Source organism: Bacillus sp. FSL K6-1218, assembly GCF_038006445.1.
Taxonomy (GTDB): domain Bacteria; phylum Bacillota; class Bacilli; order Bacillales; family Bacillaceae_G; genus Bacillus_A; species Bacillus_A thuringiensis_S.
This window is the reverse complement of sequence record NZ_JBBOVE010000004.1, coordinates 1-57,671: the sequence shown is the minus strand read 5'-3', so window position 1 is coordinate 57,671 and position 57,671 is coordinate 1. Positions and strand designations below refer to the sequence as shown.

Genomic DNA, 57,671 nt, shown 5'->3' with positions numbered 1-57,671 from the left:
CAATACCATTAAGAAGGCAATAGATAAATAATGATTTCGAGAACTTATTCTAAAGAATAGGTTCTTTTTTTATTAAAGGAGGTTTATAAAAGTGGCAAAATCAAAAAAGAAAAAAAAGTCTTTGTGGCAAGAAGCAAGATTACTATTTAGTGGATGGGCAATAGTAGGATGGTTAGCATTTTTATTTATGATGCATACAGGATATGTATACATAATTTTAAAGGATGTTCCAATAAGCATAATCGCAGGTGCTTTTGGTTCAGTAATATGGTTCTCTGCCTTTACTGTTGGAAATAAGAAAGTCAAAGTTTATCAATTTCAATTAAATGAGCTATTAAAGTATGCAACGAATATGTCTTTCTTTATGCAGTCGGGGAAAAATCCCTATTATAGCTTAATAGAAACAAAGAAAACATTAGATATTTCTATTCAAAAAGAAATTGATAAAACACTAGCTAAATTGGAAGAAGAGGCAAAATTAGATACAAAACACTTTGAAAAATATAATTTCCCAGCTTTGAATCAATTTCATAAAATTTTAAAGATTAAAGATGAAAAAGGTGGTTCAGCGAGGGAAATGTTTGGCCGAGTTATTAAAAGTATGAACTTTGAAATCTCAAAGCGTGATGATCTGCATCGTAAGAAGAAAGGGAAAGCAAAAACAATTTATATGATTATTGGTATGGTTGGCGCAATGCCAGTTATGCTAGATTTCATGACAGCTAATATATACGAACAGTTTTTATCAGTGAAAGGACCAGCTACTATACTGCTCCTTCTTTTTTATATAGTTATACTTTTCACTTGTAAATTCGCACAAAAGAATAAAAATGATATTTCAATTCGATTATAGAAAGAGGTGAATGCATTGAGTAAGGAAGAAATACTAACTCAATATCAAGATATATTAGATATAAACGGGATTGCGAGTAATATATTTCGTTGGTTAGGTCAGAAACTTCTGTTTATACTTCTTTATATAAATGAGGTTGTAGAAAAGGTAGTAATGCAAGTTATTACAGGTAATGATTTCTTTCAGTATTCGGGAATTAATGATCTAAGGAACGGAATGAGTATGGTAATATGGGCACTTTTGACCGTTACCATAATAGCAGTTGGTTACCAATTGATGTTCAATAAAATAGAAAAAAGAACAAATGTTATATTAAACGGATTACTTTCAATATTGTTTCTTGTAGGTGGACCGATTTTAATGGACAATCTGAATAAAATAGCGAGTGCTGGTGTGAAAGATTTACATGCAGCTCCTGGTTCAATAGGTATGAGCATTGTAAAAAGTAATTTAGCGGACCTTAACTTTTACGCTAAAGCAAAATTTGAATTGCCGAAGCCAAATGAAAAAAGAATTAATGGTGTCTCGGAAGAAAATATTAAATATATTGATTTCAATGAAACTGTAAATATGAAATTAGCCAGCGGTGCTGGAGAAGATGCCTTAAACAGTAGGTTAGTTCTTTCGTATGATAATAAGCTTGAAGCAGATAAGTTAGATAATGGTTGGTTTGATGTGTTTAAAGAAGCTTACTATAGATGGAGCATAAATTGGGGATCGGTATTAATCTCACTCATTGTGACTGCATTTGCTTTATTAATTAGCATAGTAAAAGTAGGTCGAATTATCTATGAATTGGCTTTTCATAATATATTTGGAGCACTAGTAGCCGCAACTGATATAAGCGGTGGTCAGAGATTAAAAAAGATAATAAATGAAATTTTTAGTTGCTATGCAGTTATTTTTTGTATGGCTTTACTTTTAAAAATATATTCCCTTTATATTGGATGGCTAGCTACAAAAGATTTTGGTTTTATGGGTTGGGGGAACGCATTACTTCTTCTCGCTGGCTCTTGGGCTGTAATAGATGGGCCAAATATTGTTGAACGTATACTTGGCATTGATGCAGGCTTACAAAGTGGCTGGAAGACCATGATGGGCGGCATGATGGCTGCAAAGGCTGGATTTGATGTTGCAAAAGCGACAGGGAAAATGGTGAAAAAAGGGGCAACAGGAACAGCAGGTATGATTAATAAGCTTAGAGGGAAAGAAGAGCCAGCAGGTCCACGGATGCCAGGTGTTGGAGATAATGATTTAAACAACTTTGATATGAAAAATGGTAATGATGATACTGGTGAGGATGGAGATGACGGTCCTCCACCTTCTGACGATGGGGGTGCAATTGATAGTCCTGACGATTCAGAAGAGAAAGATAAGAAAGCCCCAAAAGGTCGAGGTGGTGCAGAAGCAATACCAGGCACATCTTCAATCGGCAGTGGAAATAATAGAGATGTAAAAGGGAAGAATGGTTCCAACGTTAATCCTGGTGGATTTTCAACAAATGAGGAATCGTTATTTGATGGAGGGAAGTCTAATATTCCATTACCAATACCGGTTAAATCAAATATAGGTCCAAAATCAGCAGGATCAAAGGCAGGGGTTAAGAAACCTGCAAAGAACGGTGAAAAATCAATTGATAAGATTACACCAATGAAAAACCAATATGACGGACCGATAGGACCACATCCAGCAGGACCAAAAGCAGGAGTAGGCCAGTCCACAATGAACGGAGAAAAAGCAGAAAGTAAGATTACTCCAATGGAAAATCAATATGATGGACCGATAGGACCACATCCAGCAGGACCAAAAGCGGGAGTGGAACAGTCTACAATGAACGGACCAAAAGCAAATGGATCACAACCAACGATTCCAGGAACAGAACAAGGAGTTGCGGACGGACCAAAAGCAAATGGATCACAACCAGCGATTCCAGCAGCAGGACAAGGAGCTGTGGACGGACCAAAAGTAAATGGATCACAACCAGCGATTCCAGCAGCAGGACAAGGAGTTGCGAACGGACCAAAAGCAAATGGATCACAACCAGCGATTCCAGCAGCAGGACAAGGAGTTGCGAACGGACCAAAAGCAAATGGATCACAACCAGCGATTCCAGCAGCAGGACAAGGAGTTGCGAACGGACCAAAAGCAAATGGATCACAACCAGCGATTCCAGGAACAGGGCAAGGAGCTGCCAACGGACCAAAAGCAAATGGATCACAACCAGCGATTCCAGCAGCAGGACAAGGAGTTGCGAACGGACCAAAAGCAAATGGATCACAACCAGCGATTCCAGGAACAGGGCAAGGAGCTGCCAACGGACCAAAAGCAAATGGATCACAACCAGCGATTCCAGCAGCAGGACAAGGAGTTGCGAACGGACCAAAAGCAAATGGATCACAACCAGCGATTCCAGCAGCAGGACAAGGAGTTGCGAACGGACCAAAAGCAAATGGATCACAACCAGCGATTCCAGCAGCAGGACAAGGAGTTGCGAACGAACCAAAAGTAAATGGATCACAACCAGCGATTCCAGCAGCAGGACAAGGAGTTGCGAACGAACCAAAAGCAAATGAACCACAACCAGCGATTCCAGCAACGGGACAAGGGGCTGTGAGTGGACCAAAAGCAAATGGATCACAACCAGCGATTCCAGCAATGGGACAAGGAGCTGTAAACCAACCAAAAATACAGGCAGCGCCTGGTCAATCCGCACCAGCGCTACAGCGCTCAACACCGACAATGAGCCAGCCAGAACCAGCGGTACAAGGTTCAGTGCCAACAATGAGTCAACCAACACCGAAGGTACAAGGCTCAGCACCGACAGTGAGCCAACCAACACCGAAGGTACAAGACTCAGCACCAACAATGAGTCAACCAACACCGAAGGTACAAGGCTCAGCACCGACAGTGAGTCAACCAGCACCAAGTGTACAGGGTTCAGCACCGACAGTGAGCCAACCAGCACCAAGTGTACAAGGTTCAGTGCCAACAATAAGTCAACCAACACCAAAGGTACAGGGTTCAGCACCAACAGTGAGCCAATCCGCACCGAGTGTACAGGGTTCAATACCAACAGTGAGCCAACCAGCACCGAGTGTGCAAGGTTCAGCACCGACAGTGAGCCAATCCGCACCGAGTGTACAGGGTTCAATACCAACAGTGAGTCAACCAGCACCAAGTGTACAGGGTTCAGCACCGACAGTGAGCCAACCAGCACCAAGTATACAGGGTTCAGCACCGACAGTGAGCCAACCAGCACCAGCGGTACAAGGTTCAGCACCGACAGTGAGTCAACCAGCATCAGCGGGGCAAGGTTCAACACCAGCGATGGGTCAATCCGCACCAGCGCTACAGCGCACAACACCAACAGTGAATCAACCAGCACCAACGGTACAAGGTTCAGCACCGACAGTGAGTCAACCAGCATCAGCGGGGCAAGGTTCAACACCGACAGTGAGCCAGCCAGCACCAGCGGTAAAAGGCTCAACACCGACAATGAGTCAACCAGCACCGAGTGTACAAGGCTCAACACCAGCGATGGGTCAATCCGCACCAGCGCTACAGCGCACAACATCAACAGTGAATCAACCAGCACCAACGGTACAAGGTTCAGCACCGACAGTGAGTCAACCAGCATCAGCGGGGCAAGGTTCAACACCGACAGTGAGCCAGCCAGCACCAGCGGTAAAAGGCTCAACACCGACAATGAGTCAACCAGCACCGAGTGTACAAGGCTCAGCGCCAGTGATGGGTCAATCCGCACCAGCGCTACAGCGCACAACACCGACAGTGAGTCAACCAGCACCGAGTGTACAAGGCTCAGCACCAACAGTGAGCCAACCAGCACCGAGTGTACAAGGCTCAGCGCCAGCGATGGGTCAATCCGCACCAGCGCTACAGCGCACAACACCGACAGTGAGTCAACCAGCACCGAGTGTACAAGGCTCAGCACCGACAGTGAGCCAATCCGCACCGAGTGTACAGGGTTCAGCACCGACAGTTAGTCAAAAGAAAGTCGTTCAGCAAGAAAATAAGGTTATTCAAAAGACTGAGATTGTACAAGAGACAGAGGTAATTCAAAGAAATCATGTGAAGCAAGAAACAGGAAGTGTCTCACAAGAAAATAATAAGCAGACTGTATTACAAAGTGAACGTTTGGATGATAATGCTGAACAAAAGTTTAGCGTTCATGAAGATATGTAAGTACTAAATAATAGAAAGGTGAAGATGTAATTGAGTTATGAAATCCCTAAAGAGATAAAATCACCGATTAAATTAATTTTCTCATTGTATGCAAAGGATCTATCCATTATCGGCGTAGGAACATTGTTCCTATTAAATGTTGGAAGTGAATTTGTCCACAATTGGTTTACCATTCCCTACTATATTGTAGGGTTTGGTGCTTTACTTTTTATGGTTATGAGTTCTTCTACGAATCCAGGAAAACGAAATTATGTTGCTTTATATTTTTTAATTAAGCGTAATAAAACTACTTATCATCCTATTGATGCTAATGCGATAGAAAATGAATCTAAATACTCGAATGAAAATAAGGAGGAAAAGAGAAATGAGTACGGAGCCAAAATTAAATGATGCTGCAGGTGTTCCAACAATAGTTGTACCTGTAATAACAGATGAAGAAAAACCAGAGAAATTTGGTTTTTTTTCTAGAAAAAAGAAAGAAAAGAAACCGAAAAAGAATATAAAGAAGGAAAAAAAGAAAAAAACCAAAGGTTAGAGTGCCAAACCAAACGATAAGCATGCTTCCTTTTATACGGTATGAGGGGAATCATATTGTTCTAAAAAATGGAGTCATGGATATTTTACAAATTACAACTACTGATTTAAATACGCTAAATGAATCTGATGAAATGATGATGATTTATCAAAGGGTTAGGTTCATGCGGAGTTATGCGTATGATTATAAAGAAGTATCTTTAAATTTCCCTTCTAATACATCTATCCAACAAGAATATTGGAGGAAAAAAGAGAAGAAACGCAAGATCCTATTAATCACAAATATATTGATCGTAAATTATTTGAATTGAACTTTTTAGAAGAAAAGAGAACGGATAGAGAGTTTTTCCTATTTATCTATGGTAGTAATAAAGAACAATTATCAGAAAGGCGTAGAATGGCAGAGAACCATTTTAAAAATTCCTTTCCATTAGTAAGAATCACAAAAGAAAAGAAAATAGATGTGCTGTGTGTACTAAATAACCAAAATTCTAAATTGTAAGGAGGACTAATCATGGCGTTTGAATTAGCTAATATCATTCCAATGTTAGATAGAAAGAAAAAGAAGGGGGATCAAGATGAAAATAAGCAAAAACAGAAACATGATTTAGAATTTCTTGCAAAGATTCAACCGAAAGGCGGTTTAAGGTTTGGTGATAACTTTGTAAGAAAGGGAGACGGTTATGAAGCTTGTATTCACATTGTTGACTATCCTACTAATGTAGATGCAAAGTGGATGAAGACGATTACTACAATGAAGAACGTTATAGTGGTTACAGATGTTTCTACAATGGAGAGAAGTGAGACCGTAACCAATATTAATAAGTCCATGTTAGAACAAAAAATGCGTTTTAGTAATGAAAAACAAGGGATTGCTCAACTAGATGCTGTTCAAAAACATGATGAGTTAACCAAACTATATCACCAAATATCACAATTAGGAGAAGTCATTAAGTTGGTTCATGTTCGTTTATACGTTCATGGAAAAACGACTTTAGAATTAGAAAAGAGCGTTGGAGACGTTTTAACGGAGCTAGAGGCACAAAGCTTCAAGGGGACTGTACTTTTAAATGAGCAAGAGCATGAGTGGAAAGCTTTGTTTAGCCCGTATGAAGAACAAATTACATACGCAAATAAGAGAGAAGGAAAGGGAATGCCTGGGCTTACATTAGCTGCTGGGCTTCCCTTTCATTATGCGCAATTACGTGATCCGCGAGGATCTTATCTAGGGACTACATTTACGGGTGGTAGCGTGTTATTTGATTTGTTTCATAAAGATAAGCAACGTAGATACTATAACGGTGTACTCATTGGAGAAATGGGTTCAGGAAAAAGTACACTTCTGAAAAAGTTGTTTTTAGATAATAAAATTAGAAATAACTTTATTAGGGGGTTTGATGTAACAGGAGAATTTGAAACATTAATTAAAGAAGTAAACGGACAAATGGTAGCACTTGATGGTACACAAGGTTTAATTAACCCGTTGCAAATTTATCGTTCAAGGATAGACGATGAAGATAAAAAAACAATGGAAGAAATAGAGACACATTCTTTCTTACAACATCTTTCTAAGGCAGCTACTTTTTATTGTCTGTTATCTCCACAAGTTACAGATGCGGATATCCAGGAGTATAAAAAAGTACTTAGAGAGTTCTATGAATCATTAGGATTCTTAGAAAAAATAAAAACTACAGGTGTAACTAACTTGGAAAATGAAGAGTATCCTATCTTTTTAGAATTACTCGAATATGTAAAGAAAGAGCTGTACTCGAATGTGGAAGAGAGAATTATTAATCCTGGACTATCCCTTTCTAGGTCAGCTAGGCTAGAGAAAATTGAATTAGCTCTTGATGATATTGTAAATGGATACGGTCATCTATTTAATGGACATACAACATTAGAAGACCTAACAAATGAACAAGTTGTATTCTTCTCTGTAAAATCATTACGTAGTCTGGAGAAAAAAGTTTTTAATGCCCAAATGTATAATGCATTTAGTTTGATTTGGGATCACCTCATTCAAATTGGTGAACCACAACGTAAAGGAATTTATAAAGATGGTTTTGACTTTGATCTTATAAGACGTTTGTTAGTTATTTTGGATGAATCACATTTAACGATTAATACGAGTAACCCAATTGCGGTAGACTTTATACTGGAATTCGCGCGTGAAGCCCGTAAGTATTTTGGTGGGCTTCTTTTTGCTTCACAATCAGTTCGAGATTTTGTGTCAGATGCAAAAGATAATGAGGTAGCCATTAAAATTAAAACACTATTTGAACTAACCCAGTATAAGTTTGTCTTACAGCAAGATGCGAACTCATTAGATACATTAAGGTATATTTTCCAAGGACAGTTATCTGAAAGTGAGCTAAGACAAATTCCATTATTACAGCAAGGAGAATGTGTTTTAGCCATTAAAGGTGTGCAGAACTTAACAATGACAGTAGAAGCCTCTGAAGATGAAATAAACCTCTTTGAAGGTGGTTTATAATGCATGGATATTAAAAAAATAATAATTAAAAAGATTCTTTTATGGCTTGGGATTCCTGGTGTTTTAATACTAGGAGTCCTTTTTATTGGGGCCATATCAGCAATATCCATATCTGGTTCTCATAAGTCCTCCGGTGGAAGTGGAGGGGGGCTGGATTAATTATAGGTGCTGGTTGTAAATTAACAGGACAGGTTGATCGTACGAAGTTTGATGCAAAAATAAATCAATCTGGAGCGTTTGCGAATCATGCAGATGGATTTATGAAAGCAGCTGAATCAGCAAAGATTGATCCAGTACTATTAGCAGCTATTGCACTTCATGAAACAGGATACGGGAAGTCAAATGCAGTCGTTAATAAAAATAATCCTGGCGGATTAATGGATCCAAAAACGAACTGGCAAACCTTACAGATCTTCTCAAGTTTGGAGGAAGGGCTTGTATATATGGCAGGGAACTTAAATAGACTTTATATCTCACAAGGACTAACAACAATTGATCAAATCGGTGGGAAGTATGCACCAATAGGAGCAGACAATGATCCTGGTGGGCTTAATAAATATTGGGTTCCAACTGTTACAAAAATTGCTCAAGAATTAGGGGGAGCAATGCAATGTGAGGTTGTAGAAGGTGGAGGAACAGGAACAGGAGACATTAAAGTTGATGAAAATATGAAAGGAGACTTTCAATTTCCCTTCGTGGGAATCAATTATGTTGTTACAAGTGATTATGGTGGTCGCTGGGGAACACTTCATGCAGGAATAGATTTAGTGGCGTATCGTGGAGCACCTGTTAGCGCTGTAGGGGATGGAAAAGTTGTGGATGCTCGTTTATCTAGTTCGTATGGAAACATGGTTACAATTCAACATCCTAACGGAGTGTTTACACGTTATGCACACATGGATGGATTAAATGTATCAACCGGACAAGATGTAAAAAAAGGACAACAGATTGGGATACAAGGAAATACAGGCGACTCAACTGGAACACATCTTCATTTTGAAGCTAGAAGAGGAAATGATTATAAACAAGGAACCTCTTTTGATCCAAGACAGCTATTACCATTTCCACCAAGTCAATCTGCCAATCACTAAATAAAAGGAGGTTTTCGTTTGTCTGCATTTAAAGTTGGAAGTAATAAAAATAAAATTTACTATGCCATTATGATAGGAATTGTTGTCATTTTAACCATTTGTTTAACATCAAAAGAGTTTATGTTTAATGATGATCCCATTGTTCAAACTGAATTTAATCGCCCGTTACCTGGATTAAACTATAATACTATTTATCTAAAAAAGTGGGAGTACAATCCAGATAAAGATATAATGCAAGTTCATCTTAAAACAGGGGAAAAAAGTGGAACGTATGTAAGTTCGAAATTATCTTTTACAGCTAAACAAAAAGGAAATGCTAAAGAACTACCAACGAAAGTTGTATTTAATCAAGGGGATATGTATGTTATCCAAATCAGTGAAGTGCCAAAAGAATATAATGTCATAGGTTTATTTGTAAATGAAAAAGCAGAGATTGATTCATTTGAAACTAGTACAACTACCGAAGGTGGAACCATTCAAAAAGCAGAAAATAATAATCTAAAGGAAAAGAAAATTGTTTTAACAGGGGATTATCGAAAAATAAAAACAAACAAAGATTTATTAAGAAAAAATGAAAATGAGTACGCACAAGATGAAACGGAAGAAGAATTACAATCTGTAAAGATAGAAATAAATAATGTAAAGAAAACAATCCCATTACAAGATGAACTAACAGATAAAATTGTAAATGAAATTGAAAGAATTGAAGCAAATAAAGTATATCAAACAGATGATGAAAAAGAAAAAAGTGAATCGGAAATTCAAAAAAGAAAGCTACAAATAGAACAGTATAAAAAGAGAAAATTAGAGCTAGAAAATAAAACTAAAGAGTTAGAAGCAAAAGAGAAAAATCTTCAAAAGAAATTAGAAGATCAGCGTAAAAAGTTTAATGTAGCAGAATGAAATTAAGCTATTTTAAAAGATAAAAAGAAATATAAACATTACGAATATAATTATCAGATAATTTTTTGGTTGTATAAAAAAAGTTATCTGATAATTTTTTTGCCATTATATAAGGAGTTGTGGTTCAGAATAAAGATTGGAAGAAGTACATTGAAACTACATTGGAAATACATTGAAACCACATTGGATTTACATTGAAATTCCATTGGATTTACATTGGAAATACATTGGATTTTCATTGAAACTACATTGAAACCACGCTGAAACTACATTGAATTTCTCTTTCTCATGATATCACGTTTTTGTTAGGCTCTGCCTAACCTGTCACCTTCGGTGATAGCAAAAAACCCTTATGCTCTTGCAATTAAAATCACTAATTTGGAGGTTTTCCCCTATGAATGTGTTAATCCGTGATCTTGATGCTAGTTTAGTGAAACGAATTGACGAACTAGCAAAGGCAAAAAAAATTTCTAGACAAGAATTTTTGCATAGATACATTAGTAATCTTGCTGTACTTCAAGATATGAAAGACTTACAAGATAAACATATAGAATTACAAAAACAAAGCATGATCCTCATAAAACAAAACACACAAACTATGAATCGTGTGTTGCAAGTTATTGAAGATGTTGAATTGGATAATGATTAAATAAAAATATGCAAAGGAGCTTAAATATGTCTAAGAAAAAAGTGGATAAGACTTATTATTTAAATGAAAATACAATCGCTTATATAAAGGAATATGCAGAAGAAAAAGGAATCAAACCTAGCCATGCATTAGAAAGAATTGTTGCTGAACATCAAAACCAAAATCATGATCTATTAGAACAGATTAAAGGAGCAGTTAAAGAAGTTGTTCATGAAGATTTAGGAAGAATTAGAGCTGGTACAAATCTAGCTGATAAACATACAAGGATGTTATTACAATTTGCAAACCATTATTTTGCAGTGAATAAATTTGAAAACCTAGCTACAACAGGTCAGTATATGTCCAAAGGAATGGTACAAGCAGAAGGATTTGTTAAAGACCAAATTTCAAATGCTCGAATGAAAAAGATAGAAAGACAACAAGGTACAAATAATTGAAATTAGGGAGGTTATAAATGAATACACCTGGTGTAGTAATTAAAAGTCAATTCGTATATTCAAGAAATGATTTTAGTAAAAATCAAGATAAAGAATTTGGAGATTATATAGATTATATTGGAAGAAAAGACGCTGTAGAGAAAGATAGAAATGAATTTAGTTCTTATCAAGATTATATGGGGAACGAGGAAAAAACGTCTTCACTTTTTACAAAAGAGGAAGACGTAGTTTCACTAGATGGTAAGAATAGATTGAAAGAGGCTTTTAAAAAGGCACAAAAAAATAAAAGTGTTTTGTGGCAGGATGTAATTAGTTTTGACAATGAATGGTTAGAGAAACACGGTATTTATGACAAGGAAAGAAAAATGCTAGATGAAGAAAAATTAAAAGATGTAACAAGAAAAGCAATGGATGTCATGATGACGAAAGAACGATTACGTGATACAGCAATTTGGTCAGCAGCCATTCATTATAATACGGAAAATATCCATGTTCATGTCGCAATGGTTGAACCTGTACCAAGTGCCGGAAGGATAATTTCCAAAGGCAGATTTAAAGGAATGCATCGAGGAAAAAGAAAACAAAAATCAATTGATGCAATGAAATCAAAAGTAGTAAATAGCATTATGGATCGCAGCGAAGAGTACAAAAAAATTAATGATCTAATACGAAATAAAATTGTTAAAAGTAAAAAAGATGTAAACCTTTCTGAGAAAAGAAAAATGAAAAAGTTGTTTGACGAAATTATGAAAGAGCTACCCGAAGATAAAAAACAGTGGCAGTATAACTATAATTCTATTAGTCATGTAAGAGATAAAATAGATCAATTAAGCGGTATGTACATAGAAAAATATCATAAAAAAGATTTTGAAGAATTAAAAGAGAAATTAGAAGAAGAAATGAAAATAATGAAAGAAGCTTATGGGGGAAGTGAAGAAGATAAACAACGTTACAACCAATTTGGTGATACAAAGATTAATGATCTATATACTAGATTGGGTAATGCAGTTTTAAAAGAAATGAAGCAGGTAGCAAAAGAGCAACAGCAAGTTGAATTTCATAAAGGGAAAAATATTTTTTCTCGTGGTAAACGTATACGTTCTGTTATTAAAGAACGAACTAATATTATGAGAAGCTTAAAAAATATGAACCATCATATGAATAATGAATATGAACAATGGAAGAACCAACGACAATATGAACAATTACAAGAGCAAATTGAAAATGGATATGGAAGATAAAAATGAGAGTTTATTGGGAGTATTATGAGAGGGAAGTACCTGTTTTTAAAGATATAATTGTATTATGAGGTTTAAACTAATAACGACAAATATGGATTTGTTTTTTAGTAAATATAGTTAAGTAGGAGGCTTTTAATGTAAAAGTCTCCTTTTTATATGGGGAATTAGGAGGGGTTAAAATGCAAAAAGTAATAAAAAATAACACATTAGGATATTTACTAAATCAAATTATGGAACGCGGTATAAATACAGAAGAGGTTGTTATGGAAAGGGTATTAGGTTGTTTTCGTAAACTAAGAAAAGGTTTAACTAATATTGAAATTAAGGAAAAAGGGTTGAATGTATATTCTAAAAGAGGAATATCTTTTGTGGAGCTTGTACAAGAAGGTATTAATCAGAATTTAATATCTTGTATAGTGGCCTGGGAAGATGGAAAAGAAATAAAAGAATTGAAGCGTACTAAGGAAGGGACAGATTTCCTTAGAAAATTTTACACTAATAATTATTCGGTCGGCTTTATAGAATTCAATAAACAAGTGAACGCACTGTTTAAAGAATATGGGGAGTTAGAACTCGATCCAATACAAATAGAATATTTGTATTGGAGGGGGGATCATCCTATTTCAGAGATAGAAAAAACATATATAAACAATCCTTATAACAGTGAATATGAAAATAAAATAGTGGAGTTTCATGAGTATTTATCAGAAATTAAGAGTGAAAATTTAAAGGATGATGAATTTATATTTCATTTTTCTCCTAAATTATTTTTACCGGAGACATGGTTTCATGCACCTGTCAGATTGGAAATAAAGGGTCTTGAAATTCAAAATACGATAGTTCTTAATAGGCCATATCCTAATAAACGTTATGTTGTTGCAGGGGTTGAAAAGGATAATGGAATTATTTCGCATGGATTCTATTGGGTTAAAAATAAAAAAGAATTAATTAATAACCATATAGAGGTTAAGTTAAATTGGTTTGTTGGAAAGCGTAAAAAGATTACCCATAAAATTGATCTGAGTTTCCAATTTGGAGAACATAAAGGGAAACTTTTCTCTAATGATCAATGCTTAAGCAGAAATACAAAGTTAAAACAGTTTGAAATAAAAACAGACTTATCAAAAGTAGATGTTTATGAAGATGAGTTCTTACTTTATGATAAAGCAGATTTAACACATTTCCCTATGGAAAAACACTCTTATTTTGCTGCGGATTATAATATGGATCGTTGGGAGTCAAGAAAGAGAAGAGAAGCGATTAAACAAAATAACGTAACTGAGGTTTACTATACTATTCTTTCAAGTGCAGGATTGAATTGGGAAGATGAAAATATAGCAATTATAGAAGAGTTTATGAAAAAAAAGGATGCTAACTTTAAGGATCATGGAGGTGATTATGGAGCCTGTTTTGATGTCACATATAAACATCATATTAGTAAAGAAATTGATGAAGAATGGTTATTTGAAAAGGTAATAGAGTTTGCAAAAAAATATAAAATTACAGAATTTGAAATGTGGAAGAAGTATGGTGAAGATGCTCTTTATGAAATTGGTTTCGGGGTTTATTTAGAGGGTTCATTAGTTAATCCTACTATAAAATTAAGAGAAGTTTATTTAGGTTCATTAGAAGACTGGAATTTATCCTGGGATGAATAATTTTATAAGGAATTAAGTTAAAAATGTAGTCTAGCTTTTTTCTAAAAAAATTAAGGAGTGATTAGTTATGAAATTTATAGATTGGCTAGAGTTCGTTGAGAATGAGTGGTTTGAATTTAAAGAGGTAATTCCAGCTTGCCATGATTTATGTAAAGTACTAGACCCTGAATTGAAAGCAGAGTTTGTACAAAAAATTTCAGAGTTATATATAAATTTTCATTATTTATTTAACAATCATGGAATTGAAGCGCCAGGTAGGCATGATAAAAAACTATTCAAAAAAGATTGGAATAGATGTATTAATTCCTACTCTAAACTATTGGTATTTGAAGAGCTAGTTCACACTTTAAAAAATAAAGAATTTAAAATTCCTGAAAAAATGTGGATACAATTTCGTAAGTTCAAAGAACTACATTTAAATAAAGAAAAAGGTGATTCGAATGTAATGCCTCACTCAAACGAATTCAATAAGGAGGGGTGAATTTGAGGATCTTCATGAAAAATGGTGATATTACAAGATATGATAGTAAAGTTGATGTAATAGTTAATGCATGGAATAGAAACTTTTTACCACATTATTTGTTAAATGAAGCTGGTTTCTCAAAGGCAATTAGGAAAAAGGCAGGTCATGAACCATTTAAACAATTGAAAAAAGAAGGGATATTAAAGCTAGGTGAGGCGGTTATAACTTCATCTGGCTTTTTAAATTGCAAAGCATTAATTCATGTAGCTGGTATTAATGCTTTGTGGAAAGCAACAGAGTATTCCATTAGGTGGTCAACTTATAACGCATTGCAATTAGTAATAAAGAAAAAATATAGTTCGGTTGCAATGCCGATCATAGGAAGCGGTACAGGAGGATTAAAAAAAGAAAAATGTTTAGCGATTATCAAAGAAGAATGTAAGAAGTTTATTCATCATGAAGTAGATGTATATATTATAGATGTTTGTGCTTCCTAGTCGATTTAATAATTTGGTATGTTAGACTTGAAAGGAGGTGAATTGGTGAATAATTGGCTATTTGCATTATGCATGATAGTAGTTGCAATTATTTTAAATGTAGTAGTTACCTCATTTATTAAAGGAGGTAAGTTGCTGAGAAAAAAGTGTAAGAAGTGAATACATTATAATAACTTTCTTTAATAATGCTGTATGTATAGTTCAGTTACAATATTCACTAAGTAGTTGATTTGAAGCAGGAGACGAAAGATTGGATTTTGATATAATAATCTTATTAATAAAATGGGGGTTTTAGTGTGGAAAATAATAAATCGATTGACTTTTTATTAAATTATTCATGGAAAGGAAAGGATAGGGAGCAAATTATTGAGGAAATGGAACTTGAAGATTACGAACAAAAATATCTAGATCAAGCAATCAAAGAGTTAGCAATAGAAGGAGAATATAGTGGCTATCACCTAGATAGAAGAATTCTTTTGTTAATTGATATTCATGAAGATGAAGATGATTTTGATGAAGATGATGTTGTTTATATTAAAAGATAAAAGGATAGGTGAATCAAGTGGAAACATATAATTCGGGTGATATTGTAAGGGTTTTTTATCCTTTTAAACCGAAAGCATTAAGTAATGATACGGAAGAACAAGAAGGGAAAAAAAGATTCGGTCTTGTTATAAATGCTGGCAATAACAGAATGATAGCTTTACCAATTCTTCAAATAACTTCACATGGAGGCAGAACTGAGCAAACTAATCATAAGTTGAGGGCAGATGAAATTAAAGTTCCAGAAAGTGTTACATATTACAAACGTTCAGCTCAAGGAAATGTTCCTGTATATGGGGTTATTAAGACTGAAAGAATTGAGTTTTTTGATGATGATGAAATATCAATGCCATTAACAAGTGTAGGTTTAGATACAAAGATTGCCGTACTAAAAAATTACAAAGAGCTTTTGAAAAAGAGAGATTTTGTGAAAAAGAGGGATTTTGTAGAAATACTAAATGAAGAATCGCCAGGTCATAAAGAGGCAATGGAATGTTTTGAACGTGCGATTATCGCTGAAAAATTAAATTTCTTAACTACAGATCAAGGGGAATGTAAATATGAGCATATGGAAGATAAAATGCTTGAAGTAAATAAAATACAACCCTTAGGAAAATCAGATACGAATAAAAGAATCCATTTCTATGCTGTTGAATTAACAGATAAAGAAAATATGGATTCTTTTTTTTATACTTTCGCTTCAATGAAGCAGCCTAATCAAGTTGTCAGAGAATGGGGAAAACCAAAAGCAGCAGTTGATTGGTTAAAAGAGGATGAAAGATTTTATAATTTACAAAAAGACATTGGTAAGATGTTTAAAGAGCCACCAAATCCACATCCTAATAAGTACAAAGCTTTTTCTTTATTCCGCAAAAATACGCTAGAAAATGCCATGGAAAGATAAAGGAATTCTAAATTCAATACTTGATGAAGTTTAGAGCAACTGATAAAGTTGGTCTTTTTTTATTATTTCTTTTTAAAAAGGAGGTGTAGGGTTGCTTCTCATAGATATTTCACCGTATATGTTTTTTTGCAGCATCATATTATTTGTGCTGTTGATGCTTTATAAGGTAATGCAAAAGCGTAAAGTAAAAAATATATTCTTAAAGTCAGGAATTAGAGATATTGATCAAATGGATGGAAGACAATTTGAATTTTTTCTTGAGGCTCTATTTATAAAGCTGGGATATAGGGCAGCTGTCACAAATGGTAGTCATGATTTTGGAGCAGATCTAATATTTGAAGGGAAAAATAAAATTGTTATTCAGGCGAAACGATATGGTTTTAAAAACAAAGTAGGGATTAAAGCTATACAAGAAATATATGCAGCAAAAGCCATTTATAAAGCTAATGAAGCATGGGTAATTACAAATAGTACATATACATCGTCAGCAAAACAGTTAGCAAGAGCATGTAATGTGAAATTACTAGATAGATCATCTTTACAAGAATTTGTTGTGCAAGTAAATCCAGAACAGAAACCAGCCGATATAAGAAAATCAGTAGAACCTGCTACAAGGAAGTGTCCGAAATGTGGAGAGATATTGGTATCTAGGACTCATGATGGACGAGTGTTTTTAGGTTGTTCATCTTTTCCACAATGCAGACACACTGAAAAAGTAGCAAATTAATATTCGGAGGTATTAGAATGAGCCGACTTTGTTTGTTGAAGAAATATAGTAAGGGGGATTAACATGAGCCTAATTACTAAATTAGTACATGAAAAAGCCGTAGTTAAATTATTGGAAGAGACAAACCAGCTTAATGAACTTATGAGAAACTATCTCCAGGTTGCAATGGACAAGGAAACTGTTAATCACTTTGAGAGAAAAACAGAGATTAGTACAATTTTTGAAGAACTTGAGTCTATAAAAAAACAAATAGTAGAAATAGCTATTCATACACCCTCAACGAAAAATAGATTGCTTGCAAAAGCCTATAAAAATAAGGGTATTTCACTTGATAGTTTAGAGCGGTACGAGAAGGCAATCGAATGCTATGATAAAGCGTTAAAACTTAATCCAGATGATAATGGAATTTTGTTAAATAAAGGTATTGCCCTCGACCAAATGGGAAATCACGAAGAAGCTATTGAGTATTATGACCAAATAATTTTAGACTATGAAATTATAGATTCATTGATTGTAAAAAAGGAAGTGGAAGAACTTGAAGAGGTATAAATAAATTTAATGATTCAGAAGCTTGGAAGGATATGCAAGAAGTAGTTAAAGCTCTATATGATAAAGGATATGTCGTTCAGCCTTACGAGGATATTGGAACAGTTAAATTAACTAAGGAAATTAAAGAAGAAAACTAAATAAAATTCTTATTTTAAAACGAAAGGGAGAATGAAAAATGAATACAGTAACTATTAAATTTGGTCAAGGTACAGAAACTTGGAAGGATATGCAAGAAGTCGTTAGAGTTCTAAATGATAAAGGATATATCGCTCAGCCTTATGAGGATATTGGAACGGTTAAATTAACTAAGGAAATTAAAGAAGAAAACTAAATAAAATTGTTATTTTAATTAGTTCAGCCCCTTGAAGGGCGCTCCAAGGGGCTGAGATTCGAGAACTTGTAAACTCTTGTTTAATTACATGAAAACTCCCTAAGGAGAATTTATGATATTTTAACACTCAACCAATTATTTTGACAACTATATATTGATAAAAGAAGCCCCGATTATATACGGGGCTTCTAAGGGTAAGTGTCAAGTAATGACGTACTCGACAAATTAACCATATCATGAATTTTTTGGTAAAAATACTGGTAAATGTGTCCAAATAGCAGGAAAACACTCTTTGATCATGACTCATATCGAAAAGTGAGAAGTGAATGCAATAATATCCTGCATATGCTTCTTGTATATGTGCAACTCTTGGTTAAATAAAGAGCGCACATATAAGCATGTTCTTAGTTAAAAGTAGTAAAACAGAAAATTAGATCCTGGAAGGGAGAACATTATATGGAAAACATAGTGCAAATTGAAGAAAAACCATTTGCTTTTATAGAAGGATGCATTAATGCTCTTTTCTTAGTCGTACCCTTTTGGCTAGTAGTATTTTTAATCGTTTATTGGAATTTGTTTTAAATCTCTAATTGAAAATAAATAAATTTAAATATAATTAGGAGTGAATTATGATGAAAGAATTATTTGTCTGTGAAAAACCGTCGCAAGCGGAGGATTATGCAAAAGCCTTAAGTGGTGGTTCTACAAGAAAGAATGGTTATTATGAAGGTAATGATGGACGGATATATACATATGCATTTGGACATTTAGTTGAATGTGTAAACCCAGATCAGATTAATCCTGATTTTGGTTGGAAGGGTGATCCATCAAATTTACCATTCTTATTAAGAGATATTCCTTTACAAGTAAAGGATGATGCAGGAGTTAGAAAGCAGTATAAGATTGTTGTAGATTTGATGAAGCAAGCAGAATTAATTTATTGCTCAACAGATGCTGGAAGAGAGGGACAGCATATATTCTCTAAAATTTTTAAGAAAGGAAACATCGGTAATAAAAAAGTAATGCGACTTTGGGTCCGTGATCAAACGGAGAGTGGTATTAAAAAAGCTTTTCAAGAAGCAAAAGATAATAGTGAATATGCTGGGCTAGTTCTTGCTGGTAAGCTTCGTGAAGAGAGTGACATGTTAATTGGTTTAAATGCAACGCAATTGCTTACGAAATTAAGTAAAAGCCCTTCTGTCTTATCTCTTGGACGAGTACAAACACCTACATTGGCTATGATTGTAAAAAGGGACTATATAATTGAAAACTTTAAAAAGGTAAAACACTTTACCATTGTTGCTCCAGTAATGAATTCAGAAAAGGATGCAACAAAATTATTTGAAATGGTATTAGAAAAGGACGAGCAGCTGACACAAGAGGATGCACAAGCGAGATTAGATGTGCTGGGGAATCGTACAGGCTACACGGTTAAATCGGAACGAGTAAAGGAAAAACCTCGTAAGCTCTTTAGTTTAACGTCCCTACAGGTATATATGAACAAAAAAGTAGGATGGAGTGCATCAAAAACATTAGAAGTATTACAAAAACTATATGATAAAAAATTTGTATCGTATCCACGTACTAGCAGCGAATATCTGGCAAATGACGAAGAGTTACCAGGACTATTAGCGTGTCATTCATCAAATGAATGGGTTAAATCTATTATCGACAATGGATGGGAAATTGAACAAACTTTTGTAGATCCAAGCAAAGTATCGGACCATGAAGCGGTTATTATTACCACTGAAAAACCTAGTAGTCTAGTTTCAGATGAAAGAAAGCTATATGATGAAATTTTCTTACGTTTTGTAAGTGCATTTTATCCGCCAGCAGTTTTTGAGAAAGTAACAGCATCTTTTCAAGATGGCCCAGAAACATTTAAATCAACCGAGAAAGTGTTGAGAGAACAAGGTTGGTTAGTTTTAGAAAATAAAGAAGTTCAAGAAAGTGTATTACAAAAAACTACATTAAATATTATTGGAGATTACTCTTTAAAAGAGAAAGAAACTAAGCCACCAGCTAGGTATAGTGAGGGTACAATACTTGAAGACATGGAGAAGGCTGGGAAGTATGTTGAAAGTAAAGAAAGTAAAGCGATATTAAAAGCAGCAGAAGGTGTAGGTACTCCAGCAACAAGGGCACAAATTCTTGAGACATTAAAAAAACGGAATTTTATTGAGGAAAAAGGAAAGCACTTGATCTCAACAAAATTAGGTAGAACAATTATTATGATGATGCCACCGTCATTCTGCTTATATAGTGCGGAATTAACAGCAGAATTTGAAACTTCTTTAGCTCAAATAGAACGAAATGAGAAAACAGAGCAAGAGTTTTATGATGATTTAGAGAGCTTAATTGGTCGTATAGCCGCTGAAATTAGGGCAAATATAAAGAATGTACAAGGTGCAGTAAAAGCAGCGACAGCTAGAGAGGTTATTGCAAAATGTCCGAAATGTGGAAAGCCAATCTATGAAAATACTAAGTCATTCTCATGTAGTGGATATAAAGATGGATGCAAAGTAGCTTTATGGAAAAATGGACTAGAGAAATTGGGTAAAAAAAATATAACAAAAAATGAAGCGGCAAAGCTCTTATCTGGCCAGGTAATTAAAGTTAAATTGAAAAGTGCTAATTCTGGAAATCCATATAGTAAAGAAGTGCGCTTTAATAAAGAAAAATGTTGGGTTGAATTTGCCGATTAAGGGAAAAGGAAATGAACTAACATGAAATATATAGTAGAAAAAGTTGAGTCCTTTTTAGGAAAATGTAGGACTGTATGTCTAATGATAGTGTGTTTTTGGGTGATTATGTTTTTAGTGGCTGGAGAACACTTTTTATAAAGTCTTATAGGAAGTATTGGGAAATGTATACAAAAAGATCACTTGTCTTGGAAACAGGTGATCTTTTTATTAGATAAATTGCTACTTGCCAAAAGCAGGTAGTTGTTATCCTATTCATATGTTCAGTAGATATTATAACATAATTCTTTTGTGTATAGGCGAAGGGATTATTTATGTAAATCTATTAATAAAACTTACTGATTTTAAAGTAAGAGTAAGTGTACAATTTCCTTGCTGGAGGCTATTTGATAAGTAAATTTATAAGTTATATTTAGTCTTTTAGGTTTGGGATATATATTTTTGTTAAAAATATATATAAGGCATTGTAATATATAATATTAATATAAAATGATAGAAAAATAAGCTTGTTTATGGGCGGCGAGCTGTAGTTCCATAAGAAGCATCGCTATGCTATGGTGAATTATAAGGATTAAGAGTATGTATTAACGCTATAGTTCCATAAGAAATATCGCTATGCTATGGTCAACATGAAACTACATTTAAATATGTTAGGGCTATAGTTCCATAAGAAACATCGCTATGATATGGTCTGACCCCTAGTTAGAAAACCGAGTCTCTTGCTATAGTTCCATAAGAAACATCGCTATGCTATGGTTCAACTACCACCCATGCATGATGGATTGGGCTATAGTTCCATAAGAAATATCGCTATGCTATGTTTTCTACGATCTGTCTAATACGACTATCAACGCTATAGTTCCATAAAAAATATCGCTATGCTATGGTATGTTCTGCTGCTACTGGATTCGTTAAGAGGCTATAGTTCCATAAGAAACATCGCTATGCTATAGTTGAGAAATGCCTTAAAAGGAGTTGAAACCGGCTATAGTTCCATAAGAAATATCGCTATGCTATGGTAGAATGTGCAATGACTATCGTTCCGCCGTCGCTATAGTTCCATAAAAAATATCGCTATACTATGGTAGGTGTCAAAAAACCTTGTCACTATAGGGTTAGACAAGGTTTTTTAATTTGAAAAAGGAGGGATTTCCTTTTTTTAGAATGTGATTTTTTTCTTTTTAAAATAAAGTAAGTTGAGCAGAGATAGCATCTTCTTTGTTTGCATATGTTTCTCTATTGAAAATTCCATATTAGCAAGCTGCGTTTTTTGTTACCATTCTATATTGCCATTCCAATACGTTTTTCCTTCTTTATTTTTGTGTAATGTCCAAGTACATCTACTTGGTATTTCTCAAATGACAGTAACTGCTTGGAACCTACATTTGCTATAATACTGCCATCGTGTGTTTCAACAGTAATCCCAGCAGTTCCACTATGAACACCTTTAAAATATCCTGTGAGTGAGGGTAGTAATACCTCTTTTTTCGATACAGTTGTTCTAGCTTTAATTGTTTTGTTTTTTGAGGGGACAATTTGGATTAGATCATTGGGAAAAAGACTAAACAAAAAAGTAAAGCTAGGATCAATAGTTGTCCAATCCTCATATCCTTTTCCTGCTGTAATTGCTTTTTGAGGTAAGGTATTTTTCATAAGATCAATTGTGTAAATGGGAATTAAATAGTACTTCTCACCCTTTTTGAATACATCAGTACGAGCAATTTTACTATTATACACGACACCTTTACCTTGATTAACAGGATTAACAATGGTTCTTGTATCCATTATTTTAATAGATTTTATAAGTGGTCCAATTCCTCCTGATTTTGTGGGTTTGTATAAAGGCTCTTGGAATGATTTGCTTTTATCTTTTTTATGACTTAAATAACGTTCTTTTATGGCATTATACGTATATAAATCAGTTTCTTTTCCAAACATGGGAAAATCACCATTAGCATCAAAAGGAATATCTTCTAATTTTGTTTTTGTCGCGGTTAGCACTTTCCCCTTTTCGTTATAACCAAGGAATTTCCGAATCGTTTCTTGATGTAATTCACCAGTAATAGAGCGCTTAGGCATTCTTGAAACAAAGATAGGTTTGATTTCGGATAGATTGACATCGGCGTAATTTTTAAAACGAATACCCTTTAAATATTGCTGGGTATTTGGAGAAATCCTTGCTTCTAACTCTAAACGAAATCCTTCCCAAGGTTCAGGAAACTGCATCCGTTTGGCTTGACGGTTTCTATTTAACTCCTTTAACTTATAATATTTTGTTACTCTTTGAATCATGTGATCGGATGTGACAGCAACGATTACCGCATCTAAAGCATGATGGATATGCCCCTCTTTCCGATCTTTGTTAAATCCCCATCTACTACGCAAATGAGATGTTATAATTCCACTAACTGTATGAACTTTTTTCTCACGAGAGCTTTCAGAGAATATGAGGTGTTGTTGAATAAGGGATGATAGATATATTGTGGCATAACGGGTATCATTGAGATTGCGTTCAATAAATTCTTGTTCTCTCGCATGTGAAAAGTTTTGTAAAAGTAATTTTTGTTGTTTCTTTTTGTTGATTTTTTTATTTGACTGTACTCTTGTTTCAAATTCATCCCAAATTGAATTATTCCTCATGTATTCATAAGGAGTTTTGTTTCCTTTACGCTGATTTTCTGTTCCTAGCGTTAATACTTTATTGTTATAGCTGTCATCTAAGCTACGGCTGTAAGGGAGTATATGATCTACTTCCGTATAACCTTCTTCAAATAAGCGATGTGGTTCAATATATTTTCCAGTATACATACATCTACCATCTTGCTCGTTCCAAAGCTTAAATTTCACAATATTTATTCCTGAGGGGTTAATATTCCCCAATTCTTTTAACTTACAAATGGCGTGTTCATTCTTTTTAGAGTTATCCTGGTACATACTATCTATTTCTTTTCTTTCTTGGAATGTTTTCGATAATTCTCTTGCAGTTTCAATATGGATTGCGTTTGGAGAACCATATTTTTTTATAATGGCATTTATAACTTTTCTTGTTTGTGAAAGAGCACGATGTACAACAGGATTTGTATTCTGAGGGATAACAGGTAGGTACTTTGTTTTTTTTGTGTAGGATGTTCCCTTAAAGTTGTATCCTGCCTTCTCACATGCTTTATCGTAGGATAGACCTTCTTCTAAAAAAGGAATAATATTTTTTAAAGCTTTAAATGATAAATGTCCCATTTTTGAGAAATTCAGAGTCAATAATACCTGAATAAATGTATCATCGTAGGTCTTGTTAGCTAAATTACTTATAGGTTTTCCTTTTGCATTTACGTATTTATTTTGTAAATATTCTTGGATATCTTTATCATCTTTAAAGATAGTAAGTCCGTATGCAATTGTATCGTAATCTTTAGGTAATAAATTTAGAGCGTTCTGTCCGTAAATTTGTTTATATACCTTGTTAATAGAGTGATATTCTTTGAGTTCTATACATTTTTTATTTTCCACCGTTGTATCTACTATATCAGCTGAATATGAAAGGCTATTAAATTGAAATTCCTTAGGAACAGATAGTAATTTTCGGATATCAATGTATTTAACAATTGATTTTTCGAGTGCTAGATTCATAATTCGTTTCTTTTCTTCAAAAGAGAGTTCTTCTATCCTGTCTTTACTGATCAGTCGGAGGTTGTTTATGGTTTGTAGCGCTACAAAATATTGAAATGACCAAGAAGCTTTAGGCACTCTTTTTTCTTTTGGCTCTAAGGTACAGTAACCAATCATTTTTTCAATTTGATCTTTAGAAGCATAGGGACGTTGAGATGCCCAGATTTCTAAGTAGCTACTTTCAAATTTCTCTGTTGCATGATTGTTTTTGTACAAACGTTGTGCATTGAATATCATTTGTATTTCTTCTTGAAGTTGTTGCCGAGTAACAGTCCCGATATAAGTACCATCTTTGTTTCTTTTATGATTTTCAAATTTTTTATCTTTTAGAATCATTTCTCCAACAGTTCTATAATTTTTTTGCTCCATAATCTGCAGGTTCTCTGAAATATTTTCTAAGATTTGTCCGTTTTCCGAGAGAGTTGTTTCTTTTCTATTAGATTTAAATCCTCTTCTTTTAGAAAGGTGAATAAGAACTCTAGCAAACTCTTTTGGATTTAATCTGCGCTCTAGAGCATTTAAACGTAAGTACCAAACATCGATCTCAGTAGCACTTTCATATAGGTGGTCGATTTCGGTCTTGGATAGTAAGCCGTGCTTTACTAAAAGTATCTTTATCCGTTGCATTCTATGTTTTTTACGGCGTAGGGTTCTCCTAGTAGAGCGTGCGTCACGTCTAGGTGTAGCTAAAGATTTTCCATCTTTAGGATTTTCAGCTTTATCAAAAATACGAACCCCTAAATCTTCAATTCTATGTTTTTCTTGATTTATTACTGCCCAACCACATGATGCGATTCCAATATCCAACCCTAATACATATTTCAATTTCATAACCTCCTTCATGTTTTACAAAATAAAGGCACCATAGCGCTATGCTTAGGTGCTTTTAACATGGGGAGAATATCCATATCAGGATAAGGCGATCCCCAAACGCCACGGGTCATTGCCCTTACTATAGTAACGTAAGAAACATCGCTATGATATGATCCTTATGATTTCATTATTGACTCGAAAAATAAACTTTATACCTAGATAAACGTATAATTATAAAAATAATGAGATTGGGAATAATAGTGATATGTATTTATTGTGTAAAATTTTACCTCTGTTCTCTATAATTCCTAAGAATATCTTTATGCTATGATCCCTTTAAACTTTGGTGTATCTGGATTGTCACTATAGTTCCATAAGAAGCATCACTATGATATGGTTCTGTTTGTAATGCCACCCCTTGATTCATGCTATAGTCCCAAAAGAAACATCGCTATGCTATGATTTAAAGAGTCGCAAGTAAAATGGCTAACTAAGCTATAGTTCCAAAAGAAATATCCCAATGATATGGTGATAACTACACAGAGTACGCTATCGCTACTGCCATAGTTCCAAAAGAAACATCGCTATGCTATGATCTAATAACTGGTGTGAACGAACTAAGATTGGCTATAGTTCCATAAGGAATATTGCTATGCTTTGATTATTGTAATTTAGGAGAGAATACATATCTTACTATAGTTCCATAGGAGCAATTGCTATGCTAAAGCGCCTTCTGTTGTTTCTACAACATAGGCTATAGTTCCAAAAGAAAAATCGCTATGATATGATCTATGATGGAATAGGGTTTGTGTTTAGTAGGCTATAGTTCCATAGGAGCATTCGCTATGCTAGGATGGACTCCTTAGATACGGATTTCCCTTATAAAAAAAGAGTAGCATGGCATAGCGCTATGTTACTCTTTTTTTGAATCTACTTTTAGCCTTTTCGATTTAAACATTCCTTTTATTTTTTATTGTCCTTCGTATTCCTTAACAAGTTTCTGAAAATGAGTTTTTTCATATTACTCATCATCATAGCTTGTGCCGCTGTAATATTAAAAGCTTTTCATAAAAGCTACATAAAATTCTTCTAAAATCTCCTTTGGCTTTCACCCTAAAGGTCTACCTTTTTTTGTACTAGTTCAATCCCTTGCCTTTATCTTACTCTGTTGTTTATTCGTTCTTCTTTTGCAAGCCAGGACAATATTTTTAGTACTAAATCAATAATTGAATTACCGAAACTATCTCTATATCTCGTTGTATGTAACAACGGCATATCCAACATGACAATTAATAGAACGGTTTAGGAATAATCCTCTTATATTGTGATATGATGAAAGGAAAATATAAGTAAGGATAGAGGGGACGATATGACAGAAGAGCAATTACTAGAGCTTGCAGAGGAAATTTACCAACAGTCATTCGAGGCAAATAACTTTTATGAAATAATGATGCAAATAGAAAGAGAGAAAGTGGAATATATCGATGAAATGAGAGCTTCTTCCGCTTTTTATCATTACATTTATAATTCATTGGTAGTTTCAACGTTTACAATTGTTTCTAAATTGTATGAAAAGACTAAACACAGAGATGCGATTAGCGTTAAAAAGCTTCTTGATCGATGTATGGAGTATAAAAATTTTTCAACTGAATTGACGGTAGATGGACCAATACCAGAAACTTTTTTCAAATCAAGAAAAGAGGAATATGAAAAATTTGAAAAAGATAACAGCTTAGACTGGTTGTATGCTCAAAGAGATAAAATATATAGTCATAATACTAGGCAGGCTATGAGAAACATGGACAAGTTGATTGAAGAAAATCCGTTAAGAAGAGAGCAGATAAAACAATTTATTATTTTCTCACTTCAACTAAGTCAGGGTGTCATTGCTTATTTGACAGGCACATTAAAAGCTTCATCCCCATCCAATATTTCTGATTTGAAAAATACATTGATGTTAGTTCGTATAGGGAATGAATATAAAGAGATTTATAATAGTGAAAAGTTAAGTGAATAAATTGATGAAAAAGAAAATAAACGAAAAGAAGCATATAAAAAATAGTCCTCTTTTTTAAAATGCCTAATTCTAATCTTTGGAGAAATATTTTAATTTATTTTTATATTACCTTCTGTTTAGTGAAAATAAATTTGTCTAAAAAGATGTTATGGAATTTAGATTTTCATACCATCATTTGCTCCTCCTTTGTATAATAAAAAAAGAATATTACGAGTTAAATAATAAGCAGTTTGCTATTTAATTTATATTAGAGTTATTTTATTGAAAGTAAATATAAGTCTAATCAGAATAAGGTATCTATTGAAGGAGCTGTATAAATGAATCAACGTGAATCAGAACTCTACGCAACGATGATTGAGACATTGAGATACGATTCAGAAAACTACAAAGATGTAGATGAATTATTAAGTATTTTAAGTTATTCGGAGATAGAATTATTAAACTCAGGAGTTTTTGCTAATAAAACTGGATATGTTAGGGAAGATGTAAATATTCGTGTAAAGATTCCATTACTACCAAAGGCACGTAAACTACAGCAAAGTTTTGGATCTTTGATTGTTGACTGTTATTCAGAAGGTAATAAATATGAGTTAGATGATATAAATATTAAACCTAAACAAATATCAAGTCTAGATGACTTAGAAATTCAATCTAACCAGGCAACTTTCTCAAAAATTCGTGAGGAAATTATTCAAAGTATACGAATGGCTAAACATTCAATTTGGATAAGTATTGCATGGTTTACAGATAATGAATTGTACCAAGAGTTGTATAAACAACAAACTAAAGGAGTTCATATCCGTATTCTTATTTCCAATGAAGAATCAAACAAGAGTATGATTCCTAAATTAAAGGAAAAATTTGAAACAATTGTTGTAAATAAGTTTGGACCTAAAGGTTATAATCGATTACATTCTAAGTACTGTATTATTGATAATTCTATTGTTTTACACGGTTCATTTAATTGGACACCTACAGCTAGTCAGAATGAAGAACATTTGACCGTTTCAGTAGATAGACAGTTGGCTGAACAGTATACGGAAAATTTCAAAGATATATTTTGTGATAATATGTGATAATTTTAAAGGCTTAACGGGTGCGATTATTCATAATTAGTTCTCCAAAGATTAAACAACTTTATTATCTTAGCACACTAGTTAATTAACATTAAACGCAAATAATTAATAGATAAAAAGGCTTCATAATGATGTGGAGTCTTTTTTGTATAATTAGTACATTTACACATAACGAAGGAGAAAGTAAAATGGGAGATTTCGAGTTTTTAGTATAGGTCTATGCTAACGGAGCTGCAATTTCACTTGCAGTAGAAAAAAACAGTTTATCTTATTTTATCATCAAGGTACCTTAAAGGTACTTAAATATAATTTTAGAGATTTAGGATAGTATTATGTCTGGTCTCTTTTACATCTTACTATGAAAAAAAATAAGATGTAAAAGAGCCTCGTGAATTAATGGCGAGTTTTATATATGGATATTTCTAAATGTTACAAATAATGGAGGGGAAAACTTGAATATATATATTCATTGCGAGCAGTGTATTAAAATTAATCATCTGAATCCAAGTAACGATCAAGATTTTCAGTTTTATAAAGTTCCTGTAAACGAAGAAGGAGTTTATAATTTCATTTGTTATAGGGGACATGAGACAACAGCAATAAGTCCTTATGAGAAGTATCAAATATTATTTCAAATGGGGGCGAATGCTCTTTTGGAAGGATATTATTTCGAGTCGGTGGGATGTTTTATAGCATCAGTGGAGAGATTTAGAGAATGGACAATTAAATTTATTTGGTACTTAAATGGAATAAATGAAAAGAAATCTGACGACCTATGGAAAAAACATTTTAAAAATTCTTCAGAACGACAGTTAGGAGCTTTTTCTGCAATGTTTATTGATCATTTCAAGGAGCCTCCACAAATTTTTGATGATAAACAAAACAAATTTAGAAACAATGTTTTACACAAGGGAATAATTCCTACTAAAGATGAAACGTATAAATTTGGGGAATATGTTTTTGGATATCTACGCTCAATTCAAAAGACTATATATTTAAAATATAAAGAGGAATCATTTGAATTTAGTTCTAAATTTATGAAGAGATTTAATGATTTTGAAATGCCACAAATAATGAGTGGAGAAGCAATGATACAAAATGCAAGTGAGATGATATTAGTAATCGATTATTCAGTATGTAGAGACACGTGTTTTGAAGATGAACTTGAACTTCTTAATAAATATAGAAATATGTACAAGTTTCGAGAAATGGAATTATTTTAAACCGTAGTAAATGTGAATTATATAAGTAGAACAAAAGCAACATAGCGCTATGTTGCGTCCCTTTGTTTAACAACAAGCTTGTTATAGCGCTATGTTAATTTTGATTAGGCTTAATTTCTATCATTTGGATTTGAAAAATGTCACTATCTGTTATGCCTAATACTTGCATTTCTTCCTTTAATGAACGCCACGATTCAATTTTTATTGATTTAGTAGTCTTGTCTCGCAAGGTATATTCGTGTATAAAATATGACTCCTTGTTTTTCTTCATCTTAACAACTCCAACTTACCTCAAAAACCTGTAGGTATATAAAATTTATATATCAAGTGTAGTTTTTTAACCCTTGTTCTGGTTAGTGTCTGCGTAGTACGTATCGTATCTTTTTAAGGATACGTGAGTTTTAAATCCTACTTGCTTTACAATATGTTCAGCTGTGCATCGCTGCTGGATCATCTTTAAAATAAAGGTATTTCGAAAATGTTGTGCAGAAATCCCTTTCCTCAAATTTGCCCGCCTTACTTCTAAACGAATCATTTTTTGAACGGAGATTTCCGTTAGAAATTTTGGTGCATCATTGTCATAACTCCAAAGGTAAGTACCGAGCCTAAAATGAAAAGCGACAAAGAGTGGATCATCGCTGTGATATCTAGGGCGTACTGGTTCGGGAATAGTTTTATAGTAATGATATAAGTGTAATTTATCCTCTTCTTTCAACTTGATTGTACGATTGATTTTTGTATCTTCAGGGATAGATAATGTATTGTTCTCAAAATGCACATGTTTCATTCGTAAAGCGACAAGCTCATGTAGAGATAATCCGTAGTCTAGAAGCAAGATTATAATAGAAAGATTTCGCTCTAAAATCATAGGACGGGTAGTTCTTTGTTTTTCTGTCAGTCCTTCTAATGATGCAGATACTTGCTTTAGACGTTCCTCTTCCTGTAGAGAAATAAAATCTTCAGTACGCAATGCTCGATTAGGTGGAGATATGTGAATGACACTTTCGATGGGGCTAGGTAAATCTAAATATTCGTACAGCCTATTAAGAACGATATAAATACGATGGACCGTCTTGTCAGAGTATTGACGTTCTTCTATTAAGTAAGTAAAGAATGCTTCGAAATCCTTTTTACATAGAGATTCCCAACTAATGTCTTCAGAGAGTCGTTCAGATTGATGCAGCCATTGAATGCAGCTCTCGATATCGTAAATATATCGCTTAATCGTAGAGGGTTTTCGTCCTTTATTTAATAAATAGGAAGAAAATCCTTGTAGTGTATCTTCTTTTTTTCCTGTAATGTTATTGATTTTTATTTCCCCTCTCTTTATATCTTTTGACCACTCTATAAAATGTAGGGCTTGTCATATTGCACTTTTTCATAGCGTATAGCGCTGTGATCTTCCCATGTTTCCAGTCGTTATATGCATCGATAAATTCTTGAGTTATTTCAGTTTTGGGCCTTCCTAAATGTTTTCCTTTTTTCTTTGCAGCGTCAATGCCTTCACGTTGGCGAGTTTTTATTTTTGTCCGTTCCTCTTCAGCAAGCCACGATAAAATTTGAAGTACCAGATCAGTAATAAGAGTTCCTAAACTATCTTTATATTGAGTTGTATCTAAAAGTGGCATATCTAATACGACAATATGAGCTTGTATGTTTTGGGTAATATCTTTCCACTCCTGAAGGATAGCTTCTTTATTTCTCCCGAAGCGATCCAGGGAATGAATATATAAAATATCATCTTTTCTTAACATGCGTTTTAGAAGTTGGTATTGTTCTCGGTTAAAATCTCTTCCGCTCTGTTTATCGACAAAAATATCTCGTTCGTCAGTGATGAGTTTTTTCATTGCTTCAATCTGACGATCCTCATTTTGATCTTTGCTGCTCACTCTTATATATCCAAATTTTCTTGTATTCAAAATAAATAGACATCCCTTCCAAATTGTTTCTACTAAAATTATAACAAAAACACTTCAAAAGGTGTTATTAATTATTTAGTGCTTCAAAAGTTGTGTTTGAAACCTTTTGAAGCGTTAAATTTAATAGAGTTCACACTGCTAAAAAAGGTTTACCTTTCTTAGCAGTATGAAATGACTTTGTATCAGATAATCCAAATACACATTGAATGCTATTTGCTGTGAAATTTTTCTGGAATTTATTTCTTTCATTTTAACCTACTTTTCTACAGCACAAATAGAGGGGGTTCTAGCACAGGGTAAACATGATAGGTGTGAATTTTATAGATATGAACTGCTTATCATATTTTGACATTCAAATAATGTTCAAAAAATATGTGGGGTGATTACAATGAGAAAGAAAAAAACTAGCAAACCAAGTAAAAATTTTAGCAGAATGAGAGAAAGGAAGGTAAGGAACAAGAGGGTTGATGTAAATAAATCTAGGGTTTCAATCAAGCTTGGAAGCAATACCTCACTTGAATGGGAAAAATGCACAAGATTTAGTCTGAAGAGTTGCTTATTTAATGCTTCATTACATATTGTCATGCAAGTAATACTTACGTTAATGAATTGCTTTCTTTTTTAGGCTCTATTATTGTTGATTACTTATAAGTAATATATAATTTTCACATGTGTTACTTGTAAGTAACGGAAGGGTGTGTGATTTGAACCATAAGTTTGCCGTTTTGGCAAGTTTATGGTTCTTTTTGTTTGCGGCAAACTTATGCTTCCAGGATTTGAAGAATATTTTTAATGTCGTTTTTAAATAAATTCAAGATGTTTATAAAAAGACTAAATGTTTTGTCCACTTTGATCTGTCTATCTAGAGAGATGTTTTTATAGCTAAAAGAAAATCTGAACTGAAAGGTGAATAAAGAAACTGGTGAGCAACAATAAAGTTACTCCACTAAAAGTGGCAGATTCTTGAATAAGCAGGAAAATTTAAGGGCATATATCTTCAAGAAAGAGAAATTCACTTTTTATTGAAATAAAGGATTAATAACAAGAGAAATAATACATTTCAATACAACTATTTTTTAGTTCATCTCATTAAAGGATAAATTCGATTTTTAAAACAGTATAGCTACCATATTATTCAATCCTAAATATGTAATTTGTATATCTTAACTTATACTTAATGATTCTAAATTAAAAACGTTGACATAGTCCACTAAATATTTTATTATTGGTTGACATAGTCCACGAAATGGAGAGGGATATTATGAACCATAATGAAAATATTGTTAGTGATATAAGGCGATTTAATCGATTTTATACAAATATACTGGGTTTGTTAGATAAGCATGTATTTAATGGTGAATATTCTTTGACGGAGTCTCGGGTAATTTTAGAGATTGGTTTCATGGAAGAATGTATCGCAAACGATTTAGTCGAAAAACTAGATATTGATCGCAGCTATATGAGTAGAATAATTGCAAAGCTTATTAAAGATGGTCTACTAATTAAGGAAAGTTCGACGGTTGATAATAGAGCAAGTCTGATTCGATTGACACCAAAAGGGACTGCTTTTTTTAATCATTTAAATGAAAAATCTAATGAACAAATAATGAAATTACTACAGGGGCTGTCACAAAAAGAAATAGAAGAAATACATGTTTCTATGTTGTTGATTGAAAAGAAATTAAATAGAACTGAGGAGGATATGAATGATACGATTTGATAATGATTATGCAGAAGGTGCCCATGGGCGAATTTTGAAACAATTAGTTGAATCTAATGAAGAGCAAACACCTGGATATGGTATGGATGAACATTGTGCAAAAGCGAGAGTATATATTAAAGAAGCATGTGATACAAAGAATGCAGATGTACATTTCCTAGTTGGAGGAACACAAACAAATACAACAATTATTGCTTCTATACTACGTCCGCATCAAGGGGTAATTTCTGCAATTACCGGTCATATTGCAGTACATGAAACCGGAGCAATTGAAGCAACTGGTCATAAAGTGCTTACTTTGCCGAGTGATGACGGGAAAATTCGTGCAGAACAGGTAAAAGAATTATATGATGCTCATTGGAATGATGCGACTCATGAGCATATGGTACAGCCGGGCTTAGTATATATTTCTAACCCAACAGAGAATGGAACAACTTACAGTAGATCCGAATTAGAAGAATTAAGCAAGGCTTGTCGGGAATGTGGTTTGCCATTATTTATGGATGGAGCTAGATTAGGATATGGTCTGGTTTCCAAAGGCAATGATTTATCCTTAGCAGATATCGCATCACTTTGTGATGTTTTCTATATTGGAGGAACGAAAATAGGAGCATTGTTTGGTGAAGCAGTAGTCATCATAAATGATGCTATAAAAAATGATTTTCGATATATAATCAAGCAAAAGGGAGGACTATTGGCCAAAGGGAGATTATTGGGAATACAGTTTGAAACTTTGTTTGAAGACGGTTTATACTATGATATTTCCAGACATGCTGTGGTAATGGCGATGATGATCCGAGAGGCATTTGTTGAAAAAGGATTTTCATTAAGGTACGATTCCAAAACAAATCAACAGTTTCCTATTTTGCATAAAGATGTAATAACGAAATTGAGCCAAAAATATTCCTTTGCCATTTGGGAGAAAGTCGATGAAACGCACAGTGTTGTCAGATTTTGTACCAGTTGGGCTACAAAAAAGGAAAATGTAGAAATGTTGATAGAAGATATTAAAAAATTAGAATCGCGATTTGCGAATGAGTGTATTGATTTGAATCAATAGTTTATCAGTTAAAGGAAGATGCAAAGTGTCAACAAAGGAATTATATGCTGAGAATAGTTATATTAAAGAATGTAAAGCGCAGATTGTTTCAGTAAATGGCAATTTAATTATATTTGACCAAACGATTTTTTATCCAGGTGGTGGTGGACAACCTTGCGATCAAGGGACTATTAAACAGGGAGATGAAATCTACGAAGTAGTAAATGTTAAAAAAATAGATGGTGAAATCGTTCATGAATTAGATCGTCCATTGCAGCACTTAGAACAAGCAGTCATCATGCATATCAACTGGTCTTGGCGTTTTCAAAACATGCGTTATCATACGTTATTACATGTTATTTCTGGTTATTTATTTCAACATTACGGTGCTTTAGCTACAAGCAGTCAGATTGAAAAGGATTATGCCAGATTAGAGCTAGCGTTTTCTCCTGAAGTTATAGAAGAAATACAGTTTGAGGAATTAGAACAATCAATATGTAGGATAACTTCTGAACATCATGATGTTCAGATAAAAACGATAAGTAGAAAAGAAGCTGAGCAGAAAGTAGGGAGTATTAAGACAATTATTAACTTACTTCCAGCTTCTCTTAACGAAGTGCGATTAGTTCAAATTGATGATATTGATGAGCAAGCATGTGGTGGAACCCATGTTAGCAAAACAACTGAAATTGGCGACTTTTCCATTATTAAAATTCAAAACAAGGGCGCCACAAAAAGAAGGTTGAAAATTCAGCTTAACTAACAGCTTCTTTTTTTACTGATTGCATCATTTATTGTTTAAATGTCATCAGTGTTTATAAAAAGATTGTTCGGTGTTTTATTTGTTAAAACTTAATTATAAACCCTTATTACACAAAAGAGTGCGATTGTTGAGCAAACACAGGTAGAAAAACGATTAAACTTTCTTATATAAATTATTTACTAGCAACAAATAACCCAAGCATTTTTGATCAATTTTTTTCAAAATGTTCGGGTTTCTTCTGTTGAATGGTCTTTTTTGTAGCATATTTTTGATTAAAATCTATTACAAAGTACCAGGATTCACGGCAAGTTTATGGGTTAATAATTAATCCATGGCAAAGTTATGATTCCATTTTCTTTGAACAATTAGATAAATATCTTCTAAAACAAGTGAATTTCGGCAAGTTTATGCTTCCAATTGCGGCAAACTTATAGGTAAAGTGACAGGGTGATTTTGATGATGTTTTTGTTAGATGAGATTATGACACCTAGAGAAGCGTGTGATCGTTGGGGAATTACACAGGAAGCATTGAGAATGAAATTGAAGAGAATTAAAGATAGTGAATTAGTTGGTGAATTAATTAAAGAAGGGAAATTGAAATACTATAAACCTGAAGGGAAACAGCGGGGAGAGTGGATTTTAACAGTAGAAGCAATGAATGTATTGTTCCCTCAGAAAATAAATCCATCATTTGATAGGGGAATGTAGAATAGTTACATAACAAATAATCACGAATTGGGGAAAAGAAAATGGAGATAAATGGTTCGCAGAATCATAAGTTAATTAGTAATATAGCGATTGATCTTCTTGGGAATAAAGTTTCATTATTTGTTGGAGCAGGTTTTTCAGCCGACTTAGGATATCCTACTTGGGGAAGATTATTAAAGGGAATTATTGAAAGAAATAATTTTATGGAAAAACTAGTAGAGTCTAATCTTTTTCCTTTACTACGAGAAGGTGGAGAGAATTACGATAAAATAAATGAGTTAATTATTGATAAGTTAATTGGTGTTGATTTTTTAAGACTTGCAGGATACGTAGATACATTGTTACAAAATTTAAAGGGTGATGAAAAGAAAGATATAAGAGTTGAAATAAAAAATGAAATTCAAAAGTATGAAGATAAGCGTATGTTTAATAAAACTAGATATGAAAAATACTTTCAATATTTCGATTTATTATCTTCACATGTAAGTGAAATAATTACAACAAATTATGACACTAATTTAGAATATTGTATTAGTAGTTATTCTGTTATTCACAGAGATTTATCGAGTATCAATAGGAATCGATCAGAAGTTACGCACAACAGAATTAAGATATATAAAATTCACGGCTGTATAACGGATGAGAATAACGGTATCATAATTACTGAAAAAGACTATCAAGATTTTTCTAGTACTAATAAATATATTTCTCATAAACTATATTCAACTTTTATGGAAAATAATATAGTTTTTATCGGTTATAGTTTACAAGATCCCAATATCAGGGGGATATTAAATGAAGTAATTGAAGAAGCCAAACGAAGTACAGATACTAATAAAAAGATTTATTGGGTCAATAGAGACGAAGTTAACAAAATTGATAAAGAGTTCTATAAGAATATGTACTCTATCGAAATTATAGATGAAATAGAAATTTTAGAATTCCTTGAATCTCTTATTTTACTGACACAAGATAAATGGAACAATAACAAATTAATAGAAGAAAAGTGGAAAGATGCTGCTGAAGAACTTTTATCTATAAATAATTTTAAACATATAAAATATAAAAATCTGATTTCTAAAATTGTAGATGCCGATAAACATATTAATGTTTTAAACTATATCTATAAAATATTTGTAGAAAATAGCTCTTTAAGAAGTGAAGCTGCAGGTGCTTATTTCTCAATTTTATTAGAAATTAAGGGAAATGAATTACCAGAATTAGAGCGACAAGCAACTGACATTTTAGCAACAGAGGATAGTTATCTCTTATCACTGATAAAACTACTCTTAGATGCAGAAGACATGAACGAATTTTTTAGAGGGAAAAGGTATGATGAAAAACTCCTTGAAAGTTTCATTTCAAGAGCGAGCGCTACAATATATTTTCACCAATATGAACTTTATTCTAGAGGTTTATTAGAATGTTATAAAGCCTTTAACGGGGAGTTAGAGGGATATAGGGAAGCTTTTGTAAATGCCTTTTATTCTAATTATCGTTATTTGACTGATACTAAAACAAAGGGGTATTCTTATCTGAGCTTAAGAACAGTGAGGGACCTACTTAAATGTTTAGATGAAGATATTATTAGTAGTATATTGGATTGTTATCCGACTAGCACCAAAAATCCGATTCAAAAAGAGCAAATTGAAGCACTTATCAGTGCAGTTGCAGTGGAGTCAAAACAGAGTCAATTGAGATATGACTATATCTATAAAATTGAGATATATGAGATGTTGCAAAGGGTGATAGGACATAAAGTGACTAAAGTGCTAATTAGAGAAAATAAATTTGAATGGGAATTTGATGAATTAAGTGATCCATTTTCTCTGGGGGGAACTTTAAAAAATCCAGCGAATGATAAGAAAATTAGTATTGTTGAGGATAATCAAATAATTAGTTTATTAATGGATAAAAGAGAAATTACATTTAAAATTTCAATGAATCATGAAAATGGAACTGGAATAATAGAAGCGAATGAAAAACATAAAGTAATTAATGATGTATCTGAGGTTGGGGATTTTGTGATTCCTATTTTGGAACAATACTTCAGAGAATGTGGGTTTATTATAATTGAAACATCCTAAAAAGAAGAGGGAGGTTTACCTCTTCTTTTATGTATATCTAATTTCACTTCACATCTATTATATTAGAAAATTGCAGTTTCATCTTGTTATAAAAAGCATCTGTACATACAACAGCGCTAGTTGACGGGTCAATATCTACAACGGTCATATAACTAGAAAGCAAATAACCGTCCTCATAATATGTAATCATTATTTCTTCTTCTGATACTAAGGAACATAGTAGCATGTTTTCAATTCGTTCTTTTTCTTCAGTTGTTAAGATAGGACGGGTTACTTTGTTTTGTTCCTTAATCATTTCACGTATTCCGTCAAATTGAGATGTTAATGCGGCGAATGGAGTCCATTTGACCATTTTTCTTCCTTTTGGCATATTAGCATTATTCACGATTTGTGGCCCCCTATTAGTGTGTTTCTGTATCTAGCTGTAGCGCTATGCGTGTAGGAAATCCCCCGCAAAATACTGTTCTTCCCAAACCTTGTGCGTATTTCATCCATTACTTTTGTTAACTTCACTTCTTGTTCTCGTTGCGTGACATTATCGAAAAGAGAAATTTGTTCCTCCCCCTCTCGAATTAGATTCGTTAGAGAAATGTTTATGCTGCGGATTGGTTCGCCAGTGTATTGTTGATGTAAAAAGTATGTACAAATCTTATAAATATCCATTGTTAAGTTAGTTGGACGACTTAAAGTATGTGTTTTTCTAATACCACCGTTATAACTCTTGCTATAACCAACAGAAAATTGAACGGTTTGAGCAAGTTTGTTTTGTCTTCTAAGGCGATAACAAACTTCTTCAATATGTTCCAGTAGAACAATCGGGAATTCTTCTATTGTATAGTCACGCATTAGAATTTGGCTTTTTCCAATAGAAGTTGTAGCAGGAACGTATTTCTCCGAAATACGGCTGAAGTCAATGCCGTTACTATGTAAGTGCAATTCCTCTCCGATTTTGCCGAAGCTCTGTTTTAAGTATTTAAGAGGGTAATTGGCTAAATCTTCGATAGAATGAATTCCCTTTCGATTTAACTTTTCTTCTGTTTTGTACGAAATACCCCAAAACTTATTAAGCGGTCGTATGCTCCAAAGTTTTGTAGGTACATCCTCGTACTTCCAAAAAGCAATTCCGTCCTTATTCTTCTTAGCTTCAATGTCTAAAGCAACCTTACTCATGAGTGGGTTAGGAGCAATTCCAATTGTACATTCAACTCGTGTATGATCATATATTTCACGCTTGAACTTCATAGCGAATTCGTATGGATTGTTGGCAAATAAATGAATGCTATCGGTAATATCCATAAAAAATTCATCGATGCTGTATTGGTGAAAATCCTCAATAGGAACGTATTGTAAAGCTAATTTTGTTATGTAGTTGGAGCATTTTATATATGTTCCCATAATCGGATTCACAACAAGAATGTCTTTTCTTCGAGGGATCTCGTATAGCCTTGCCATCTTTTTTACACCCAGGGCTTTTAAGGGGGGAGTTGCAGCAAGAACGATTGAACCATTTCTATTTACATCACCGACTACAGCCAATTTTGTATGCATAGGATCAAGTCCCATTTTGATGCAGCTCACTGAAGCGTAAAAGCTGCGTAAATCAACACATAAGATGATTCTATTCGGTAGGATTGAATAGTCATACATCGTGATTCCTCCTAAAGTAAAAGAACGTTTGTTCTTATTATACACGAACTCACGTTCTTTTATGAAGGGGTTTTAAAAATATAATTTGAATATAAATATGTTGTTAAGCAGAGTATTTAACAAAAAGCTTGAATCCCCAAAAACAAATTTTTACATTTAATTTTTTCTTTCTAACCTTTGTCGTTTTCATAATTTAAATATCCTCCTTTTTGATAGCTGCATAGCGCCATAAAAGCCTACTTTGCGTATTATAAGAATTTTTTCCTCAGATTCTAAGAGTAATTTTTCAAAAAGATATATTTTTTTTGAAATAAATAATTTATACGAATGATTTCGTGTGATTTCCAATCTACCTATTCCGACAAAACCTAGCAAAGACTGTGCGAGCTTCGTCGATGGATTTTAAGAGGTATTAAACCTTGGGTATGGAATTTTGCTTATAGGAGGTGGTGTAGCGCTATGTCAGAAGCAGAAGTAGTATATACCAGCAGTGAGGTCTATAGTCGTTTAGGGGTAAGTGGTAGCACACTTAGAAAGTATTCGGATGTCCTTGAACGTGAAGGGTATGATGTAAGAAAAAATAGTCGAGGGCGAAGGGAATATACAGAATTTGATATTGTACTTATTGAACAGTTAGTAGAGTTGAGTAAGCAAGATGGTATGACTTTAGAAAAAGCCTCGAAAATGATTGCAAAGCAGTTTGGAATCGCTAATAAGAGAGAGGAATCCCAGGGTACTGATTCAGTTCCTTATCAAATGCAATATCAATTCCAACAACAATATAGCGCTATGGTAGAAGAAATTAATAAGGTACAGCAAGCAAATCTAATAGAAATGGAAAAGAGATTAATTGATCGCATAGATCAACGGAATACATTAATTGAGGAAGATATGAAAGATCGGAAGGAACGTGAAGAAAGGATAGAAAAGAGGTTAGAGCTAAGGGATGATAATCTTATGAAGATGGTCCGAGAGATTCAAGAAGCAAAACGTACTATTGTATCAGCCCAGGAAGAAATAGCAGCAGCAAAAAGAAAATCATGGTGGAAGTTTTGGAAATGAGTACATTCATTAATGGGTGTACTCATTTTTTGCTGAATAGATAAGGTTTAATCAATTCAAAGTAGACATACAAGGGGTATTAATATAGTTATTTCTTTTTATAATCCTTGTTAAATAATAAAAGGAATCTTATTTTCAAAACAGAATAGTTATATGTTAATACCACTTTTGTATTTATTTGTAAAGAGGGGGTGAATTTATGCTGAAATTTATTTGGGCAATTGTGTTTGCTTTAATTATATTTTTTGTGGTGAGAAGTACATTTATACCATACATAGCTTCTAATGAAAATATTGTAGCTTTGTTTGTAATTTTTACTATAGTTATTATCAATTCGTGGATCATTGGTTTAATAAATCGTTTATATAAAAAGAAAACCGAACTAGATAATTAGTCTAGTTCGGTTTTCTTTTTTATTTTGTATATCGCATAACTTTTGTATCTGTGTATACTTTTTTACCGTTTTTAATTGTATCTGTTACTGTTTTTACATAATGGTTAACTGCATCGATATCTCTATATGCTTCAGTATGGTAATACGTTATAGAAGGTTGATTAAAATACATTAATCCGCTTGCAACTACTTGTGCTGTCGCCTGTACTGGTTTCCAAGGAATATAAACAGATAATCCATTTACTAGCATAAGTCCTACATTATAACTATCTTTATTAATTCTATTACTTGAATCTTTACTACTCGCATGTTTCCAGTTGAAACTGCCATCAGCAATAATTACTCCCTGTGCATTACTTGTACGAGTTTCAGTACCTGAAATCTCTCTATTAATAACTTTTTCATTTTCATCAAATTTCACTGTTTCACTGTATAACACTTCAAAGTCTGCATTAGAAGTATCCAAAGGTGATGTTACACCTGCAAAATTTGCAGATGAATTAGTAGTTTCAGGCGCTTTAGGTGAGTCTGCATATACATTACCTACACCCCATCCAGTACTAGCTAACATGCCGCCAACTAGTAACATAGGAATTGTTTTTTTCTTTAATAATTTTATATACCCCATAACAACATCTCCATTCTTTTCAATAATTATGCTAATTTACCGGTATTTTCTAGCACAATTCATATACTAACCTATAATATTCTGAAAATAAATAATATTGAGATATAAATATTTTATAAACAATTCGACAAAGTGCTTTATGCCATGTCCTTACTGGGATGACGTTAAGTTTTATTTGTTTAATTTCAACTTCACAATATAGCGATTTGCACGGATTTTCTTGTCAATTGATAAAAAAATAACTGAATATTTAGAAAATACTGTATAAAGTTGTTATTTACAACTTATTACATTTCACTTCTGATATGATTGATTATAAACGTAAAATAGATAAAGGGGGATGTATCGTGATTGTTCTGAATAATGAAAAATCTACAAGGTTATTAAATGAATGGTATAAAAGTATTCTATCTAAGCAAATTACAAAAGCGACTAAATTGAAGAATGAAGTAGATGAAGAAATTAGTATTTTAATGGTGGAACAAAATCGTGATTTACAAGATCAAAATCTATTATTGTACTATTCTTTATTGGATTATAGTTATAAAGTGTTAATAAATAAATCCTATGTATCCCATAGTGATTTTGATGCTGTTGAAAAACTTACAACAAAGGCTATAGATGATTATTTAAAATACTACTATCATTTTTATAAAGCTGTACATAATACTATGATTGCTAATTATGTGGAAGCAATGGAACAATTCGAAAAGGCTGAACGTCTTTTAGAGTATATTCCTAATGAAATTGAAAAAGCAGAATTTAATTACAAACTTGGTGAACTATATTATCATCTTCAACAGCCTTTATTAACAATCAAACATGTAATGAATGCAAGAGATATATACAAAAAGCATGATGATTATGTAATACATCAAATTGAATGCGACACAATTCTAGGATTGGCAAGTGTTACTTTAAGCCAGTTTGAACAAGGGGAAGAACTATTTATTAAATGTTTAGATATGGCGAAAAAATATGATTGTACTCGATTGATTACCTTAATTCAATATAACTTAGGGTTTCTTTACGCAAAACAAGGTATATCCACAACTGCGATCCGACATTTGATGGATGTTTATCAATCCGAGAAACCTTATCATAAAACGGTATTCTTGTTAGCTCGAGAATATTTCAAAGTAAATGAAATTGAGAAAGCACATGAGTTTCTGCTACAAGGTTTTGAATTAGCAGATGTCGAATATACACATCACTTACGAATACTTCAAGCGCAGTACGATGAAAATTGTACGCAAAGTTTGGAAGCAGCTGTTACGGATGGGCTTAATTATTTTGAATCTCAAAAATTATATGGATTTATTGAAGAATATTCTGGAGTTTTAGCTAAAAAACTTTATCAAGAAGGTAATCATGAGAAAGCTAGCAAATACTTTAATATATCTCATGATGCTAAGCAATTACTTCAGAAAGGAAGTGCATTAAAATGAAAAAAATAGTTATGGGATTTATTAGCTTTGCAGCTGTTTTGACTATTGGAAGTTTTACGGAATCTTATACATCGCAAGCAGATCATGGTAGACCACCTGCCCCTCAGAGACCTGATTATATTTCTGCCGATGGAAACACTGGATTGGTTACTCTTGATCACGGACGACCACCTGCACCAGCTTATGAATACAGCTATATTGATAATGGTGAGCAAATATAAAATAAAAGGAGGACGTATTATATACGTCCTCCTTTTATTAATGGGGTAATGCTTGGGTTTTACCCTATTATAACAATATATGTAAAAAAGTGTAAAGGAGTTCTAAATTTGTGAATTTAATAATTTCACGTACCATAATGATAAATTTAAATAATTTTAGACCTAAAAATATACGGTGTTTTTGTTTAACGGTCCTATTAATTCGTATTTGGTATTTTGGGTCTTTTTAGTGTAATTATATTAATCGTATCCGTATTTGCTGTTAAAAACGAAAATAAAGAGTCATTTTTCAGATGATAATATAAAAATTTCACTTTAAACCAATTCAATTAAAATATCTTTATAAATTTAGTTCTATATATTAAAATTTACAATTTGTACGATTGACATGTAAAACATTGGGTGCTACGTTTTAACTGGAAAGATATTCGAAGGGTTTATTATTTAGGAATAAGGTTTTCCTCTTCTTCTAGACGATGAAATTCTACAACTAGATAATGATATGAACCGTACGTAGAGAGGGAGAAAAGAAACATGTTAAAAAAAGTAACGCCTATTATGGCTGCTGTTTTAGGAGCTAGCTTTTTACTAACAGCGTGTAGTAGTGAAAAGAAAGAAAATACAGCAAAGGCCACTGACAAGAATAAAACAAAGCAATCTATTCATTTACCGTATATAGCGGAAATCCCAACAATGGATGTTACAAAGGCAACTGACGGTGAATCTATGAACGTAATGAAAAACGTGTTTGAGGGTTTGTATACGTTGGGGGAAGGGAATAAGCTAATTCCAGCAGTAGCAGAATCTTATGATGTGAGTGAAGATAAAAAAACATACACATTCCATCTGAGGGATTCAAAATGGTCAAACGGAACACCTGTAACAGCTGAAGACTTCGTATTTTCTTGGAAAAGAGCTGTGAACCCTAATACAGCGGCAGAATATGCGTTTTTATTCTTTGATATAAAGAATGCAAAGAAAATTAATAGTAAAGAGTTATCTGTAGATCACCTAGGAGTAAAAGCAGTAGATGATAAAACATTAGAAATACAATTAGAGCAGCCCGTCCCTTACTTTATAGATTTGACAACGTTTGCAACGTTTCTACCGATTAACGAGAAGTATTTTGAATCAAAAGGGAAGCAGTATGGTTTAGAAGCAGATCAATTAGTTTATAACGGAGCATTTACGTTAGAGAATTGGAAGCATGAGCAAGGTTTTCAGCTAAAAAAGAATCCAGACTATTGGGATGCTAAAACAGTGAAATTAGACGAAATCAACTTTGATATCGTGAAAGATAAATCAACAGAAATAAATCTATATGAATCAGGTCAAATTGACCGTGTAGGACTAACAGGTGAGTTTGTAGATAAATATAGAAAGAATCCTGACTTCAAGGAACGTTCTGAAGTTACAGTGCAGTTTTTACGTATGAATCAAAAAAATGAAGTGTTAAAAAATAAAAATGCTCGTTTGGCAATCAGTCAGGCAATGAATAAGAAAGCCTTTGTAGATACAGTTTTAAACAATGGTTCTCTTCCTGCGAATGGTTTTATACCAGCTGATTTTGCTAAAGAATCGGACGGAAAAGACTTCAGAAAAGAAAATGGAACATTAGTAAAAGATGATGTAGTAGCAGCGAAGGAAAACTGGAAGAAAGCAAAGCAAGAACTTGGGAAAGAGCAGATAACACTAGAATTACTTACAAGTGATAATGTGTTTGCCAAGAAAAATGCAGAGTATTTAAAAGGTGAGTTAGAAAAGAATTTAGAGGGGTTAACGGTCAATGTTAAGCCGCAGCCACGCAAACAACAAATTCAATTACTTCTAAACAGTGATTATGATTTAGGTGTTGATGTATGGGGTCCCGATATTCCTGATCCAATTACATTTTTAGATTTATTCACAACAGATAGTACCTATAACTTTGATAAGTATTCAAATAAACAATATGACGAATTAATTCATCAAGTGAAAACGAATTTAGCTGGTGATGAAAAAGCTCGTTGGGAAGCAATGAAAGAGGCTGAAAAAATCTTATTAGAAGATGGAGCGGTTGCACCGTTCTATCAGCAGGGAAGATCATATTTACAGCGTTCTTCAGTCAAAGGCATAGTAACAAATGATTTTGGTGGAGAATTCAATTATAAGTGGGCTGAATTAAAGAAATAACAAAAAGGATACAAAGATACATGTATCTTTGTATCCTAAAAATTGAAAGTGTAATAAATACAAAATGGATTCCAATAAGTCTTTTAACATAATCAACTGCAATATGTACTAAACAAATAGTCAAATTATGCACCCATTTAGATTAAATTAGCTGTAGTGTATGTAATTTAACAAATCACTATTGTAACAAAAAAAGAGTCTATCTTTACCCCTCTAAGAGCTTCGTCTCTATTTTTTATGAGTAAAAGGTGTACTTAAATTATGAAGCATGTATGTCTTCATTTATTGTGCAAAGAACATGGTCAATTCTCGTGACAAGAGTTTGTTCAGATTTGAGAGAAGCAGTTCATAAAGCTTTATTTGTTTTTTTTTATGATTTTGTTATACTTACAGTAGTCACATTGACGTATTAATGTATGACTGGAGTAATATTGAAGAAAAAGTTTGTTCATAATAAAAAAGAAGAGATGTCCCAACACCTCTTCTGGTAACTGATATCGTAAATCGATCGGTTGCTAATATTATTTTTTTCGTTTTGAACCGCTCTTACGCTTGCCGGCCTTAGGAGTGGTTCTTTTATTTGATTTACTTTTGATTTTATCCGCTAGTTTATCTGCGTATGCTGTTAGGACTATTGTTAAAGCGCCCTTAATAGGATCTTGAAGTAAATCGGTTAAGTAATTATATATTTCCGTTATGTCCATCTTTACACCCCCTCCCTCTTTAAATAGTAGAGAAAGGATAGCAGTCCGACCGGACTAACGATATCCGCTGATTTCAGCATAACATAAAAAAGAGTAAATTTAATGATCCTTATTAACAAAAAACATTTCTATATTAACAGAATTATACTTCATTATATTTTTACAAAATGTAAATTTATAATAAACCCTTGTTATTCCAGTCTTAGTTATATTTTTTGCATTATACTAGATATCGTTTTCCCTAGGCATGGTTCATTTTCAAAAACATTTCTAAATTATTATTTTTTATTAACTTAAAATTTCACATAGCTAAGTGAGGAGTTTTATTTAAATATGTATACAGGGGAATTATACGGTTCTAAAAGGGATAAGGTTATTATAACATTCTTTGGTACACTTCTAATAAAGATACAAAGATACATGTATCTTTGTATCCTAAAATGATAAAATGCAAGTTTATCGCACATTTTTAATTAAATATTATTTCAAACCAATACTAATATTTCTCTTTTTTAATGATTGCAGTGTTTTTAGGATACATATAACATATAGATATATTGAAAATAAAGAGATATAGGCAGGGTGAAAAGATGGGAAATAACGGTAGAGATGCACGGTATTCATTAGTAGAATGGACAGGTGGTCAAGAAGGCGCTGAAAGGCTTGCAGCACAGATATTAATGTCTGAGCAATTTAATGATGTAGATCCAATGCATCCTTTAGGAGGGCCGGATGGAAAAAAGGATTTAAAATGTAGCAAAGATGGAACGGTTTATGTTGTCGGTTGTTATTTTCCTAGAGGACAGCAAAAATTCCCTGCAATTAAGAGTAAGTTTATAGGTGATTTGGAAGGAGTAAAATCTAATAATGCTAATGGTTTTATCTTTGTTACAAACCAGGAAATAACTGTTTCAGAAAGAAAGGAATTAGAGAAAGTAGCTGAACATCCTATTAAATTATTTCATTTAGAGAGAGTTATTAATATACTCATGAGACCAGAGCATATAGGAACTAGACATAAATATCTTGGTCTTGATATATCAACAGAAGAAATTTTTTCATTTCTTGGTAGATACGAGAATACCATGGCAGATATGAGTAAATTTTTAGAGCGTATGTCTACAGCGTATAAACAAGGGGAACAGCAAGTACAAACGGAACAACAAGTAAAAGGGGAACAGCAAGTACAAACGGAACAACAAGTACAAGAGGAGCAGCAAGTACAAGAGGAACAGCAAGTACAAGAGGAACAGCAAGTACAAACGGAGCAGCAAGTACAAACGATACAAAGGCTAGTTCCATTACTAAATGTGAGTGGTAATAAAATTAAACCAAGAACGTATAAGGTTCCTACTATTATAAGGCGTGGTGAAGTATACTTTGCAGATTTAGGAAGCCCTGTGGACTCTGAAATAGGTGGTATTAGACCAGTAGTAATTGTATCAAATTATATTAACAATAAGCATGCTCCATTTGTTACAATTGTACCTATTATAGTTAATTTCGATCTTGTTAGACTCCCAACTCAGGTTAACTTAGGAACAAGTATACACCCTCGCCGACGTAGTATTGCAATGGCAGAACAAATTCGGACGATAGGGAAACAAAGGATTTTTAAGAAGATTACAACCTTAGACGAAGAAGTGATGAGGAAATTAAATGATGCCATCAGCATTCAAATGGAGCTAACGACTTTTTAATTAGAAAAAGTGCGTTTTAATCAAACTTTATTCCAAACCAACAAAAAGATACAAAGATACATGTATCTTTGTATCCTAAAATAAAAAGGTTTAATAGGTAAAAAATGGAGTACGTTTGGACTCCATTTTAGTTACAAGTACTGTAGAAATATAGTATAATTTTAGTTGGGTATATTGCGTTGAAGAATCTACGTATTCTTTAATTGTGATTATAAATGGAGTGTAGAGGTAGGATTCTGCACTCTATTTTTTTATGTTCTCCTATAAGTCTTCTAACATAATCAGATGCAATTTGTATTAAGCAAACGGTTAAATCCTGATTTAAGGAATTGTAAAGTCGCAGTTGCCTTCTTATATTTTCTTGTTGTTTTGGAGAGAAATCTTCAATCATACTTATGACAGTCTCATATTCAAAAATGAAGTATTTATCACTTACTTCAATAACAAATACATCATTGTTTATGGGATGATTTTTGAAAAATAATTTAAAGAAAGAAATTTGTTTTTTATTCTCCTTTAGAGCATTCATAATTCAATTCTCCTTTTAAATTAAATTGGTTGCAGCGTATGTAATTAAGCAGATCACTGAAACAATGCCAATGAAAGCTATAAATAGTGCAAGAAGTCCAAGAACAAACCGATATAAGAGATAAATACCAAGTGCAATTCCTATTATGAATCCGATTATGAAGGCTAATGTTCCAATTGTATGTAAGGATATTACGTTAAAAAACACTAAACCTATGACAACTAAGGCAATAATAAGGGTTCTCATGGTACATCTCCTTTAGTAAATTGATTTTTAGGATACAAAGATACATGTATCTTTGTATCCTAAAATAAAAAGATACGGCATAATGCGTATCTCTATATATCCTCTTTAGAACTAAGAGTTTGAAGTAGCTTCTGTTCTCTTTCAGTCAATTCGTTTTTTATAAAATTCTCAAGTAGTTCATCTATTACTTCATATTTTTTTAAGCTTCTTAAAGTACAGATTTTTTGAATCAGACTAAATGTATCAGGAGAAACTTTTATATTTTTACGATTATGAGAACCAACTTGTTTTTTTTGTTGAATTGTTGCATCCGCTATTGTCTGAGAAGCGGGTGAATTATCTTCTACTTTTTTTCTTGTGACATCAGCATTTTCATTAATCTTAGGAGTTTTGGGTTGCTCTCTCTTTAGTAATTTCACCTATATCAATTCCTTTCCCTAATTTAGTAAGTTTGTTATCTACAAAATATTTAGGGGTATATTTATAGTCTGCAATATCTTCTGTAGTTTCAAATAGATGGATTCTTTCTTCAAGCTCGCAGAAAACGTCACAGAAAAGAGCTAGCATTCTCTTATCATGATGATCCTCAAATTGGAACCCAATACGTGGATACCATTCTAGGCGAGCATGATTATTTATTATTGTACTGAAGACATTTTCCTCACCAAAAGTTTCAATAGTATTTTTAACAATCTCGTTATGTAAAGAACGTTTCTTCTGCAATAATACAGGCAAAATTCCAACTACGTTCATTTTAACAAGATCTCCAAAGTCATCAACTAAAGTTTGGAGATAATCAAAGATCAATCTTTGACTTCCCTCATAGGAAAATTGTTGAGTTTCTTGTACAACTATAACAAAGTCACATGCTACCATAGCATTATCCACTTTAAGATCCGTTGAAGGTGGAATATCAATAAATATGTAGTCATAGTCGTATTTAATTTTATCTAGTAACTTTGCAAAATAAAAAGTTCGATCTTCAGTAGTTTTAAAATTTTCAATTAAAAAATCTGTGTATTTTCTCATATCGTAACCGCATGGGATCATATCAAGGTTTTCATGAAGTTTTATAATGCCATCTGATAGATTACCATCTTCTAAACATTTCATTAATGTTTTTTGCATTTCTTCTATTTTGAAAGATTTTGCTAAGAATGTAGTTCCATTCCCTTGAAGGTCTGTATCAATAAATAAAACTTTCTTATTAAATACTAGAGAAGCTACAATAGATTCCATACAAGAATCAGTTGTCTTTCCTACGCCCCCTTTTTGTTGGGCGTTGATTATTACGTGTCCTTTTTTCATAGAGATTCACTCCTTTTTAAATGTAACACAATTGTAATAAAAGATACATGTATCTTTGTATCCTGAAACAATCATAACATAGAAGCGGAAGTATGAAAAGGATAAATGTATCCTTTTTTATCTTTTACTTATTTATTATTAAAAACTAACCTGTATTTATTTAATAAATGTTGTTAAATCAACGTTTTGTAGGTTATTCAAGAATACAAGATTATAAGATTACAAGGATACAAAGATACAAGGATACAAAGATACAAGGATAAAAGGATACAAAGATACAAAGATACATGTATCTTTTCTCCTTTTAGGGGTATATGCTTAATATGTATCTTTTTTTGATATTTACAAATAAAAAAACTTGTTGTAACGTTATAGACAACAAGTTTCTCAACACAATACGATTTAGTTTGATATTATACATAAGAAATTCGTAAGAATTTGTAGAATAAATAAGACACATAAAACATAAAAACAAATAAAAAAAGAACGGCTGTCTAATTGAGATTTGGAAGATCCCAAACAGACAGAGGAAGTAGATTTGCTGGACACACTTCTACTTCTTGGTGAATACAATTTGCTGGACACATCTTGTATTCCATTTACGTCACTGCTACATCAGTGAGTAAACTTCCCAAACCGTTCTAGTTAACTATGCTATTGAGATATGAAATATCTCCTATTAGTATAGTTAATTAGTGTAGATTTGTAAAGATAGAAACCCTTATTTAAGTGCATTTATAAGCGTATTTAATTATGGTTTTTTCTACCTTTTTATACAATTCGGGAAGTCTATTTATTTAGGTGAGCAGTGATACAACTGCTCACCTTTTTTTGTTGTCTTAAATCTAGTAGAAAGGAGGTCCAACATGAATACAGTACAGAAAGCTATTAATCTTATACTTCATAAAGGTTTACGAAAATACAAATCTAAAAACTCAAAGGCTGCTTTGGTATCTATTACAAAACAAGAGAAATTTGAAGACAAAATGCTGAATGGCAAGAAGAATAAAAAAGGATCTATTTTTATTACTCGTAAGAAGGAAGATTTAAGCGCACCTTTTGGTACAAGAGGGGTAGTGTTAACATCTGAGGAAGCTACACTGGATCATGTTGGACAAGCTTCTCACTGGACTCCTAATGTATATAATTTTGGTACATATGGCGAGAATGGTCTTCGCACTATCGTTGGACATACAGAAGAGAACTTACAACAAATTAATTGCTTTGTAATCGACATTGATTCAAAGACATTCTCAATGACAGCGATTAACGATGTTGCGTTAAATGCTGGTTTTGGTGTGCCGACTATGATTCTTCAAACTACAAAGGGTTACCAAGTATATTATGTGTTAGATAAAGCTGTATATGTAACAAATAAAAAGAACTATATCGCTATTAAATCGGCAAAAAGAATTTCTCAAAACTTGAGAGAAATGTTTGCTGAGAGTTTGCCAAACGTGGATTTATCATGTAATCACTTTGGCTTCTTCAGAATGCCTTCGGAAGAGAATATCATTATGTTTTTCGAGGAAAATGTATATTCTTTCAAGGAACTGCAAGAGTGGAGTAAGAGACAAGATGATAACAAAGGCAAAGAATTTTTTGTAATACCAGGTGAAAATAACGTAATTGAAACTCCATTCTCTAAAAACAAACCAGTAGAGCAACCAAAACAGGTTGAAGAAGCGTGGTTTAAACAAATTATTAATTGTACGAATATAGCGCCACAACAGACAAAAGCAGGGCGAAACAATGCAATTTTCACTTTGTCATTAGCTTGTTTTCAAAGTGAAGTGTCAATTAAAGAGACATTAGACATGATGGATCAGTTTAATAGTAACCTGGATCAACCTTTAGATCATGCTGAGGTTAGAGGGATTGTCATGTCTGCATATTCAGGAAAGTACCAGGCTGCACATAAAGATTACATTGATCGTCTACTTCAAACCTATGCGACACCTGGACAAGTTAATTCGTTTAGGTCACCAGCTGCATTCTGGAGAAAACACAAAAAACAACGTGAGGATAGAGTACGTTCTCATTGGCATGAGTGGGAAGCAGATATTATCGCTTTCCTGTCAATGAATTCTAAAAACAAACCTGTGCTATACTTTACACAAAAAGAACTATGTGAAGCGATTAATATTCCTAGAAGTACCCTAAACACTGTCCTAAAAAAGAGTAATAAAATATATAAGACGGTTGAAGGGAAAGGAAAAACAGCGAAAACAGGTTTTTCAACGATTGGAATGTTAATTTCATTTGCCTTACGTGAAAAAGGGCAAAAAAGAGAGAGTTATTTAAGCTATTTAAACGAACTGTTTCCCCAAATGGGTAATATCTTACTACAAGCAAAGAGCGATAGCGCTATGGCAGAAGAAACGGTGTCATACAGCCTAATCGAAGGGCTACCAGCTGGTTAATTTTTAATTGTCCACTCTGCCAATACATAATTATATCTACGATACATGGTTTGGTTTGATAGCTATAGCGTTACAGCATTACCTAGTTTTTTGTTTCTCTTATTCTTGGAGTTTTAGTCTTACAGTACTAGGGTTATATACTCAATATGGTATGTGAAATTTTAGGTGGTTATTAGAAAATTAGAATATTGGTGGTGTTTCATTTGGGTAAAAATTATCCTATTGATCGTGATAGTAGGGGGCGTTACAGACACTCTTATGTATTTATGAGGGGGGCTACTGTAGATATAAAGCTACTTAATTATGATGAATTGTTAAAAGGGAAAATTTCAACAATAGAAGAGTATTATTGTGTTCTTGATGTGGAGGGTAACGGTGATCCGTATCAAGTAACAGTTAATTTTTCTGAAGTTAAATATATAAGGCATGAAGAGTTTCTAACTGTTGAAGAAAGATCTCCTAAGTTTAGTGAGGGCAATAAGAAAACGTCATTTGTATTTGATATCGGTGAAAAGATAGGTTGTGTATTTAAAGATGGTAAGGGGATAAAAGGAACTATATTGTCTGAGGATGCTTATTATCTTTATGTTAAAAGTGAGAAAGATAATTATTATACAATCATGAAGGGTGCTTTATCTTATATTACACATGTGAAGCATGAGCCACTACTTATGACAAATGATTTTTACACGGAGGAAATGAAACTAGCTGATTATAAAAAGCCTACGGAGTATGTATTTTCTGTGGGGGATACAATTACGGTTTATTTTCCTAGTGGTAAGAATGTATCAGGTGTTGTGTTGGATGAAAGTAAGTATTGGGTGCTGTTGCAGACTGAGAAGCGCCAAATAACGATTTTCAAGGGTAGTTATACATATTTTAAACATGGGCCTTATGAGACAAAAGCCTATTTGTATGTGGGGAATAGGAAGTTAAGAAAGCAGTTAAGAAACGAAGGATAACTAAAAATTACAGTGCAAAAGAGGGCTTTGGTTTTATTACTGAAGTTCTCTATTTTTAAATATGCATTATTTCATATTTGCTTAGTTCGGTTTACCGACAAATTTCGACAAGTCTTCTAGTACTATTATGCTAAGATACCATATGCTAACATTCAGTTTAAAAGATGTTGGTGGGGGAATCCTTACATTAAGGGGCAATTAGTATGAATTTAAAGCAGAGTCAGAATGTAGAATCTGAAAAAACAATAGATAGATTTTTAAGTAGCCTTATAGATACAATTGATTTCCAAAGAAGGAATCAGAGAGATCTTGCGAAAGAAATGGGAGTTGCTGGTGGTACACTTTCAAAGAACCTAGCAGGTAAAACACAATTTGGTTTTTGGAGTTTACTTAAGTTACTCAACATTTTATATGACGATATAAATAAAAGGCAGGAAATGCTATATAAATTTTGTTCTGTTACCACAAGTAAGATAAATTTACGAATTGCTATGGAATACGCAAATGCTAAAGGTGATCTTGGGCTATTAAAATTAGTCGTTGATAGTGAGAAAGAGTCATCGTTAGCAATGAATAGAGAATGGGCTTATGCATATGAGCTAGTTTGGATGCGTAGTAGTGGTATTCTTCAAGGAAAAGCATTATTGGACGAACTTGAAGAACGAAAAAAGCGTAAAATTATTAAGACGGAAGAAATTAAGGTCTTATATGGGATATTAACTTTCTACACGATGTACGATTTAGAGAAATTCAATTCCCTTTTTGATTATGCGGAAGTAATGCAACCTAATATCGAATTGATTACGGATGATTTTATTCGAGCAGCTTATAGCGGAAGAATTAAAGAGGGATTATCCTATGCTTATTTAATGCAAGATAAAGTTGATAAGGCCAGGGAATTATGTCACGAAATATTGCATTTAAAAGATGATAAAGATTGTTTCTCACTTTTAAGAGCTTCAGCATTAGTATACCTTGCTGAATCATATACATTTGAAAGTTATGAAAGAGCAACTTGGTATATAAATAAGTCATTAGAAATGCTTGATTTATGTCAATCAGAGAGAGCAAACAAAAGAAAAGAATCAATTTTCACTACCCATGCATTTATTAAGTTAGTCAATCAACAGGAGCTAGACAATATTAAAATTTATCATCCTGCTGAGGAAGCTTTTCTTGAGATTGTTAAGGGTAATAGTCAAAAAGCAGTTGAAATTCTTGTTGAACTAGAAAGAAATAAAGGATTTTTAACTCCAATGCAATACTGTTATTTAGGAATAGCAAAGAATGATATTACTTTAATTGAAAACTCAATTATGCAATTCGAGTGCGAAGGTAATAGATTTTATAGCAAGTTACCGAAAAAGATGTTGGTTAAATTCTCTAGAAATGGTACAATGTGTGAGGGTGGTGTAATATGAAGAAAATTCTATTTGCAATAACAACTATTGCTTTAGTAGCAGGAATTGTTTTTACGGCTACTGGTAGTAAAGAACAATCAAAAGATATAGTCAAAAAAGATTCTGAACAATTATATGCTAGAATGGGAGATCCCGGTGGCGGAATGGGTTAACCCTTAAATATTACGAATGCGATTGTCTCAATAGAGGCAATCGCATTCGCTGTTTTACGGGAGATTTCCCAAATATCAAATTTGATATAAGAGAAACGTATGTGAAAAATTCACAAACTAGCATTCTGAATGAAAAACTATATTTTTATTGTTATTTATTACGATTTATGTTTACAAAACTAAAAATAAGTACTAAAATTAGAACAAACGTTCTACGTATTTCCACAATTTGTAATTGTAAAAAGTCCAAAAAAAAAATCCCAGTCATCTAATTCGTTGATAACACTGGGTTTTCCAAAGACTTTTGATATGTAGTTTGGTTAGATATAGCAGTTTTTGAGAAATTATGGATTGACGATACTAAACAATCGTTGTAATCTTAATTTTGACAGATGTTTATTAGCATCTAAATTGTGAACTACTAACAATTACATAGTTACACGGGCTGAAAATATAAAGAGTTGGAGCTCTTTATATTTTCGACCTTCTTAAAACACTCGAACTGTTTTAGAAAGGCTGCCCACTTGATGAAGCATAACCAGATGCGACATCAATAATATTATACTGTTTCGTGTATTTATACAAGGTATGCAAGGGTATACTTACATGGGATTTTTAACAATATTATTGGTTTTTTTGAGGTTATTCTTCTTAAAAGTGGTTCTTCGGATTGAAGAAAAAGGCGTAGACTAAAACATTAGTTTACGCCTTTTTTGTATTCTGTAAGAAACACATTGGCTATATGAAAATTTTATAATGCTCACCTTGATTTGTATTTAAGTTTTATGTGACTTGGTTGAGTTGAAAAACTTGTTGTTAGATCAGACGGCTGATCCTGAGAAAATTGGCTGTTAAAAGTAAAAATTAAAGATTGGAGAGATGCTCCACCCTTTTATTTTTTATTAGTAGTCTTTTAATTATGTCCTAGCTTTTCCAATTCTTCATGTTCAGCTTGAGCTTTGAAATGTAAATAATCAACATAATTCAATATTTCTTGTTCAACCATTGTTTTTTTACTATCAGGAACATCACGATACTTTTCATAAATTTTTGTGGCAAGCTTAGAAACGACTTCTTTCTTTTGGGATTCACTGTTAGAGACTTGATGACTAAGCAAATAGTCGATGCTTACCGTAAAGTAGTTTCCTATTTTTTTTAACATATCTAAATTAGGTTCTTTTTTTCCTAATTCCCAGGAAGAAATAGCACTTCCTGTTACATTCAATTCTTCTCCTAAAGCATTTAGACTTATTCCTTTTAAATTTCTTAAGTTTCTAAGGTTTGTACCAAAAATATTTCCTTCCAATCCGATCAACCTTTCGAATTTTTTTAGATTAGATAAAATCAATTCTCTTCGCTTGAACAAAACGACGAATTGATTTAAACTAAACGTTGACATTGGATTATTAATCCAATAGAATATAGGTAGGAGGTGAGCATTTGACTACAGAAAATCAAAGTAATTTAACATTGATACGACAAATTAGAGAATCAAGAGGTCTAACTATTGCTGAATTATCTAGAATAACAAAGGTTCCTGAAAATACTCTATATAGCATTGAGCAAGGAAGATGTGGTGTAAGTGCAGATAGAGCAAAAGCAATAAGCATTTGCCTAAAAGTACCTCTTGAACAACTCTTTGAATCAAGTTCGTTCCATGCTAAAAAAAATTGAAAATCGTAAAATGCTGTTCATACTTAAAATATATACTTTTTTATTGTAAAGCATAAGTGATATGAAAACGAAACTAAATCATATTTTTACCCTAGAAAGATAAAAAGTAACCTTTATTAAAAACAATCACAAAAGCATATTATCTTTATATAAAGTTCAAAGAATATATAGTTTTTATTTATTAAGCTAATCGAAATGAAAAAGTGGGGGTGATTTGTTTGGCAATGCTTGTTGAACCAACTAAGGAACAAGAGAAGAAAATTATTAAACTTGTTCTAAAAGAATTTAATAAGTATCATCGCTACGTTTGGGCCTTAGAAGAGAAACAGCAACCAAAAATTACAGCTTCGTACACTTTAAATGAATCAACTACAGTAAACACCACGTTTCATTCTTCTACAGAAAGTACAGCTCTTAGAAATGTTGAGGCATGTGAGTTTACTACTTCTCTATTACGTAAGATTAGTCGTTTGGAGTTAAACCAAAGGCAATTGATTATTCATTACTATATTAAGAAAGATAAAAGTGTAGTGCAGCTTTGTAATCAATTTCATATTTCAGAATCCCAATTTCATAGGGCAAGAAATCGGGCATTAATGACTTTAGCATACGCGCTTGGAGTAGCGAAGGAAGAATTAATTGATCCTGACTAAAAATTAAGGTTTCACATAGTCAATTACTACATAAAATGTTATATTTTAATATGGTTAAATAATAATTAAGGAATATCAAGCATTGTCCTAATGCTATATATAGGGAGGAAACTATTGCTAAAGTAGGATAACTCAAAAGTTGAGTATTTAGTAATAGTGACACATATGTTCAAAAAAACTACTGCTAAAAAGACTGCTGCTGGTATTATGACAATTGGAATTGCTTTATCCACTACAATGATTTTCAGCCCAACAAAGGCGTTAGCATGGTATACACCAGATGAACCAGGATATGATGAAATTGTGATTACGCCTAATAGCACATTTGATAATCCTGCACGTCCCAAAGGCGATTTAAATTATTATGTTGAAGGCTATATTTCTTCAAAGGGGGATGTAATTTTAATTGGACCGTATACTGGAGAAGTATTTGATGGACAAGAAATTCTAGTTATGGAGCCGTTCAAAGGGAACTATAAATTGAAGATTAAAGTGGTTAAATCTGAAAAACCAGAGCCGA

57 protein-coding genes and 1 pseudogene (1 of these 58 running past the window's edge) are annotated in these 57,671 nt (G+C 33.0%); 44 read left to right on the top strand and 14 right to left on the bottom strand.

Going from position 1 to position 57,671, the window contains the following annotated elements; all coding sequences use genetic code 11:
- The 23 genes from MHI26_RS31175 to MHI26_RS31065 all read left to right on the top strand — a co-directional run.
- On the top strand, positions 1-31 hold the end of the coding sequence (locus tag MHI26_RS31175; protein ID WP_340809347.1) for a hypothetical protein. It extends 470 nt beyond the left edge of the window; only the last 31 of its 501 coding nucleotides appear in the window; the start codon falls outside the window, past its left edge; its stop codon occupies positions 29-31.
- Between the two features lie 60 nt (positions 32-91).
- Positions 92-853 (top strand): hypothetical protein, encoded by a 762-nt coding sequence (locus MHI26_RS31170; RefSeq protein WP_340809331.1) that lies wholly within the window; start codon positions 92-94, stop codon positions 851-853.
- A 15-nt stretch (positions 854-868) separates the two neighbouring features.
- Positions 869-5,056: a pLS20_p028 family conjugation system transmembrane protein gene (locus MHI26_RS31165; RefSeq protein ID WP_340994876.1), complete on the top strand. Its 4,188-nt coding sequence runs from the start codon at positions 869-871 to the stop codon at positions 5,054-5,056.
- A 30-nt stretch (positions 5,057-5,086) separates the two neighbouring features.
- Entirely contained in the window at positions 5,087-5,446 is a 360-nt protein-coding gene (locus MHI26_RS31160) for a DUF5592 family protein (protein ID WP_079004580.1), read from the top strand.
- Entirely contained in the window at positions 5,421-5,591 is a 171-nt protein-coding gene (locus MHI26_RS31155) for a hypothetical protein (protein ID WP_340994874.1), read from the top strand. Before MHI26_RS31160 ends, MHI26_RS31155 begins: the two co-directional genes overlap by 26 nt.
- A gap of 237 nt (positions 5,592-5,828) precedes the next feature.
- Positions 5,829-6,092: a hypothetical protein gene (locus tag MHI26_RS31150; RefSeq protein WP_340994873.1), complete on the top strand. Its 264-nt coding sequence runs from the start codon at positions 5,829-5,831 to the stop codon at positions 6,090-6,092.
- Between the two features lie 12 nt (positions 6,093-6,104).
- A complete protein-coding gene (locus tag MHI26_RS31145) occupies positions 6,105-8,084 on the top strand; it encodes a VirB4 family type IV secretion system protein (protein WP_061667866.1) in 1,980 nt (659 codons plus the stop codon).
- A gap of 3 nt (positions 8,085-8,087) precedes the next feature.
- Positions 8,088-8,243, top strand: a complete 156-nt coding sequence (locus MHI26_RS31140) for a hypothetical protein (protein ID WP_340994871.1) — start codon at positions 8,088-8,090, stop codon at positions 8,241-8,243.
- A gap of 101 nt (positions 8,244-8,344) precedes the next feature.
- The gene (locus MHI26_RS31135) at positions 8,345-9,175 is read left to right on the top strand and encodes a peptidoglycan DD-metalloendopeptidase family protein (RefSeq protein ID WP_340994869.1); all 831 of its coding nucleotides are present in this window, start codon (positions 8,345-8,347) and stop codon (positions 9,173-9,175) included.
- An 18-nt stretch (positions 9,176-9,193) separates the two neighbouring features.
- Positions 9,194-10,078, top strand: a complete 885-nt coding sequence (locus MHI26_RS31130; protein ID WP_098301017.1) for a hypothetical protein — start codon at positions 9,194-9,196, stop codon at positions 10,076-10,078.
- Between the two features lie 394 nt (positions 10,079-10,472).
- Positions 10,473-10,727 carry a ribbon-helix-helix protein, CopG family gene (locus MHI26_RS31125; RefSeq protein ID WP_061667863.1) on the top strand — a complete coding sequence of 85 codons (255 nt, stop codon included), beginning with the start codon at positions 10,473-10,475 and terminating at the stop codon, positions 10,725-10,727.
- A 26-nt stretch (positions 10,728-10,753) separates the two neighbouring features.
- On the top strand, positions 10,754-11,164 hold the full coding sequence (locus tag MHI26_RS31120; RefSeq protein ID WP_061667862.1) for a hypothetical protein: 411 nt from the start codon (positions 10,754-10,756) through the stop codon (positions 11,162-11,164).
- A 17-nt stretch (positions 11,165-11,181) separates the two neighbouring features.
- A complete protein-coding gene (gene mobP2, locus MHI26_RS31115; RefSeq protein WP_061667861.1) occupies positions 11,182-12,405 on the top strand; it encodes a MobP2 family relaxase in 1,224 nt (407 codons plus the stop codon).
- Positions 12,406-12,584: 179 nt separating this feature from the next.
- Complete coding sequence (locus tag MHI26_RS31110) at positions 12,585-14,063, top strand: DUF5514 family protein (RefSeq protein ID WP_340809333.1); 1,479 nt, start codon at positions 12,585-12,587, stop codon at positions 14,061-14,063.
- Positions 14,064-14,130: 67 nt separating this feature from the next.
- On the top strand, positions 14,131-14,544 hold the full coding sequence (locus MHI26_RS31105; protein WP_061667860.1) for a hypothetical protein: 414 nt from the start codon (positions 14,131-14,133) through the stop codon (positions 14,542-14,544).
- Positions 14,545-14,546: 2 nt separating this feature from the next.
- Positions 14,547-15,023: a macro domain-containing protein gene (locus MHI26_RS31100; protein ID WP_061667859.1), complete on the top strand. Its 477-nt coding sequence runs from the start codon at positions 14,547-14,549 to the stop codon at positions 15,021-15,023.
- 296 nt (positions 15,024-15,319) lie between these two features.
- Entirely contained in the window at positions 15,320-15,568 is a 249-nt protein-coding gene (locus tag MHI26_RS31095; RefSeq protein ID WP_061667858.1) for a hypothetical protein, read from the top strand.
- Positions 15,569-15,576: 8 nt separating this feature from the next.
- Entirely contained in the window at positions 15,577-16,470 is an 894-nt protein-coding gene (locus MHI26_RS31090) for a hypothetical protein (RefSeq protein ID WP_340994865.1), read from the top strand.
- Between the two features lie 118 nt (positions 16,471-16,588).
- Complete coding sequence (locus MHI26_RS31085; RefSeq protein WP_061667870.1) at positions 16,589-17,197, top strand: restriction endonuclease; 609 nt, start codon at positions 16,589-16,591, stop codon at positions 17,195-17,197.
- Between the two features lie 63 nt (positions 17,198-17,260).
- Positions 17,261-17,746 carry a tetratricopeptide repeat protein gene (locus MHI26_RS31080; protein WP_061667856.1) on the top strand — a complete coding sequence of 162 codons (486 nt, stop codon included), beginning with the start codon at positions 17,261-17,263 and terminating at the stop codon, positions 17,744-17,746.
- Positions 17,747-17,921: 175 nt separating this feature from the next.
- On the top strand, positions 17,922-18,077 hold the full coding sequence (locus MHI26_RS31075) for a hypothetical protein (protein ID WP_176524148.1): 156 nt from the start codon (positions 17,922-17,924) through the stop codon (positions 18,075-18,077).
- Between the two features lie 456 nt (positions 18,078-18,533).
- Positions 18,534-18,659 carry a hypothetical protein gene (locus MHI26_RS31070; RefSeq protein ID WP_255259171.1) on the top strand — a complete coding sequence of 42 codons (126 nt, stop codon included), beginning with the start codon at positions 18,534-18,536 and terminating at the stop codon, positions 18,657-18,659.
- 50 nt (positions 18,660-18,709) lie between these two features.
- Positions 18,710-20,782 (top strand): DNA topoisomerase, encoded by a 2,073-nt coding sequence (locus tag MHI26_RS31065; protein WP_340809338.1) that lies wholly within the window; start codon positions 18,710-18,712, stop codon positions 20,780-20,782.
- Between the two features lie 1,278 nt (positions 20,783-22,060).
- On the opposite strand, the gene cas9 is transcribed toward MHI26_RS31065, so the two are convergent.
- Positions 22,061-25,267, bottom strand: a complete 3,207-nt coding sequence (gene cas9 / locus MHI26_RS31060; RefSeq protein WP_340994862.1) for a type II CRISPR RNA-guided endonuclease Cas9 — start codon at positions 25,265-25,267, stop codon at positions 22,061-22,063.
- Positions 25,268-26,205: 938 nt separating this feature from the next.
- Positions 26,206-26,545: pseudogene (locus tag MHI26_RS31055) on the bottom strand (recombinase family protein); the annotation flags it as partial.
- Positions 26,546-26,624: 79 nt separating this feature from the next.
- Between MHI26_RS31055 and MHI26_RS31050 the strand changes: the two are divergent.
- The 3 genes from MHI26_RS31050 (at position 26,625) to MHI26_RS31040 (ending at position 29,571) form a co-directional block, all read left to right on the top strand.
- Entirely contained in the window at positions 26,625-27,272 is a 648-nt protein-coding gene (locus MHI26_RS31050; protein ID WP_061668061.1) for an AbiU2 domain-containing protein, read from the top strand.
- Between the two features lie 317 nt (positions 27,273-27,589).
- Positions 27,590-28,348 carry a phospholipase D-like domain-containing protein gene (locus MHI26_RS31045; protein WP_061668062.1) on the top strand — a complete coding sequence of 253 codons (759 nt, stop codon included), beginning with the start codon at positions 27,590-27,592 and terminating at the stop codon, positions 28,346-28,348.
- 452 nt (positions 28,349-28,800) lie between these two features.
- Positions 28,801-29,571 (top strand): hypothetical protein, encoded by a 771-nt coding sequence (locus tag MHI26_RS31040; protein ID WP_061668063.1) that lies wholly within the window; start codon positions 28,801-28,803, stop codon positions 29,569-29,571.
- Between the two features lie 94 nt (positions 29,572-29,665).
- On the opposite strand, the gene MHI26_RS31035 is transcribed toward MHI26_RS31040, so the two are convergent.
- The 3 genes from MHI26_RS31035 to MHI26_RS31025 form a co-directional block, all read right to left on the bottom strand.
- Positions 29,666-29,842 carry a hypothetical protein gene (locus tag MHI26_RS31035; RefSeq protein WP_340809342.1) on the bottom strand — a complete coding sequence of 59 codons (177 nt, stop codon included), beginning with the start codon at positions 29,840-29,842 and terminating at the stop codon, positions 29,666-29,668.
- 66 nt (positions 29,843-29,908) lie between these two features.
- Entirely contained in the window at positions 29,909-30,901 is a 993-nt protein-coding gene (locus MHI26_RS31030; RefSeq protein WP_340809349.1) for a tyrosine-type recombinase/integrase, read from the bottom strand.
- Entirely contained in the window at positions 30,873-31,490 is a 618-nt protein-coding gene (locus MHI26_RS31025; protein ID WP_061667837.1) for a recombinase family protein, read from the bottom strand. The genes MHI26_RS31030 and MHI26_RS31025 overlap by 29 nt, the downstream gene beginning before the upstream one ends.
- A 1,258-nt stretch (positions 31,491-32,748) precedes the next feature.
- Between MHI26_RS31025 and MHI26_RS31020 the strand changes: the two genes are divergently transcribed.
- The 5 genes from MHI26_RS31020 to MHI26_RS31000 all read left to right on the top strand — a co-directional run bounded on the left by MHI26_RS31020 (position 32,749) and on the right by MHI26_RS31000 (position 37,807).
- Positions 32,749-33,210, top strand: a complete 462-nt coding sequence (locus MHI26_RS31020) for a MarR family winged helix-turn-helix transcriptional regulator (RefSeq protein WP_061667841.1) — start codon at positions 32,749-32,751, stop codon at positions 33,208-33,210.
- Positions 33,197-34,270: a threonine aldolase family protein gene (locus MHI26_RS31015; RefSeq protein WP_061667835.1), complete on the top strand. Its 1,074-nt coding sequence runs from the start codon at positions 33,197-33,199 to the stop codon at positions 34,268-34,270. Before MHI26_RS31020 ends, MHI26_RS31015 begins: the two co-directional genes overlap by 14 nt.
- A gap of 25 nt (positions 34,271-34,295) precedes the next feature.
- A complete protein-coding gene (locus MHI26_RS31010) occupies positions 34,296-35,012 on the top strand; it encodes an alanyl-tRNA editing protein (protein WP_061667834.1) in 717 nt (238 codons plus the stop codon).
- Between the two features lie 456 nt (positions 35,013-35,468).
- Positions 35,469-35,720: a helix-turn-helix domain-containing protein gene (locus MHI26_RS31005; protein ID WP_061667833.1), complete on the top strand. Its 252-nt coding sequence runs from the start codon at positions 35,469-35,471 to the stop codon at positions 35,718-35,720.
- 41 nt (positions 35,721-35,761) lie between these two features.
- Positions 35,762-37,807 carry an SIR2 family NAD-dependent protein deacylase gene (locus MHI26_RS31000; protein ID WP_061667832.1) on the top strand — a complete coding sequence of 682 codons (2,046 nt, stop codon included), beginning with the start codon at positions 35,762-35,764 and terminating at the stop codon, positions 37,805-37,807.
- A gap of 43 nt (positions 37,808-37,850) precedes the next feature.
- Here the strand turns inward: MHI26_RS31000 and MHI26_RS30995 are convergent, their stop codons facing one another.
- Complete coding sequence (locus tag MHI26_RS30995) at positions 37,851-38,192, bottom strand: YolD-like family protein (RefSeq protein WP_061667831.1); 342 nt, start codon at positions 38,190-38,192, stop codon at positions 37,851-37,853.
- Positions 38,189-39,454, bottom strand: coding sequence for a Y-family DNA polymerase (locus tag MHI26_RS30990; protein WP_340809344.1), 1,266 nt, complete (start codon positions 39,452-39,454; stop codon positions 38,189-38,191). Before MHI26_RS30990 ends, MHI26_RS30995 begins: the two co-directional genes overlap by 4 nt.
- 459 nt (positions 39,455-39,913) lie before the next feature.
- Between MHI26_RS30990 and MHI26_RS30985 the strand changes: the two genes are divergently transcribed.
- Both MHI26_RS30985 and MHI26_RS30980 read left to right on the top strand, forming a co-directional pair.
- Positions 39,914-40,516 (top strand): DUF3967 domain-containing protein, encoded by a 603-nt coding sequence (locus tag MHI26_RS30985; RefSeq protein WP_061667735.1) that lies wholly within the window; start codon positions 39,914-39,916, stop codon positions 40,514-40,516.
- Between the two features lie 199 nt (positions 40,517-40,715).
- Entirely contained in the window at positions 40,716-40,910 is a 195-nt protein-coding gene (locus tag MHI26_RS30980) for a hypothetical protein (RefSeq protein WP_016084083.1), read from the top strand.
- A gap of 19 nt (positions 40,911-40,929) precedes the next feature.
- On the opposite strand, the gene MHI26_RS30975 is transcribed toward MHI26_RS30980, so the two are convergent.
- Positions 40,930-41,538, bottom strand: coding sequence for a hypothetical protein (locus MHI26_RS30975; protein WP_061667734.1), 609 nt, complete (start codon positions 41,536-41,538; stop codon positions 40,930-40,932).
- A 347-nt stretch (positions 41,539-41,885) separates the two neighbouring features.
- On the opposite strand from MHI26_RS30975, the gene MHI26_RS30970 reads away from it, so the two are divergent.
- The 3 genes from MHI26_RS30970 to MHI26_RS30960 all read left to right on the top strand — a co-directional run bounded on the left by MHI26_RS30970 (position 41,886) and on the right by MHI26_RS30960 (position 45,379).
- Positions 41,886-42,986: a response regulator aspartate phosphatase gene (locus MHI26_RS30970; RefSeq protein WP_179862934.1), complete on the top strand. Its 1,101-nt coding sequence runs from the start codon at positions 41,886-41,888 to the stop codon at positions 42,984-42,986.
- Entirely contained in the window at positions 42,983-43,207 is a 225-nt protein-coding gene (locus MHI26_RS30965; RefSeq protein WP_061667732.1) for a hypothetical protein, read from the top strand. The genes MHI26_RS30970 and MHI26_RS30965 overlap by 4 nt, the downstream gene beginning before the upstream one ends.
- A 534-nt stretch (positions 43,208-43,741) precedes the next feature.
- The gene (locus MHI26_RS30960) at positions 43,742-45,379 is read left to right on the top strand and encodes a peptide ABC transporter substrate-binding protein (protein WP_061667731.1); all 1,638 of its coding nucleotides are present in this window, start codon (positions 43,742-43,744) and stop codon (positions 45,377-45,379) included.
- Positions 45,380-45,900: 521 nt separating this feature from the next.
- On the opposite strand, the gene MHI26_RS30955 is transcribed toward MHI26_RS30960, so the two are convergent.
- Positions 45,901-46,083, bottom strand: a complete 183-nt coding sequence (locus tag MHI26_RS30955) for a hypothetical protein (protein ID WP_061667730.1) — start codon at positions 46,081-46,083, stop codon at positions 45,901-45,903.
- A gap of 590 nt (positions 46,084-46,673) precedes the next feature.
- Here MHI26_RS30955 and MHI26_RS30950 point away from each other — a divergent pair.
- The gene (locus MHI26_RS30950) at positions 46,674-47,783 is read left to right on the top strand and encodes a type II toxin-antitoxin system PemK/MazF family toxin (RefSeq protein WP_061667729.1); all 1,110 of its coding nucleotides are present in this window, start codon (positions 46,674-46,676) and stop codon (positions 47,781-47,783) included.
- 199 nt (positions 47,784-47,982) lie between these two features.
- On the opposite strand, the gene MHI26_RS30945 is transcribed toward MHI26_RS30950, so the two are convergent.
- From MHI26_RS30945 to prgP, 4 genes are all read right to left on the bottom strand, one after another.
- Positions 47,983-48,312, bottom strand: coding sequence for a hypothetical protein (locus tag MHI26_RS30945; RefSeq protein WP_061667728.1), 330 nt, complete (start codon positions 48,310-48,312; stop codon positions 47,983-47,985).
- 15 nt (positions 48,313-48,327) lie between these two features.
- Positions 48,328-48,558, bottom strand: a complete 231-nt coding sequence (locus tag MHI26_RS30940) for a hypothetical protein (protein ID WP_061667727.1) — start codon at positions 48,556-48,558, stop codon at positions 48,328-48,330.
- Positions 48,559-48,650: 92 nt separating this feature from the next.
- A complete protein-coding gene (locus tag MHI26_RS30935) occupies positions 48,651-48,977 on the bottom strand; it encodes a hypothetical protein (RefSeq protein WP_061667726.1) in 327 nt (108 codons plus the stop codon).
- Positions 48,940-49,866, bottom strand: a complete 927-nt coding sequence (gene prgP / locus MHI26_RS30930; RefSeq protein ID WP_061667725.1) for a ParA superfamily DNA segregation protein PrgP — start codon at positions 49,864-49,866, stop codon at positions 48,940-48,942. The genes MHI26_RS30935 and prgP overlap by 38 nt, the downstream gene beginning before the upstream one ends.
- Before the next feature lie 866 nt (positions 49,867-50,732).
- Here prgP and MHI26_RS30925 point away from each other — a divergent pair.
- From MHI26_RS30925 to MHI26_RS30910, 4 genes are all read left to right on the top strand, one after another.
- Positions 50,733-52,289, top strand: coding sequence for a primase C-terminal domain-containing protein (locus MHI26_RS30925; RefSeq protein ID WP_061667724.1), 1,557 nt, complete (start codon positions 50,733-50,735; stop codon positions 52,287-52,289).
- 203 nt (positions 52,290-52,492) lie between these two features.
- Entirely contained in the window at positions 52,493-53,251 is a 759-nt protein-coding gene (locus MHI26_RS30920; protein WP_061667723.1) for a hypothetical protein, read from the top strand.
- A 203-nt stretch (positions 53,252-53,454) separates the two neighbouring features.
- Positions 53,455-54,672 carry an AimR family lysis-lysogeny pheromone receptor gene (locus MHI26_RS30915; protein ID WP_061667722.1) on the top strand — a complete coding sequence of 406 codons (1,218 nt, stop codon included), beginning with the start codon at positions 53,455-53,457 and terminating at the stop codon, positions 54,670-54,672.
- Positions 54,669-54,824: a hypothetical protein gene (locus tag MHI26_RS30910; RefSeq protein ID WP_340809322.1), complete on the top strand. Its 156-nt coding sequence runs from the start codon at positions 54,669-54,671 to the stop codon at positions 54,822-54,824. Before MHI26_RS30915 ends, MHI26_RS30910 begins: the two co-directional genes overlap by 4 nt.
- A 913-nt stretch (positions 54,825-55,737) precedes the next feature.
- Here the strand turns inward: MHI26_RS30910 and MHI26_RS30905 are convergent.
- Positions 55,738-56,130 carry a helix-turn-helix domain-containing protein gene (locus tag MHI26_RS30905; RefSeq protein ID WP_061667721.1) on the bottom strand — a complete coding sequence of 131 codons (393 nt, stop codon included), beginning with the start codon at positions 56,128-56,130 and terminating at the stop codon, positions 55,738-55,740.
- 134 nt (positions 56,131-56,264) lie between these two features.
- Between MHI26_RS30905 and MHI26_RS30900 the strand changes: the two genes are divergently transcribed.
- The 3 genes from MHI26_RS30900 to MHI26_RS30890 all read left to right on the top strand — a co-directional run.
- Entirely contained in the window at positions 56,265-56,498 is a 234-nt protein-coding gene (locus tag MHI26_RS30900) for a helix-turn-helix domain-containing protein (RefSeq protein WP_061667720.1), read from the top strand.
- A gap of 224 nt (positions 56,499-56,722) precedes the next feature.
- The gene (locus MHI26_RS30895; RefSeq protein ID WP_061667736.1) at positions 56,723-57,151 is read left to right on the top strand and encodes an ArpU family phage packaging/lysis transcriptional regulator; all 429 of its coding nucleotides are present in this window, start codon (positions 56,723-56,725) and stop codon (positions 57,149-57,151) included.
- A 165-nt stretch (positions 57,152-57,316) separates the two neighbouring features.
- Positions 57,317-57,671 (top strand): hypothetical protein (locus tag MHI26_RS30890; RefSeq protein ID WP_340994855.1); only part of this gene is annotated, 355 nt, incomplete at its 3' end.

Coding starts and splice junctions, on each gene's coding strand:
- MHI26_RS31155 (WP_340994874.1), top strand. CDS start 5,421: ATGAGTACGGAGCCAAAATTAAATGATGCTGCAGGTGTTCCAACAATA.
- MHI26_RS31145 (WP_061667866.1), top strand. CDS start 6,105: ATGGCGTTTGAATTAGCTAATATCATTCCAATGTTAGATAGAAAGAAA.
- MHI26_RS31140 (WP_340994871.1), top strand. CDS start 8,088: ATGGATATTAAAAAAATAATAATTAAAAAGATTCTTTTATGGCTTGGG.
- MHI26_RS31135 (WP_340994869.1), top strand. CDS start 8,345: ATGAAAGCAGCTGAATCAGCAAAGATTGATCCAGTACTATTAGCAGCT.
- MHI26_RS31125 (WP_061667863.1), top strand. CDS start 10,473: ATGAATGTGTTAATCCGTGATCTTGATGCTAGTTTAGTGAAACGAATT.
- MHI26_RS31120 (WP_061667862.1), top strand. CDS start 10,754: ATGTCTAAGAAAAAAGTGGATAAGACTTATTATTTAAATGAAAATACA.
- mobP2 (WP_061667861.1), top strand. CDS start 11,182: ATGAATACACCTGGTGTAGTAATTAAAAGTCAATTCGTATATTCAAGA.
- MHI26_RS31110 (WP_340809333.1), top strand. CDS start 12,585: ATGCAAAAAGTAATAAAAAATAACACATTAGGATATTTACTAAATCAA.
- MHI26_RS31105 (WP_061667860.1), top strand. CDS start 14,131: ATGAAATTTATAGATTGGCTAGAGTTCGTTGAGAATGAGTGGTTTGAA.
- MHI26_RS31085 (WP_061667870.1), top strand. CDS start 16,589: ATGTTTTTTTGCAGCATCATATTATTTGTGCTGTTGATGCTTTATAAG.
- MHI26_RS31080 (WP_061667856.1), top strand. CDS start 17,261: ATGAGCCTAATTACTAAATTAGTACATGAAAAAGCCGTAGTTAAATTA.
- MHI26_RS31075 (WP_176524148.1), top strand. CDS start 17,922: ATGAATACAGTAACTATTAAATTTGGTCAAGGTACAGAAACTTGGAAG.
- MHI26_RS31070 (WP_255259171.1), top strand. CDS start 18,534: ATGGAAAACATAGTGCAAATTGAAGAAAAACCATTTGCTTTTATAGAA.
- MHI26_RS31065 (WP_340809338.1), top strand. CDS start 18,710: ATGAAAGAATTATTTGTCTGTGAAAAACCGTCGCAAGCGGAGGATTAT.
- MHI26_RS31050 (WP_061668061.1), top strand. CDS start 26,625: ATGACAGAAGAGCAATTACTAGAGCTTGCAGAGGAAATTTACCAACAG.
- MHI26_RS31045 (WP_061668062.1), top strand. CDS start 27,590: ATGAATCAACGTGAATCAGAACTCTACGCAACGATGATTGAGACATTG.
- MHI26_RS31035 (WP_340809342.1), bottom strand. CDS start 29,842: ATGAAGAAAAACAAGGAGTCATATTTTATACACGAATATACCTTGCGA.
- MHI26_RS31015 (WP_061667835.1), top strand. CDS start 33,197: ATGATACGATTTGATAATGATTATGCAGAAGGTGCCCATGGGCGAATT.
- MHI26_RS31005 (WP_061667833.1), top strand. CDS start 35,469: ATGATGTTTTTGTTAGATGAGATTATGACACCTAGAGAAGCGTGTGAT.
- MHI26_RS31000 (WP_061667832.1), top strand. CDS start 35,762: ATGGAGATAAATGGTTCGCAGAATCATAAGTTAATTAGTAATATAGCG.
- MHI26_RS30990 (WP_340809344.1), bottom strand. CDS start 39,454: ATGTATGACTATTCAATCCTACCGAATAGAATCATCTTATGTGTTGAT.
- MHI26_RS30985 (WP_061667735.1), top strand. CDS start 39,914: ATGTCAGAAGCAGAAGTAGTATATACCAGCAGTGAGGTCTATAGTCGT.
- MHI26_RS30980 (WP_016084083.1), top strand. CDS start 40,716: ATGCTGAAATTTATTTGGGCAATTGTGTTTGCTTTAATTATATTTTTT.
- MHI26_RS30975 (WP_061667734.1), bottom strand. CDS start 41,538: ATGGGGTATATAAAATTATTAAAGAAAAAAACAATTCCTATGTTACTA.
- MHI26_RS30965 (WP_061667732.1), top strand. CDS start 42,983: ATGAAAAAAATAGTTATGGGATTTATTAGCTTTGCAGCTGTTTTGACT.
- MHI26_RS30960 (WP_061667731.1), top strand. CDS start 43,742: ATGTTAAAAAAAGTAACGCCTATTATGGCTGCTGTTTTAGGAGCTAGC.
- MHI26_RS30955 (WP_061667730.1), bottom strand. CDS start 46,083: ATGGACATAACGGAAATATATAATTACTTAACCGATTTACTTCAAGAT.
- MHI26_RS30950 (WP_061667729.1), top strand. CDS start 46,674: ATGGGAAATAACGGTAGAGATGCACGGTATTCATTAGTAGAATGGACA.
- MHI26_RS30945 (WP_061667728.1), bottom strand. CDS start 48,312: ATGAATGCTCTAAAGGAGAATAAAAAACAAATTTCTTTCTTTAAATTA.
- MHI26_RS30940 (WP_061667727.1), bottom strand. CDS start 48,558: ATGAGAACCCTTATTATTGCCTTAGTTGTCATAGGTTTAGTGTTTTTT.
- prgP (WP_061667725.1), bottom strand. CDS start 49,866: ATGAAAAAAGGACACGTAATAATCAACGCCCAACAAAAAGGGGGCGTA.
- MHI26_RS30925 (WP_061667724.1), top strand. CDS start 50,733: ATGAATACAGTACAGAAAGCTATTAATCTTATACTTCATAAAGGTTTA.
- MHI26_RS30915 (WP_061667722.1), top strand. CDS start 53,455: ATGAATTTAAAGCAGAGTCAGAATGTAGAATCTGAAAAAACAATAGAT.
- MHI26_RS30910 (WP_340809322.1), top strand. CDS start 54,669: ATGAAGAAAATTCTATTTGCAATAACAACTATTGCTTTAGTAGCAGGA.
- MHI26_RS30895 (WP_061667736.1), top strand. CDS start 56,723: ATGCTTGTTGAACCAACTAAGGAACAAGAGAAGAAAATTATTAAACTT.